Source organism: Leptolyngbya sp. Heron Island J (assembly GCF_000482245.1).
In the GTDB taxonomy this organism is placed as follows: domain Bacteria; phylum Cyanobacteriota; class Cyanobacteriia; order Phormidesmidales; family Phormidesmidaceae; genus Leptothoe.
In genome coordinates this window covers 1-57,671 of record NZ_AWNH01000023.1, presented here as the reverse complement: position 1 = coordinate 57,671, position 57,671 = coordinate 1, and the positions used below count along the sequence as shown (strand labels likewise).

General features: G+C 47.2%; 53 protein-coding genes (1 of these 53 running past the window's edge). 26 read left to right on the top strand and 27 right to left on the bottom strand.

All coding sequences use genetic code 11. The annotated features are described in order from the left end of the window. From N836_RS47450 to N836_RS47445, 3 genes are all read left to right on the top strand, one after another. On the top strand, nt 1-93 hold the 3' end of the coding sequence (locus N836_RS47450; protein ID WP_023071729.1) for a GumC family protein. It extends 2,109 nt beyond the left edge of the window; 93 of the gene's 2,202 nt are visible here — the last part of the coding sequence; its start codon lies beyond the left edge, outside the window; the stop codon is at nt 91-93. Between the two features lie 189 nt (nt 94-282). Then, complete coding sequence (locus N836_RS0137465) at nt 283-612, top strand: MgPME-cyclase complex family protein (protein WP_031292095.1); 330 nt, start codon at nt 283-285, stop codon at nt 610-612. 96 nt (nt 613-708) lie between these two features. Then, on the top strand, nt 709-1,446 hold the full coding sequence (locus tag N836_RS47445) for a hypothetical protein (protein ID WP_152532094.1): 738 nt from the start codon (nt 709-711) through the stop codon (nt 1,444-1,446). Nucleotides 1,447-1,469: 23 nt separating this feature from the next. On the opposite strand, the gene N836_RS47440 is transcribed toward N836_RS47445, so the two are convergent. The 3 genes from N836_RS47440 to folD form a co-directional block, all read right to left on the bottom strand. After that, entirely contained in the window at nt 1,470-1,922 is a 453-nt protein-coding gene (locus tag N836_RS47440) for a divergent PAP2 family protein (RefSeq protein ID WP_023071726.1), read from the bottom strand. Between the two features lie 26 nt (nt 1,923-1,948). Continuing rightward, nucleotides 1,949-2,857 (bottom strand): geranylgeranyl diphosphate synthase CrtE, encoded by a 909-nt coding sequence (gene crtE, locus N836_RS47435; RefSeq protein ID WP_031292093.1) that lies wholly within the window; start codon nt 2,855-2,857, stop codon nt 1,949-1,951. A gap of 82 nt (nt 2,858-2,939) precedes the next feature. Next, the gene (gene folD / locus N836_RS47430; protein ID WP_023071724.1) at nt 2,940-3,809 is read right to left on the bottom strand and encodes a bifunctional methylenetetrahydrofolate dehydrogenase/methenyltetrahydrofolate cyclohydrolase FolD; all 870 of its coding nucleotides are present in this window, start codon (nt 3,807-3,809) and stop codon (nt 2,940-2,942) included. 251 nt (nt 3,810-4,060) lie between these two features. Here folD and N836_RS47425 point away from each other — a divergent pair, with 251 nt between their 5' ends. Next, the gene (locus N836_RS47425) at nt 4,061-4,468 is read left to right on the top strand and encodes a hypothetical protein (protein ID WP_152532093.1); all 408 of its coding nucleotides are present in this window, start codon (nt 4,061-4,063) and stop codon (nt 4,466-4,468) included. Between the two features lie 10 nt (nt 4,469-4,478). Here the strand turns inward: N836_RS47425 and N836_RS47420 are convergent, their stop codons facing one another. The 5 genes from N836_RS47420 to N836_RS47400 all read right to left on the bottom strand — a co-directional run bounded on the left by N836_RS47420 (nt 4,479) and on the right by N836_RS47400 (nt 9,027). Further along, nucleotides 4,479-4,757 (bottom strand): hypothetical protein, encoded by a 279-nt coding sequence (locus tag N836_RS47420; RefSeq protein ID WP_023071722.1) that lies wholly within the window; start codon nt 4,755-4,757, stop codon nt 4,479-4,481. Nucleotides 4,758-4,905: 148 nt separating this feature from the next. After that, a complete protein-coding gene (locus tag N836_RS47415; protein ID WP_023071721.1) occupies nt 4,906-6,387 on the bottom strand; it encodes a carotenoid oxygenase family protein in 1,482 nt (493 codons plus the stop codon). Nucleotides 6,388-6,481: 94 nt separating this feature from the next. Continuing rightward, entirely contained in the window at nt 6,482-7,870 is a 1,389-nt protein-coding gene (locus tag N836_RS47410) for a folate/biopterin family MFS transporter (protein ID WP_023071720.1), read from the bottom strand. Between the two features lie 168 nt (nt 7,871-8,038). Further along, on the bottom strand, nt 8,039-8,332 hold the full coding sequence (locus N836_RS47405; RefSeq protein ID WP_031292089.1) for a hypothetical protein: 294 nt from the start codon (nt 8,330-8,332) through the stop codon (nt 8,039-8,041). A gap of 164 nt (nt 8,333-8,496) precedes the next feature. Further along, nucleotides 8,497-9,027, bottom strand: coding sequence for a DUF4330 domain-containing protein (locus N836_RS47400; protein ID WP_023071718.1), 531 nt, complete (start codon nt 9,025-9,027; stop codon nt 8,497-8,499). A gap of 428 nt (nt 9,028-9,455) precedes the next feature. On the opposite strand from N836_RS47400, the gene N836_RS47395 reads away from it, so the two are divergent. Further along, complete coding sequence (locus N836_RS47395; RefSeq protein ID WP_023071717.1) at nt 9,456-10,304, top strand: M48 family metallopeptidase; 849 nt, start codon at nt 9,456-9,458, stop codon at nt 10,302-10,304. On the opposite strand, the gene N836_RS47390 is transcribed toward N836_RS47395, so the two are convergent. The 3 genes from N836_RS47390 to stpA form a co-directional block, all read right to left on the bottom strand. Then, nucleotides 10,274-11,059 carry a pantothenate kinase gene (locus N836_RS47390; RefSeq protein WP_023071716.1) on the bottom strand — a complete coding sequence of 262 codons (786 nt, stop codon included), beginning with the start codon at nt 11,057-11,059 and terminating at the stop codon, nt 10,274-10,276. The genes N836_RS47395 and N836_RS47390 overlap by 31 nt on opposite strands. A gap of 509 nt (nt 11,060-11,568) precedes the next feature. Beyond that, nucleotides 11,569-12,453, bottom strand: a complete 885-nt coding sequence (locus N836_RS47385; RefSeq protein ID WP_023071715.1) for an ROK family protein — start codon at nt 12,451-12,453, stop codon at nt 11,569-11,571. 3 nt (nt 12,454-12,456) lie between these two features. Further along, nucleotides 12,457-13,734 carry a glucosylglycerol 3-phosphatase gene (gene stpA / locus N836_RS47380; protein WP_023071714.1) on the bottom strand — a complete coding sequence of 426 codons (1,278 nt, stop codon included), beginning with the start codon at nt 13,732-13,734 and terminating at the stop codon, nt 12,457-12,459. A 98-nt stretch (nt 13,735-13,832) separates the two neighbouring features. Between stpA and N836_RS47375 the strand changes: the two genes are divergently transcribed. Continuing rightward, entirely contained in the window at nt 13,833-14,477 is a 645-nt protein-coding gene (locus N836_RS47375; RefSeq protein WP_023071713.1) for an L-threonylcarbamoyladenylate synthase, read from the top strand. A 381-nt stretch (nt 14,478-14,858) separates the two neighbouring features. Here N836_RS47375 and N836_RS47370 read toward each other — a convergent pair whose 3' ends face one another. Continuing rightward, nucleotides 14,859-17,273 (bottom strand): tetratricopeptide repeat protein, encoded by a 2,415-nt coding sequence (locus tag N836_RS47370; protein WP_023071712.1) that lies wholly within the window; start codon nt 17,271-17,273, stop codon nt 14,859-14,861. Nucleotides 17,274-17,713: 440 nt separating this feature from the next. On the opposite strand from N836_RS47370, the gene uppS reads away from it, so the two are divergent. Next, complete coding sequence (uppS, locus tag N836_RS47365; RefSeq protein ID WP_023071711.1) at nt 17,714-18,490, top strand: polyprenyl diphosphate synthase; 777 nt, start codon at nt 17,714-17,716, stop codon at nt 18,488-18,490. A 48-nt stretch (nt 18,491-18,538) separates the two neighbouring features. Here uppS and N836_RS47360 read toward each other — a convergent pair whose 3' ends face one another. Next, nucleotides 18,539-19,396 carry an NAD(P)-dependent oxidoreductase gene (locus tag N836_RS47360; RefSeq protein WP_031292084.1) on the bottom strand — a complete coding sequence of 286 codons (858 nt, stop codon included), beginning with the start codon at nt 19,394-19,396 and terminating at the stop codon, nt 18,539-18,541. A gap of 158 nt (nt 19,397-19,554) precedes the next feature. On the opposite strand from N836_RS47360, the gene N836_RS47355 reads away from it, so the two are divergent. Further along, nucleotides 19,555-20,031 (top strand): hypothetical protein, encoded by a 477-nt coding sequence (locus N836_RS47355; RefSeq protein WP_152532092.1) that lies wholly within the window; start codon nt 19,555-19,557, stop codon nt 20,029-20,031. Between the two features lie 31 nt (nt 20,032-20,062). On the opposite strand, the gene N836_RS47350 is transcribed toward N836_RS47355, so the two are convergent. The 3 genes from N836_RS47350 to N836_RS47340 all read right to left on the bottom strand — a co-directional run bounded on the left by N836_RS47350 (nt 20,063) and on the right by N836_RS47340 (nt 24,255). Then, nucleotides 20,063-20,710, bottom strand: coding sequence for a DUF3386 domain-containing protein (locus N836_RS47350; protein WP_023071708.1), 648 nt, complete (start codon nt 20,708-20,710; stop codon nt 20,063-20,065). 121 nt (nt 20,711-20,831) lie between these two features. Continuing rightward, nucleotides 20,832-21,464, bottom strand: a complete 633-nt coding sequence (gene msrA, locus N836_RS47345) for a peptide-methionine (S)-S-oxide reductase MsrA (RefSeq protein WP_023071707.1) — start codon at nt 21,462-21,464, stop codon at nt 20,832-20,834. A gap of 193 nt (nt 21,465-21,657) precedes the next feature. After that, complete coding sequence (locus N836_RS47340) at nt 21,658-24,255, bottom strand: nSTAND1 domain-containing NTPase (protein WP_023071706.1); 2,598 nt, start codon at nt 24,253-24,255, stop codon at nt 21,658-21,660. A gap of 1,330 nt (nt 24,256-25,585) precedes the next feature. On the opposite strand from N836_RS47340, the gene N836_RS47335 reads away from it, so the two are divergent. The 12 genes from N836_RS47335 to N836_RS47280 all read left to right on the top strand — a co-directional run bounded on the left by N836_RS47335 (nt 25,586) and on the right by N836_RS47280 (nt 36,793). Beyond that, entirely contained in the window at nt 25,586-25,882 is a 297-nt protein-coding gene (locus tag N836_RS47335) for a hypothetical protein (RefSeq protein ID WP_023071705.1), read from the top strand. Between the two features lie 146 nt (nt 25,883-26,028). After that, nucleotides 26,029-28,806 (top strand): AAA family ATPase, encoded by a 2,778-nt coding sequence (locus tag N836_RS47330; protein ID WP_023071704.1) that lies wholly within the window; start codon nt 26,029-26,031, stop codon nt 28,804-28,806. A gap of 465 nt (nt 28,807-29,271) precedes the next feature. After that, nucleotides 29,272-30,981 (top strand): bicarbonate transporter BicA, encoded by a 1,710-nt coding sequence (gene bicA, locus N836_RS47325; RefSeq protein WP_023071703.1) that lies wholly within the window; start codon nt 29,272-29,274, stop codon nt 30,979-30,981. Nucleotides 30,982-30,995: 14 nt separating this feature from the next. Beyond that, nucleotides 30,996-31,205 carry a hypothetical protein gene (locus tag N836_RS47320; protein WP_023071702.1) on the top strand — a complete coding sequence of 70 codons (210 nt, stop codon included), beginning with the start codon at nt 30,996-30,998 and terminating at the stop codon, nt 31,203-31,205. 139 nt (nt 31,206-31,344) lie between these two features. Beyond that, nucleotides 31,345-32,757, top strand: coding sequence for a cation:proton antiporter (locus tag N836_RS47315; RefSeq protein ID WP_023071701.1), 1,413 nt, complete (start codon nt 31,345-31,347; stop codon nt 32,755-32,757). A gap of 83 nt (nt 32,758-32,840) precedes the next feature. Beyond that, a complete protein-coding gene (locus tag N836_RS47310; protein WP_023071700.1) occupies nt 32,841-33,194 on the top strand; it encodes a cation:proton antiporter subunit C in 354 nt (117 codons plus the stop codon). Further along, entirely contained in the window at nt 33,191-34,630 is a 1,440-nt protein-coding gene (locus tag N836_RS47305; RefSeq protein ID WP_023071699.1) for a cation:proton antiporter, read from the top strand. The genes N836_RS47310 and N836_RS47305 overlap by 4 nt, the downstream gene beginning before the upstream one ends. After that, nucleotides 34,630-35,028: a Na+/H+ antiporter subunit E gene (locus N836_RS47300; RefSeq protein WP_023071698.1), complete on the top strand. Its 399-nt coding sequence runs from the start codon at nt 34,630-34,632 to the stop codon at nt 35,026-35,028. Before N836_RS47305 ends, N836_RS47300 begins: the two co-directional genes overlap by 1 nt. After that, a complete protein-coding gene (locus tag N836_RS47295; protein WP_023071697.1) occupies nt 35,025-35,276 on the top strand; it encodes a hypothetical protein in 252 nt (83 codons plus the stop codon). The genes N836_RS47300 and N836_RS47295 overlap by 4 nt, the downstream gene beginning before the upstream one ends. After that, entirely contained in the window at nt 35,273-35,560 is a 288-nt protein-coding gene (locus N836_RS47290; protein WP_023071696.1) for a monovalent cation/H(+) antiporter subunit G, read from the top strand. Before N836_RS47295 ends, N836_RS47290 begins: the two co-directional genes overlap by 4 nt. Further along, complete coding sequence (locus N836_RS47285; protein WP_023071695.1) at nt 35,553-36,128, top strand: DUF4040 domain-containing protein; 576 nt, start codon at nt 35,553-35,555, stop codon at nt 36,126-36,128. The genes N836_RS47290 and N836_RS47285 overlap by 8 nt, the downstream gene beginning before the upstream one ends. 2 nt (nt 36,129-36,130) lie before the next feature. Continuing rightward, a complete protein-coding gene (locus N836_RS47280; RefSeq protein WP_023071694.1) occupies nt 36,131-36,793 on the top strand; it encodes a Na(+)/H(+) antiporter subunit B in 663 nt (220 codons plus the stop codon). Between the two features lie 175 nt (nt 36,794-36,968). Here the strand turns inward: N836_RS47280 and N836_RS47275 are convergent, their stop codons facing one another. From N836_RS47275 to N836_RS73025, 3 genes are all read right to left on the bottom strand, one after another. Continuing rightward, nucleotides 36,969-37,196 (bottom strand): photosystem II protein, Psb35-related, encoded by a 228-nt coding sequence (locus tag N836_RS47275; protein WP_023071693.1) that lies wholly within the window; start codon nt 37,194-37,196, stop codon nt 36,969-36,971. A gap of 228 nt (nt 37,197-37,424) precedes the next feature. Then, entirely contained in the window at nt 37,425-38,777 is a 1,353-nt protein-coding gene (locus tag N836_RS47270) for a leucyl aminopeptidase family protein (protein WP_023071692.1), read from the bottom strand. A 340-nt stretch (nt 38,778-39,117) separates the two neighbouring features. Beyond that, a complete protein-coding gene (locus N836_RS73025; protein WP_152532091.1) occupies nt 39,118-40,233 on the bottom strand; it encodes an S-layer homology domain-containing protein in 1,116 nt (371 codons plus the stop codon). Nucleotides 40,234-40,416: 183 nt separating this feature from the next. On the opposite strand from N836_RS73025, the gene N836_RS0137450 reads away from it, so the two are divergent. Continuing rightward, nucleotides 40,417-41,133 (top strand): hypothetical protein, encoded by a 717-nt coding sequence (locus N836_RS0137450; protein ID WP_023071689.1) that lies wholly within the window; start codon nt 40,417-40,419, stop codon nt 41,131-41,133. A 57-nt stretch (nt 41,134-41,190) separates the two neighbouring features. Next, nucleotides 41,191-43,248 (top strand): thioredoxin domain-containing protein, encoded by a 2,058-nt coding sequence (locus N836_RS47265; protein WP_023071688.1) that lies wholly within the window; start codon nt 41,191-41,193, stop codon nt 43,246-43,248. Nucleotides 43,249-43,321: 73 nt separating this feature from the next. On the opposite strand, the gene N836_RS47260 is transcribed toward N836_RS47265, so the two are convergent. The 3 genes from N836_RS47260 to N836_RS47250 form a co-directional block, all read right to left on the bottom strand. Continuing rightward, nucleotides 43,322-43,588 (bottom strand): hypothetical protein, encoded by a 267-nt coding sequence (locus N836_RS47260; protein ID WP_152532090.1) that lies wholly within the window; start codon nt 43,586-43,588, stop codon nt 43,322-43,324. Nucleotides 43,589-43,601: 13 nt separating this feature from the next. Next, entirely contained in the window at nt 43,602-43,862 is a 261-nt protein-coding gene (locus N836_RS47255; protein WP_023071686.1) for an NfeD family protein, read from the bottom strand. 135 nt (nt 43,863-43,997) lie between these two features. Further along, a complete protein-coding gene (locus N836_RS47250) occupies nt 43,998-44,729 on the bottom strand; it encodes a hypothetical protein (RefSeq protein WP_152532089.1) in 732 nt (243 codons plus the stop codon). A 370-nt stretch (nt 44,730-45,099) separates the two neighbouring features. On the opposite strand from N836_RS47250, the gene N836_RS47245 reads away from it, so the two are divergent. After that, nucleotides 45,100-47,436: an NACHT domain-containing protein gene (locus N836_RS47245; RefSeq protein WP_023071684.1), complete on the top strand. Its 2,337-nt coding sequence runs from the start codon at nt 45,100-45,102 to the stop codon at nt 47,434-47,436. 44 nt (nt 47,437-47,480) lie between these two features. Here the strand turns inward: N836_RS47245 and nadB are convergent, their stop codons facing one another. From nadB to N836_RS47225, 4 genes are all read right to left on the bottom strand, one after another. Then, the gene (gene nadB, locus N836_RS47240) at nt 47,481-49,169 is read right to left on the bottom strand and encodes an L-aspartate oxidase (protein WP_023071683.1); all 1,689 of its coding nucleotides are present in this window, start codon (nt 49,167-49,169) and stop codon (nt 47,481-47,483) included. Nucleotides 49,170-49,340: 171 nt separating this feature from the next. Further along, nucleotides 49,341-49,757, bottom strand: coding sequence for a photosystem II complex extrinsic protein PsbU (gene psbU / locus N836_RS47235; RefSeq protein ID WP_031292073.1), 417 nt, complete (start codon nt 49,755-49,757; stop codon nt 49,341-49,343). A gap of 130 nt (nt 49,758-49,887) precedes the next feature. After that, nucleotides 49,888-50,889 carry an adenylate/guanylate cyclase domain-containing protein gene (locus tag N836_RS47230; RefSeq protein ID WP_235071053.1) on the bottom strand — a complete coding sequence of 334 codons (1,002 nt, stop codon included), beginning with the start codon at nt 50,887-50,889 and terminating at the stop codon, nt 49,888-49,890. 323 nt (nt 50,890-51,212) lie between these two features. Beyond that, entirely contained in the window at nt 51,213-51,914 is a 702-nt protein-coding gene (locus tag N836_RS47225) for a DUF3120 domain-containing protein (RefSeq protein WP_023071680.1), read from the bottom strand. A 520-nt stretch (nt 51,915-52,434) separates the two neighbouring features. Between N836_RS47225 and N836_RS47220 the strand changes: the two genes are divergently transcribed. The 3 genes from N836_RS47220 (at nt 52,435) to N836_RS47210 (ending at nt 56,817) form a co-directional block, all read left to right on the top strand. Then, the gene (locus N836_RS47220) at nt 52,435-53,340 is read left to right on the top strand and encodes an undecaprenyl-diphosphate phosphatase (protein ID WP_023071679.1); all 906 of its coding nucleotides are present in this window, start codon (nt 52,435-52,437) and stop codon (nt 53,338-53,340) included. Between the two features lie 78 nt (nt 53,341-53,418). Further along, the gene (locus N836_RS47215) at nt 53,419-54,792 is read left to right on the top strand and encodes a TIGR03279 family radical SAM protein (protein WP_023071678.1); all 1,374 of its coding nucleotides are present in this window, start codon (nt 53,419-53,421) and stop codon (nt 54,790-54,792) included. A 312-nt stretch (nt 54,793-55,104) separates the two neighbouring features. Beyond that, entirely contained in the window at nt 55,105-56,817 is a 1,713-nt protein-coding gene (locus N836_RS47210) for a TolC family protein (RefSeq protein WP_161634944.1), read from the top strand. Between the two features lie 36 nt (nt 56,818-56,853). Here the strand turns inward: N836_RS47210 and N836_RS47205 are convergent, their stop codons facing one another. Then, a complete protein-coding gene (locus N836_RS47205) occupies nt 56,854-57,204 on the bottom strand; it encodes a hypothetical protein (RefSeq protein WP_023071676.1) in 351 nt (116 codons plus the stop codon). Nucleotides 57,205-57,671 lie beyond the last annotated feature (467 nt).

Genomic DNA, 57,671 nt, shown 5'->3' with positions numbered 1-57,671 from the left:
GAAGATGATTTCGAAGAAGATGAGGGTTATCTATTAGCTGAAGATGAGTCGGAAGTGCCTCGTGCGGTTGCGACGACACCGATCGATTTCTAAGGGAGTTTGAAACCTTGAAGATTCAGATTGATTAATGCTGTTTTTTAGCAAACCCTGTATAGCAAGGTTTAACAAGGTTTGATTACAGAAGGTAATCGCGACTTAGCATTCCCTGTTAAAATCCAAGCTATTGGATTTAAATACCGAGTTCCTTTGGGACTCATTACCATTGTCTCTTTTACAGGACGGATGACGACATACTATTACGCCGTGGCCAGTCAGCGCTTTCTATTGGAAGAAGAGCCTTTAGCTGAGGTCCTTAAAGAACGGCGACGCTACTATCAGGAACAGGAAAAAGAGATCGATTTTTGGTTGATTAAACAACCTGCTTTTTTGGAGTCGCCAGAATTAGAAGCAGTTAAAGCAAGTTGTCCACAGCCTGCAGCTGCTGTGGTTTCAACCGATAAAGTTTTTATTACCTGGCTGAAGCTGAGGCTGGAGTATATTGCCACTGGAGAGTTTGAAGTGCCGCTAGCCTCGGTGAGCGATCCGCTAGCTTCTTTAGCCACTGCAGCTTAACGAAAAGGTCATGCTTCCTCAGGTTGGGTTATTTCTCTATTAAAATTGCAGTCCCTTTGAAGAATGATGCGGTTTAGTTAGCTAGGAGACATGGCTATGGGATATCGATGGCTAAGTGGAGCGATGCTCCTTCTGCTTTTAGATGGTAGCCAGGGAATAGCCCAGAGTTATCCTGATTGTCCACCTCCTGCCAGTGGGGAGTATTTATTGTTGGTACGGGGGGCGGATGAGACTACTCGCGATCGCATCATGTCCGTCTTACCAGTTGATAAAACCACTCTAGTATGTAACTACCTGGAGGATACCGTTGTTCGAGCTGGCGGCTTTAACTCCCTAGAAGTTGCCAACTCTTGGGCGCTCTACTTAAATGACATTGAGCAGTTTGACACTGTCGTAGTAGAGGCTACAACCTCAGCAGCAGCAGCAGTACCAGATGAATCCCCTGCTCCTACTGCTGAGGTTGTAGCGCCCACTGCTGTGGAGGAGCCTGTGCCGGAGCCGCAACCTATGCCGGAGGAGGACCCTGTAACAGTTGCCGCTGTTGATGAGGGGAATCAAAGCAGCAATAGCCAACCTCGGTACCAGCCTACTCTGCTGGGTGAAGGCGTGGCTGTATTAGTTGATTATCAGGCAAATCCGGCTATTGGACGCGACTTGGCTCAACAAGGCAATGTGGGGCTGGCTGTATACCTGGAACAGCCGTATTTGCTAGTGCTGCATACAACTGACTCATCAGCGGCAGCAACTAAGCTACAGCAGTTAGTGGATAGCGGGCTAAACTCGTTTTTGGTAAATGGCGAACAGGTGATCAGATTAACTGACACCATTCGCTGAGCGAATTTACTTGTTGCTCATGTCTAGTAAGCTGGTGCTGCCAGCAGGCCAATAAAAACGCCTAAAGCTGCACCTGCAATCACCTGTACCGGCGTATGACCTAATAGCTCTTTCAGGCGATCTTCTTGAAATTCATGCTCTTGAAAAAACTCATCCACAATTTGATTGAGCACACGTGCCTGTTTGCCTGCGGCTTGGCGAACTCCGGCGGCATCATACATAACAATTACCGCAAATACTGCTGTGACAGCAAAAGCTGGGCTAGACCAGCCAATGGTCTGGCCAATGCCACAGGCTAGAGCCGTGACCAATGCTGAATGGGAACTGGGCATACCCCCTGTTTCAACCAGGACACGAAAGTTAAGGCGATGGTTAGTGATCACTTCGATAATCAGTTTGAGTAACTGCGCACTCAAACAGGCCACCAAAGATACAACCAGAACGTGGTTTTGAAAGATCTCGCTAAAGGCTTCCATATGGGTATGTAAATGTAAATGCGATTTTAATGTGTGCGTGCCGTGATGAAGTCTGCGATCGCAACTAGAGGCTGTTTGAGGGTGCCAAAGGGTGCCAGCTCATCCTTAGCTGCTTGCACTAACGTTTCAGCCTGTTTCTTTGACTCATCTAATCCCCAAATACTCGGGTATGTTGCTTTCTGCGCCTGAACATCTTTACCAATTGATTTCCCCAGTTCCTCCTGGGTTGAAGTGATGTCAAGAACGTCGTCCACAATCTGAAAGGCCAGGCCAATATTTTGAGCATAGCGCGATAGACGCTCTATAGTTTCAGACTCAGCTTCCGCCAGAACAGCTCCCGCAACCACAGAAACCTCCAGCAAAGCAGCGGTCTTATGCATATGAATAAAATTCAGAGTTTCGATGGATGTATCGGTCTTGCCCTCAGATGCCAAATCGACAATCTGACCACCCACTAGTCCAGCAGCGCCTACTGCTTTTCCTAAGCGTCGGATGACTTCTAAAATCGCTTTGGGTGGGACATTTTGAGTGCGATCAGCAACAAATTCAAAGGCATAGGCAAGCAGAGCATCCCCGGCTAAAATCGCTACGTCGTCACCATAGATCTTATGGTTTGTAAGTTTTCCCCGACGATAATCGTCGTTGTCCATAGCCGGCAGATCGTCGTGGATTAACGACATGGTATGTATCATTTCCAGGGCACAAGCCGTCGGCATTGCCTGGGCCACGGTTCCCCCCACCAGCTCACAAGTGGCTAGACATAAAATCGGTCGTAGTCGTTTGCCCCCCGCCATAAGCGAGTAGCGCATCGATTCGTAAATCGTTTCGGGATAGACTACCGGCAATGACTGCTCAAGAGCTGCCTCTACCTCGGCACACTTGGTAGTGAGGTAAGTTTTAAGGTCAAAATCAGCAGCGACATCGGTAGTCATCATAGTTACCATAAAAAAGTTATGAATCAGTTGCACCACAGCAACTTGAGATCGCGTGGCTCAAAGCAAAAAGGTTAACTATTAATTAACCATTAAATCGCTTACGGTAGCTTAATACTGTATTGTGCAACAACATGGTCACTGTCATAGGGCCAATTCCACCAGGTACAGGAGTAATTGCCCCAGCAATGGGTTCTACGCTGGCAAAATCCACATCTCCAACTAACCGAAACTTACCGGATTCAGCATCCTGAATCCGATTGATCCCCACATCAATAATGGCAGCGCCTGGTTTGACCCAATCGGCACCGATTATCCCTGGACGCCCCACAGCGGCCACCAAAATATCAGCCTGTCGACATAACTCGGGCAAATTCTGGGTTCGTGAGTGTGCAATGGTAACTGTCGCATTAGCTTCTAATAGCATCAGCGCCATCGGTTTGCCGACTAAGATGCTACGTCCCAAAACGACAGCTGTCTTCCCGGCTGGCTCAATGTTGTATTCCTTAAGCACGGCCATCACACCGGCGGGGGTGCAGCTCCGCAGACCTGATTCTCCGCGCATCAGTCGCCCCATATTTTCAGGGTGCAGACCATCAGCATCTTTAGCTGGATCAATCTGATTGAGTAGAGCTACTGCGTCTAAATGCTCTGGCAGCGGTAGCTGAATGAGAATGCCATCAACTCGTTCATCTTGGTTGAGTTGATCAATCAGCTCAGCAACGCTGGCTTGAGAGGTATCTGCTGGTAAATGAGCCCCAAAGGACGCAATACCCATGCGCTCACAGGCACGTTCTTTATTTCTGACATAAGCCGCACTGGCAGGGTTATCCCCAACCATGACAACAGCCAGACCTGGAGGACGCTCTCGATGCTCTCGCTCTTGAGTAATATCGGCTGCAAGCTGAGATTGAATTTTGTGGGCAAGCGCTTTGCCATCTAACCGCTGGGCCATAAAATTTTTGCTGACTTTATCGGCAGTTGTGCCGACGCAGCTAGTTATTTAGGAGATACTAGCCACATTGGCTCTCACCAGCGTACCAAAGGCTCTTCCCCGACCCAAACTATAGGTGTACAAACTTGCCTATCTCTCAGCTAACCTAGTAGCAAAGCCAATGGACTTAGCTGTAGCGCTTTGCCCAAGTGTGTTTATGCTCAAATGCGTTTTATCTCAATAGCATTTAACTCTGACAGGCTGCTTGTGTGATGTTTTCTTCAAAATACAGATTAACCCTAGTGGGCTTGGGGATGGGCGTTATGACCCTAGGTATGGCCTGTCAGGCTCCATCGGGAAGCCAGATTCCCACGCTATCTTTGTCCAAGTCAACAGTTAAGATTGATTCCCTGCGTCAGCCGCAGCAAGTGGAACAAGCGGTGCCTATTACTGGCTCAGTTACTCAGCGTCTGGCGATTTTAAATGGCTGGTTGTATGAGATTGATGATGGCACTGGTCAGGTTTGGATTTTGACCGCAGAAGCGGCTCCAGTTGTTGGCGAGCAAGTGTATGTCAATGGCTTACTACGGTACGAAACCATTCTTATCAACGATGTAGATTTGGGCGATTACTATTTAGAAGAACAAGAGCGGCAGTTGCAAGTGCCTGAGACACCTTAGATCAGACTATTTAAGACGGAGATGCTCCGATTAGAGTCCGCAAATGGATAGGAGTCACTGCGTCGTTAGACGGTACAGCATGGTGTATCTCATTGACGGCCAGGTAGCTTTCCAGGATAGTTTGGGCGTCGTCCGCTGAATTGAGTTGATAAGTCACAAAAAAGCGATACGACGCTTGGCCTGGATCAAATGCTGGGCTATTTTCCCAGATGTCTAAGCGCACGCCCTTGCTATTAGGGCGTAGTCGATAGTTCAAGGTTTCCTGGCTGGACGGATGACTGGTGTTCATCGACAGTACGGGTGCTATTTGTTACTTGGCTACAGTCAGATAGTGCCCGCTTGTTTCTGGTCCGCAACCGCTAATCGCCACAAATAGGTATCATCCCTGATCTGGTCGATAGGATTAGGTGAAGAGGGTTGGTAAAAACCGTTTTTCTCTAAGCGTTAAAAACCAGATTTTGCATGAAATGACCGTGTAAACCATAGGGGATATGGTGTGGAAGTTTCAGTGTGGCGATCGGTCCTTGCGTGATGTGTTGGGCATCTAAAATGGCTAGCTCTGAGCAACGACGCTCGGCATTGTAGAACAGCCCTAACACCCAACCGTCATCCTCGGCTGTTCCCTGGGGACGTGGGACAAAAACAGGCTCACCGGCAAAACCACGGGGGGCGAAACTCCAAATTTCTTCTTGTCCGGTGGTTAAGTCATGCTTCATCACGGCTTGGAGCGGTGCATTTCCTTGTGGGCGATGGGCTACCCCAATATAGAGGTAGCGATAAGGTCGACCGACGTGTTGGGGATTTAAATCGGGAAACTCGCAGCCGCGCTCAATCAGACATTTAGCCTGGCTAGTCTCTGTGGCCAGGTCTAATTCAAACCGCCACAGCTGTCCTTCAGGAATACGACTAAAATCGGCTTCCAGATAATTTTCTGCGCCCTTGAGATCGGGAAATTCTTGATAGCAAATTGAATCTAGATAGAGTTTGCCGTCAGCCTCAAAAGCATTGGCATGATGAAAGACAAAGCAAGGCTGTAGATCGATGGTCTGAATTGGGCTGGTGCCGTCCCGTGGAATCACAATGGCACGGGTGGGCTGTTTGGCATTGAATTGGATGCATTCAGCAGCGCCCTTGACACCTGCCAGGTAAGGCACAGGGTTAAAGCCCACTGGGTTTTGAAAGAAAATGCAATAGTTGGGGGTAATTGCAAAGTCATGCAAAAAGGCAAACCCTGGAATATTGCGCTGGTGGGTATGTACTAAACGGCCTTTCGGGTCAAATTCGTACAGGGTAATGGTGCTGGAAAGCCCCGTTTTAACGCCGAAATTCACCAGACAGGGCTGATTTTTGGTGCGATCGCAACTTGGATCAATGCGCGGGTGGGCTGAGAAGGCTCCCCCTGATTTGAGCACACCATCTAAATCATCTAACCCCAGAGTTTCCAGGGTTTGAGGGTCCAGTCGATGGGGTTCCGCTGCTTCCCATAGCGCCAGCAGTTTGTCTCCCCAGTAGAGCACATTGGTGTTGGCGATATTCTTTAGACGCAGGTCAAAGGCATTAGCTAATGGGCCACCGGGTTTTTGAGTCCCAAATACACCTCGATAAAGTGGTTTACCGGCAGCTTTTTCTTTGATATAGCCCTCAGTGCGCACAAAGCGATTACGAAAAAATGCCCTACCCTCTGAGATGGAAATAGCGGTAATCATGCCATCACCATCAAAAGGATGATGCACTGGATGTCCGGCAATATCGAGTAAGCCTGGCCCATTGCGGAACAAAGTGCCTTCTAGCTCTGCTGGAATTTTGCCATCAATATCTTCGATTTCGTAAGCATATTCGTTCGGCTGCGAGCGATAGCCGCTGCGCCAATCATCCATGTCAAAGTCAGTAGATGCGCTGGGAGATGGAAGAGTTTGCATGTTTTGAAATTAGAAGAATAGGGTTGCAATTTTTCAGTGTGTAGAATGGGCACTGCCCACTAGCCGTAAGCCCAAAAAAATGGAGAGGTGTGCTCTAAGAAGAGGTCAGCACCGGTTCTGGTTTAGCAGAATTTTCATCTGCTAACAGGTCATCAGAGAATGCAGCTAATTCTGGATCTGACGATGCTGACGTGCTGGGGAGTAAAAACAACAGCGGTAGCGGTAATAGCGTTGTGAAATTCGTAATCGTCACCAATAGCCAAAGATTGTCGAAATTAGTCTCAGTTACATGCAGCCAGTGGGTTAAAAGCGCCCCCAACTCATGGGAGACTAACCCGGCAAGATTAACAATCGACATCAGTAGCGCAAACAAAGTTGCTTCTACACCCGATGGACACAACCGAGCTGACAGTACCAGTACTGGCATAAAGGCAATTTGTCCCATGACGGTCAGAATTGCGCTGTCGCCCAGGCTAAACCACTGATCGTCAATGCCAAGAGTGCGGTTGGTATGGGTTACTAAGAGCAGCGTTGTCATGCCGCCCAGGGATGCCAGTACGGTTGACCAGGCAAAGATCCGGCGAAATGGTACAGCTTTTAAAAAACGCTGGAAAATAGCAATACCTATTAGGGCTGCGAGACTCGTAACTAATCGGACCCGACCTAAAAACTCCGGTTCAAATCCCAAATCATTGGTTGTGAAAAAAAAGAAGGCTGAATCTGCACTGGGAGTGGCCTGCCACAAAAATAGGAATAGTGCAGGCATCCAAATCGCTCGCTGGCTAAAGGCGGCTTTTAGCTGTTTTACCTGACTCCAGACTGTTTGGAGATTGGATTTTTCGTGGACAGGGTCCTCTGTTATCAACCAGGCGACAACCGCAACAATCAGTGGAAACGTTGCAGTAACCATAAAGACAGTGCGGGTGCTGGTTTGCTCTAACAAGAGGCCACCTAGATACGCTGTGAGTAAACCACCGATAGCCGAGGCTCCCCAGGATAGTGATTGCAGTGTGCCGGCTTCACTTTGAGATTCCTGACGGGCGCGCTCAACGACCAGGGAGTCCACAATAACGTCTGCGATCGCAACAGATAATGAACTTAGTAAAATCATGGCCGTAGCTAACCAGGCGGTACGCACCCAAATAGCCAGCAGCAGCCAGGCCGTGGTTCCCATCAAACCCGACAGGATTAAGTAAGGGCGTCTACGATAACCAATAATCGGTAACCCGTCAGATAGAAAACCGAAAATTGGTTTGATAGTCCACGGCAAACTAGCAATGCCCGTCAGTGCTGCCACCTCTGCAGGGCTGAGACCTAGCTCATCCTTAAGAAAAAAGCTGACGGCTAACCGAGCCAATCCCAAAATGCCTTGTACAAAGTAGACCAGCAAAATCGCGATTAACTCAGTAGTAAGCGGCCGACCCAGTAAAATTCGCTGTTCTAGAAAATGCTTGAAACCCTGCGCGTCAGCAGTTGCAGTCATTTATGACAAAAACCTTTAAGAAATGTCAATTATCTTAATCATAGCGACTCTTTTAGAGGTATCCCAATGGTTTAAGCAATGAATCTAAAAATAGACATGAAAAAAGGCCACTATCGTGGCCCAAAAACTGATCAATACCAATACCTCTTGCAAAGGTATTAGCTACGCCTAGGATTTATCGCGCGTATCTAACGCATCTAGCCGATACTGCTGAATGGTGGTATCGGTCAATGAATCACTACTCTTGGTGCGCAAATTTAATTCATGCAAGCGGCGCTGCTGGATTGTAGTGTCAATAAGTGATTCACTACTTTTAGTGCGCACATCCAAGGCATCTAGGCGACGCTGTTGTAGGGTTGTGTCAGCTAGGGAGTCGTTGTTAGGAGATTGAGCCTCTACCGCCGGAGCAATCGCAGCTGCAGCCAGTAAGACAGATAAACCAGAAAGTACGAAGCGCTTCATAGTGTGTCCTCCAAAAATAGGAAGCATGTATTTTTGCCTAGATCTAGCTTGGACAACTGATCTGAATAGCTTCTGATAGAAAACTGAGAGTCTTCCAAAGGGAGGGTGATAGTTTGCTGAGTAAAAAATGTGATTTAAATCACAAAAATATTTATTCCGTATAATTACTCAGGTATGCGCACAGCCACAGTGCTGGCTTTAAAGATATAGGTTTTTCCCTCTAATTCAATGGGGGTGCCGATTTTAACTCTGCTGTTGCCAAACACAGGGCCATCAGGTGTGATCTGAGCAGGGCCAGTTAAGGTGATTAGCATATCGGCTGTAAAGCCAAGTTCAGGTCGAGGATCAGGAAACGACCTAACTGACCCATCAGGTTGAGAAACGGCAGTGCTGCGGGGCAGGGACTGAACCGCCTTAACGGCTACTTGGCCATAGCGTTGGTTGCGAATAATGATGTAGGTGCTGCCTTCAGCCTCTACATCTGCTAAAAACTGCTCAGGGTTGAGCACAGTTAACCCACGGGTCATGACATCAACTTCGATATCCCTCGTGGTAGCTCCTACTTGAGCTACTGAACCGGAGGCTCCAGGATAGAAAAATATACCCACTGCCACCATCAGGATGATCAAACCTGCACCAATGTCTAAAAGGCTGATTTTGCCAAATAAGCGTCCCTTAGAATCCAAAATAGCCATAGCTCTTGGCACTCCGAATAGTTCCCAACAGTTAAGTTCAGTACTTAAAACGTATGAATGAGCCCAAACGATAATGTAACAGACATGCAACGTCACCCTAAGGCAAGGAGATGCAATCGTTAGTATTTAATCATGTGGTGGCCAGATTGCACGGGTACAAAGCTATAAATTGAAATTGATGTATGCAAGCTAATGCATACGTGCAGATGGCGTCCGCTAAGTGTCCAATGCCGTCACCTAGGTTGACTGTTTACACTGGAATCAGTAGTGAAACCACAGTCAATTAACTGTCACAGCCCATAGGGAAAGCTATATGCGCCATCGCTATGGTCATGTATAGATACCGTCTCAAAAATCGTTGTCGACAGTTTCGAAGTTGACCGTATCTGTCTTCGCTTTATTCACCGTGTTATTACAGTAAGCCGACCATGTCTAATGGACTTTCTCGCTGGGGTAATTGCTGGCAACGCCGTCTGGCCTACGGGTTTGCAGCCTTTTTGATGACGCTGAGCTTAGGAGCTATCATTCCGAGACCGGCCACTGCTGGCTTGCTCGATATCATTTTGCCGACTATTCAAGTATTTCAAATTACAAATATGTCGGATGATCAGGAAGTGAATCTTGGTGGGCAGGTCAATCAGCAATTGCTCAGTCAGTCCTTTCGTCTGCATCGAGATCCTGCGCTTACAGCCTATGTAGATCAGATTGGTCAACGGCTTGTTCCCCATAGCGATCGCTCAGACATCCCCTATGTATTTCAGGTGGTGGAAGACAATGGCATTAACGCCTTTGCGACAATGGGGGGCTATGTGTATATCACAACTGGCTTATTAGCGGCGGCTGATAATGAAGCAGAGGTGGCTGGTGTGCTTGGCCATGAAATTGGCCACATTGCTGAAAAGCATGCCCTCGATCAAATGCGGGATGTGGCGATTGCCCAGGGCGTTGCTGGTGCATTTGGCCTTAGCCGTAACCAGATGGTGGCCATTGCTGTAGACGTCGCGTTGACGTTGCCAAACAGCCGTAGAGATGAATTGGTGGCTGATGAACACGGTTTTGTGACTATGGGCGAAGCTGGCTATGACCAGACAGGTATGGCCACTCTGATGGCCAAATTGGATAGTGGTAACAGCCCACCGGCGATCTTCAGCACTCACCCCAACCCGAAAGATCGGGTGGTGCGACTAGAGCAGATGGACAGCGAATCGGCACTGCCATCAGCCACCGCTGGTACAGATACCGCTGCTTACAGTGCACGGGTTTCGTCGCTACGATAGGCAGAGATTCCCCAAAACATGAGATTGGGATCAAACCAGGTTCTACAATTGGGAACCTGGTTTTGGTTTGTTGGATAGTGTTGTTGATAGAGCTGATGGAGATATTGCCCGTCGCCGCCGGTAAAGATCAAGGCGGTGTTCGGATATTGCTGCTGCCAGCTTTGAATAAAGTGGTGAATGCTAGCTAAGACTGTATGAACTACGCCACTTTGGATCGCATTAGTAGTGTCAGTAGCCCACTGTGGAGGGCAGTTTAACGGGGGCTCAACCTTGGGCAGGGTGGCGGTGTAGTGATGTAAGGCCGCCAAGTGCGATCGCAACCCCAATAAAATTGCTCCACCCATAAAAGTATCTGCTGTTCCGGCTGTGAAAGTCAGTGCAGTGCCGCTGTCAATAACCAATACAGGCCATCCATACTGCCGACCCGCTCCCCACAGTGTGGCTACTCGATCCAGCCCCATTGTGGAATACACTCCTTTGAGTGGAAAGTCATTGATCCATTGAATATTAGTTAGATGCGCCAGACACTGTGTTTGGTTCGGGACTACTGAAATCGCCATAATGTTCAGCATCTCAATTGGCACATCTAGCATCTGCGGTGGTCTATGTTGGACCCACATGGAGTGTAATGCTAGCGCTGAAGGTTGCTGGCTGATGAGATGGTGGGTGTGCCAAACCTGTTTGAGTTCATTGTGTTGAAACCAGGCCCAGTGCCATCGTGTATTACCAATTACTAATGCTAGCCAATTGGCCATTTTGAGCTGATTGTATTGACTGATATCAGATTTGTAGATCTTAAAAATTAAAATTAAAATAGGGGTCAGTTATTGCTAACTGGCCCCTGTTAACTTGGCAAAACTCAAAAACAATCGCTAGTCTACTGTTAGTTTGGTTGGAGAAATAGATAGTATTATCTTGCTAGGGTTTACGATTCAAATTTGCTACTTGCCTTATATCGATTGAGATTTGGTCGTCTATTTCAACTAATTGAAATAATGCTAGACCCAGTTAGACACATAGCTAAATCTGAGAGAGATTTAGGGTTTCAAATGTCAGGAATAAAGTGGTTTTCCTGGCAGCTATTCAGTTGTTTCTATAGGATTAAATGTAGCACTAGACAGTCGGCAGACTCGCTGATATTTACTCAAATTTACAACCATTGACATAAGTCTTTGAACGATTATCTTTTTCAATTGAAAAAATAGTGTGGCAGCGTTATTTGTAACATCTCCGCACTGATTTGGGGCTTTTGATTTTTCGGCGATTAACTAATATGATCCAGTGCTATTTTGGCTGCGCCGATCATACCTGCTCGATTTCCCAGGGTGGCTGTCAGGATCTGTAGAGGCCCACGATAGTGGGGCCGGATGCGCTGTGAGATTTCAGCTTGGGTAGCTGGTAAGAAGTGGCGGGCGGCAGCACTGATGCCCCCACCAATAATCACGGCTTCAGGGTTTAAGACATATATGGAGCTCACTAAGCCAATGCCCAGCAGACGCCCATAGCGTTGCCAGAATGCGATCGCATGCTTATCTCCTTGGGCTGCTAGAGTAGCCAACTCTCCCGGCTCCATGCCCATCTCTCGACGGATAGCTTGGGCAGAAACATGTTGTTCTAGGGAGCCAGTATTGCCGCTGTGACACTCGTGACCATTGGGGTCAAGGGTCACTAAACCCAGCTCGCCAGCACAGCCATCGTGACCCACAAACAGCTGGCCGTTGAGAATGATGCAGCCGCCAACACCAGTGCCTAAAGTTAACAAAATTAGATTTTGATAGGCTTGACCGGCTCCCAGCCAGGTTTCTCCCAGCCCGGCACAGTTAGCATCGTTGGCAACGACGACGGGGCGCTGGGTTTGAGCCTCGAGTATTGCGGCGACGGGAATATCCAGCCAGCCAGGCAGGTTGATGGCAATTCGGGCAATTCGAGCCGTAATATCCGCTGGACCTGGTGTGCCGATGCCAATGGCGGTGGCTTGATAGTGAGGGTCTAGTGTGGCTACCGCCTTGGCTACTGCGGTTAACACTGGTTTGGGATATTGAGGTTGGGGGGTGGGCACGCTCAACGATTGTAAGCATTCGCCCGTGGTTGTAAATCTCCCCAGCTTAATTGCTGTGCCCCCCAGGTCTATGCCAATAACTTGTTGCATGGCTTACGATTGACGCCGATTGGTCGCAGCTGTTTGAAAGAGCTGGCAATATTGCGCATAACCACCGGGAAAAACCACATTGAGTTTGAGCGGATCGCTGGTATCTCTTGGATCGCCAGGGCCTTGGGTTACGCTTGGCAAGCCATTGTGAGTCTCTACTTGAATGGCACGACGATTTTTGAGTTCGCCACCACTGCTGTCAACGTAGGCCACCAGATTGCCGCTGTTAAACGCCTCGCCGATGTTTTGAATCAGCTGCAGGAAGTTGCGATCGCTCCCTCCGCGTTTGAACACCAGCCCATTGTCTGTTTCCACAGCTTGGCTCGTCACCGTATCACCAACACCAATAATCAAGGGCATATGTGCTGGATCAAAATCTTGTTTGACTAGGGTGAGCATATCTGCCATTGTTCTGGGAGCTTGCCGGGCATTAAACCCAATGCCTAAGGGGTGTACCCCTGTTTTCTTAAAGTAGTAACGGTTAAGCAAAGCCAGTACCCCAGCTTCCTTGATCGCTCCTCTCAGCATAAATTGAAAGTCTGTTGTACCCGAGGTCTTAGCATCAGCCCACCAAACCACTTCATCACCGGTGTCGTCACGGCCTAAATTAGGTGCATAGTGTACAAAAAAGGAATCTCCCAGCCCCTGGGCTGCAGCCTCTACTAATAGCTGCTCCATCAACACCTGCATCTGTTCTTGAATTTGCCGATAAAGCACCGGATTCGCCAGGGTTTCATAAAACGTGTTGAGATTAGCAGTAGGAGATGCCACATTATCCAGTACTGATGCATTAATGCAGTGGGTTAGCTCCTCTGGCGACAGGCCATGATCAACAGTGCTCAGAAAGTCTTGTAATGTTATTTCGATTCGGTTTGGAACTGATTTTAAGAATTCCAGTTCAGCCTCGCTGACACCTGGATGAGTAAGCTGGCCATAGCGATCCTGCCACTGCACACCTCCTGCAGCGAGCCCTGGCATATGTAAATCACCTATGTTCTGCCCCAGTGCCTTCGCTACGATAGCGTTTATCCCTCGTTTGCCAATATGTTCACCGTTGGTGAGAACAAAAAAATGACCATCATAGGCCGGCATAGCTTCTACATAGGCTCGGTCAATTTCACGATTGAGCGGATCTTTGACCAGCCCCATGCATACTCCATCAAGGTCTTGAATAATCAGTAGGTTTTCGGTTTGAGCCAGGAGCTGAGTGAAGGTTGGATGGTCTAGAGAAAACGTTTGCTGGTGCAATGGTACAACTGTTTCAAAACCGGAGGTCGCCATAGAACTTGTGTTAAGAGAATTAGCCGTTTTCGTAAAAATACGGTAGCACTCGTTACGATACTCTTTGCAGTTGCGAGTCACGAGTGAGGGCTCGACCCATGGCTACAATTTATACTCTGCATCCAGAGTCGCCTCAAGCGTTCAAAATCGAGAAAATCCGTAAGCAGCTGCAGAAGGGCGCAGTGATGCTTTACGCTACCGATACGGTATATGCCATCGGCTGCGATCTGCAATCGAAAAGTGCGATTCAACGGGTCCGACAGCTTAAAAAACTGTCAAATGATAAACCCCTAACCTTTCTGTGTTTGTCGCTCTCAAACATAGCCCAGTATGCTTACGTTAGCGATCCGGCTTATCGCACTATGCGTCACCTGATTCCAGGGCCGTATACGTTTATTTTGCCTGCAACTAAGCTAGTGCCTAAGCTAGTAATGAATCCTAAACGCAAAACCACAGGCATTCGTGTGCCAGATCATGCGGTTTGTCAGGCTCTGCTCCAGAATCTGGGTAATCCCATTATTTCTACCTCGGCCCATGTGGGGGATATGGATGAAACCTATTTATCTCGATATGAGCTGTTTGATGCATTAGACAAGCAGGTAGATATCATCATTGACAGCGAAGCAGACCCCAGCTACCTAGCCTCCACCATCCTAGATATGACTGCAGATGAACCCATTGTTCGACGTAAAGGCTTAGGGTTTGATGTGGTAGAGCAGCTTGCTACGATTTCGGTGGGCTAGCTATAGGCAGATGTGCTCGTCCTTGCCCTTAAACTTGCATCTCTAAGCTAAGGAGCTGTGGGGTGTAATGGCTGGACAGAACAGTTAGCAAAAAAAAGACTGTTGGCTTGCGCCACACAGTCTAATCATTGGCTTTCAGAATCAAAGAGACCGATCATACTGGCAGCTACCTTCTGTCTCAGGGAAGATTGCTGAGGTGCTGATTGTGCACTCTTCTAGCGTAGTGAGTAACTTCAGTAGTTGGATAAATCACTGATGAAGAAATCCGTATTCAGTGTGATCTACGTATGAAACCCATCGGTAGATCCTTCTTATACTGCGGAGCTACGGATGACCTAAGAATAATTGATCGCTAACCCTCTGAAGCTGGTTCTGAGCCATTTAAGCTAGCAAGCTTTCTACTCTGCCAACTTGTTTATGGGCATGGATGTCAGTATAGAGGGCCAGTGCTCGGTGCCAGTACTGATGGGCAGCTTCTATCTGAGTGAGGCGCACATGACTATAGCCTAGTTCGACATAGGCATTGGCCAGGTCACACTTTGCGCCAATGCTGTCAAATAGATTAATGGATTGGGCGTGATATTCGAGGGCTATTGTCATGTGGTGCTGTTGTCGAGCAATACTGGCAAGGCCAGTGAGTGCCTTGGCTTTGACCTGTGGGTAATGGCCGGTTTCAGCAAAACTGAGGGCCTGTTGATATAGGGTTTCAGCTTGTTGTGTGTCACCAAGCTGATCATAGGTTTGGCCTAATAACTGAATAAAATAAGCCAGTCTGCCTGATTTCGGACTCTGGTGGGCAAAGGTACTCAAACAGTAGCTAGCTAACGTGTGAGCTTTCTCAAGATGCTGCTGACAGGCATAAGTTAAGGCTAATGCAACGGTTGCTTTATCGGCCCAGGCTTGGTGAGGGGTGTCTCGGCCCAGGTTAATGACAGCCTTAAAGGTGGCTTCGGCTTGGTCGAGTTCCCATAGGTCCATGGCATAGAGTCCCAGACTCAGCTGCGAATCGATGTTTAACATCTGCAGATAATAGTGTTGGCGAGGCTCATGTTCATCGGCTAGCTCCAGTCGCTGCTGGGCAATTGCGATCGCACCCTGCTGACACTCAATGGCGTGATTAATCTCTCCAGTGATCCAATAAATATCACCGAGAATATTACGGAGTTCACTCACTTGAGGAGATGGTTCAGGTGCTGACTCCAGATGAGAGAGCACCTCCAAAATTAAGCTACTTACGGGCTGCAGCAACCCCATCCGATAAAGACTACTGGCCAAGGGCAAAAACTGTTGCCATTGGTTATGACGACTTTGCAACAACACCTGAGCAGCGGCTTGATACTGCTCAATGACAATATAGTGATAGTAAGCCTCTAGTGCTTTCTGAGCATCCAACAGATTGGTCAGAAGGCCGACACTATGGGTCCAATAGTTAGCTGCTGCCCGATTAGCTTGATTCCATAGATTACTCTGTCGCAGCCTTTCAATGGCGACAGCTCGAATAACGGGATGGAGCCAATATTGACCATTTTCTACCTCAATCAAAGAGCGATTACGTAGAGAGGCAATGGCTCTTTGACCGTCAGTGTCCTGGCACTGGGCCAGGACGGCAGGTAATGAGAGAGAGGCAATAGTTTGATAGCGATAACAACTTAAGCGACAAAGGAGCTGATAGGCAGTGGGATCGAGACACTGTAGTCGATTAATCTGGCTAATGACCAAGTTTTTTAAGTCAATTTCTGCCAGAGGATCTGCGCCGTAGGCTTGCCAATAGGCGCGGATCTCACCGTTAAAGTCGGTTTGTACCGTGCTGCATAAAATCTCCATAGCTTTGGCATTACCACCATAGGCACGATGGAGACAGTGTAAAATCTCATCAGTCTGGGGGAAATTGAGACGATTGTAGGTAAAACACTGTTGCCAATCTGTTAGAGTCAGTCGGGGTAAACGATAGTGATAGGCTTTAATACCTGGCTCACAGAGACGATCACGGCTAGTGATCAATGTTGTTGCCTGAATTGAAAAATCTGCCAGTAGCTTTAATAATTCTGTATAGCAACGCGCTTCAACAACAAATTGACCATTGCCGTCCAGGGCAGGCTCAAGATTGTCAATGAGAATGCCCACTTGCTTTTGTTTAAGATGACGTTTTAGACGGCTGAGACTAATGCCTAAATCCTGGCCCGGTTCGTCATTGAGATCATGACGCAACCATTCGTCGAGAATGTTTTCAACTGCGGTCAAGCTAGAGGTTTCCTGGGCAATGCGCCATTCTAAAACCACATCAAAGGGTGCTTGCCGCAGATAATGTTGGGCGAGGGTGGTTTTGCCTAAACCGCCCTCGCCTTGAATCACAATGATTTTATGACCCTGGGTACAGATGGAATTCAGGGTGTCGATTGCTGTACCTCGACCAATAAAATGAGGATCGATGAGCTGAGGTTCATGGCTGTTGGGCATGGGTGGTTTAACAGGCTGTTGAGCCAGGCTAGGGCGAGGCCAGGCTTCCCCAGCGACGTGGACCATCTTGCGTTTGGCTCGCTTGAGCCAGTAAACCAACCGTGAACGATAATTTCCCTTGGTAATGCGTTCTCCCAAAACATCGGAGAGTAGTCGCCATAGCTGGGAGGCGACATCCTTAACGTGGCCTTCGCTATAACCAGCAATAGTTGCGATCGCACGATAGGTTTTACCGCCCCACACCTGCTTCAAAATGCAACATTGCAGATCGCTGAGGTGCTGCCCTGTTTTCTCATAGAGCAGAGAGTCAGTAAATTCGATAGCAGTATCCACACCCATCGGCCATCGTCAAGGGTTTCTTCACTGATAGACTACCGCCATCTTCCAAGGCATTGCGCACGAGATATTCCGACTTTTCCAGACCTTTAAATTCACACTCTTACCTACAATCTCAGACAAAGACCTATATATGGTGTACATAAGCAAGGGGGTAAACTGGTCTGACCTGTCTTTTGATCAAAGAATTTTGATGTATATCCTACAGTCAGCCTTTTGCAGGCTGTGGAGACAGCTAAAATTCAATGATTTAGGGCATCCTTGAATCATGCCACAGTGCTTACTTAATTTAAGAATGCTGGGTAAATGATTAGATTAAAGTCAATGGTTTTATAAAGACCAGTATTTTAATTTTTCGTTGAGCTTGACTATACCAGTTGCGTGACAGTACAGACAGGCTAATTACGTTTAATGCATATTTGGAGCAATACGTATCTACAATTATGATGACCCAAACTCTGCAAACTCTACCGTCCGACCTCGATCCCCGCGGGCTACCTAACCATGTTGCTGTAATTATGGATGGCAATGGCCGCTGGGCTCAGAGCCAAGGTCTACCTCGGATCGAAGGCCATCGTCGAGGGGCTAATGTTCTCAAGGATTTGCTTCGCTGCTGCAAAGATTGGGGCATTGGGGCCTTAACGGTATATGCATTTTCTACCGAGAACTGGCGACGTCCCCATGAAGAAGTGGATTTTCTGATGGTGCTGTTTGAGCGCTTGCTACGTAAGGAGCTATCAGAAATGCATCGAGAAGGGGTGCGTATTCGATTTATTGGGGATTTATCAGGGTTGCATACCTCACTGCGTCGTGAAATGGAGCGTTCGATTGAGCAGACGCAACACAATGATGCCATTGAGTTTAATGTAGCTATTAACTACGGTAGCCGTCATGAAATTACTCAAGCTTGCCGTGCCGTGGCTGAGCGTGTCGAAAAGGGTGAGCTTTCTGCGGATGCGATTACTGAAGAGCTGCTAGAACGGCATCTTTATACGTCCGGTAGTAGCGACCCCGATTTGCTGATTCGTACTAGTGGAGAGCAGCGTTTAAGCAACTTTTTACTATGGCAAATGGCCTATGCTGAGATGTATTTTACTGATGTGTTTTGGCCTCAATTTGACCGCCATCAGTTTCATCAAGCATTGTTGGCTTTCCAAAACCGAGATCGCCGCTTTGGAGCCTTATCGGAACCTGTTAAAGCACAAGTTCTAACTGCCTAGTGGTGCACTCTCAGTTTTGAATGTTGAGTTTTAACTGTCAGTCAAAACTCAACATTCTGGATTTACGGCAGCAAACACGGCTGAATAATCCTGATCTGCCAACCCCTGTTCTACCGCTTGCTTAGCCATATGAGCAACACTTTGGGCTACGTCGGCATTGAATGTTTCAGCGGACTGGACAAACAGTTTCATGTCCTTAAGCAGGTGCTTGGTTGGAAAATTGGGGTTAGCAAAATTGCGATCGCACATACGCTCTAGCTTTTTGTCAAAAGTGGGTGCATAGAGGGCACTTTGGCGCACAATCGACATAAATTTCTCAATGTCGATGGCTTCTTGCTGCACCAGTCCTAAACTCATGGAAAAGGCAGTGGTGAGGGTGCCAATCAGCTGATTCATCGCTAGTTTGACGCCGCTACCGGCTCCTACTGGACCCATGAGCTGAGGGTCGGGTCCAAAGCATTCTAGGATGGCCCGCCATTGGTCAAACTGATCGGGTGTGGCCCCCACCATCACAATCAGCTTGCCGGTTTTAGCTTCTGGGATACTACCGAGTACGGGAGCTTCAAGGTAATCTCCACCAGCGGCTTGAACAGCGTGGGCAATGGCTTTACTTTCTTGGGGGGCAATGGTGCTCATTTGTAGGACGGTGCGTCCTGCTAAGTGACCAGTTGCTTCTGCACTGAGCAGCGTGGCGTGAATAGCTGCTGCATCCGTAAGCATCAGAATAATTAGCTGAGATTCTGCGATCGCGCTTGCTGGGGTGGTGGTAGGTTTAATGCCGTCTGCTACTAGCGCATCTACTTTATCTGTGCTCCGGTTCCAGCCATAGACCTGATAGCCAGCCAATTGTAGTCGACGGGCCATGGGGGCACCCATGAGTCCGGTACCTAGAAAACTAATGTTCAACCTAATTTCCTCTCTATTAGTCTGTTTCAATTGCAGCTGTCCTGGGGTAACCCTAATAACTTGTAAAACTAAGAAGCGGTAACGTTACAGCTTAGATTTGGTTGACACAAGCCAATACTCAGGCTCAAAACCAGTCTGAACTGCAGCAAAATCTGTATATGTCTAAATTTTATATGTCCAATTTTTTCTGTTCCCGTAGTTTAGGTCGTCAGATACTAGCACTAGGTGCTTTAGTCGTTGTTGTTTTGACTGGCTGCACGCCGCGAGAAGAGTGTGCCTTAATTAATGGAGCCCTGGCTGAAGGCAACTTGCGTATTCAGGAAATCAATGAAAATAATCTAGGCAATGCTGGCTATAACCAGGGGATTGAACGCCAGGTTGGTCGTATTTATTTTGATATCTCCCAGGTGCTGGACGGTCTGCTGCTCTCAAATCGCCGATTGCAAACGATTCAGTTTCAGCTGGTTGAAGCCTATCAACAGGCATCAGATTACCGCTATCAGGCTGCAGAGTTGATCGCTAGTAATCCTGAACCTAGTAATCAAATTAAAGCCGACATTCGTACACTTCAGTTGGATTCTGAAGCGAATGTCGGCGAGGTGACAGAAGCTCTACGCAAGCAATGCCCAATTTAATGTTGGTGCTGGCTTCTATATGGGCAGGGTTTTAGGCGGCCTCTGGGGTGAGTAGCTGAATATTGGAAAATCGGAATTCCATATCGCCTTCATCGGCAGATGCGATCGCACGGCGAGTCAAGACAAAGTAGCCATCCACCTGATCATACTCATCCGTAAACTCGCTACGACCCTTTTTCTGTTCACCAGTTTTCGGGTCGTGGTATACGGAGTCATAGGTATGGGATAGATACCCAGCCCCTGTGTCATGAGTACTAAAAGTATTAATAGTCACAACCACACCGTGAATGTGACGGTGTACTAAAACAACTTCGTCGTTCAAAACCTTGTACTTATCGCCAGTAGATTTTCCCTCAACCAGGATTTCTACAGCTCCCCTATCATCGGTTTCACCCAGACCAAAGGTATTTTTTCCATGGGTGTCTTCGAACTCACGACGTACTCGGTGAATCGCCACCTCCCACAGCTGCCCTTTTATCATTTTCAGTGCAGCTTCATCCTCAATATCAAAGACCTCAGCCGAGAGATCGGGATTGACGCGGGCCGTACCAACATAGGTTTGCTCGCCATGCTTAAACTCGACATCGGTCGTGTAGCCAGGGAAATTACCATCCCAGGTGTAACGGTTCTCGTAGGCGGCACGCATAATGTCGCGTGCAGAAAGCTGTACAGCAGTCATGGGCACTTGTTGGATTACATCTACCCTTTACTTTAGTCAGTTTTTTATCCCTTGAGCACATAGATATATTGCAATAGTGCCGCGTCTGGTTGTTGTGACTACACTAATGCCTAACTCGTACTCACTCTGGTGAGTTACCCCAAAGTTCTGCTAATCGTTGATCACGACCACAGCCAAACCGATATAGTCGGTAACGGGCTGGATGAGTCTGATAATAATTTTGGTGATAATCTTCTGCTGGATAAAACGTTGCTGCCGACAGAATGTCAGTCACGATCGACTGATTAAACTGATTACCGATTGTCTGTTTTGAAGTCTCAGCGAGCTGACGTTGGGTATCGTTGTGATAAAAAACGATAGACCGATACTGACTGCCCTTGTCACAAAACTGACCCATTCCATCCAAAGGATCTACATTGTGCCAAAAAGTATTCATCAGCGTTTCATAGCTAACAATATCAGGGTCATACTCAACCTGCACGACTTCTGCGTGCCCGGTAGTCCCTGACGATACCTGACGGTAGCTAGGTTTCTCAACCGTGCCTCCCATATAGCCGGATGTGGTCTCTATGACACCCTGTAGCTCATCAAAGGGGTGTTCCATACACCAAAAACAGCCTCCTGCAAATGTTGCCTGAGCTGTTGCGGCTAAAGCTGCAGATGCTCCTAAACACCATAGGCCCCCAATCAGCAGACTGAGGAGCACTTGCCGTAGCAGCCACTTTGGCTGCCATAGTTTGAAAATGGTGATCATAGAAAATAACGCCAGTGCTGATCAAATACTGGGAATGACAATGGCTCCCAGCATAAAGGACAGAATAGCTAGTAGCCAATAGTCCACGTAACGTCTAATCATAAGTCTGAATCTTATATTCCATCATCTATGCTTTCTAGTCTTGAGCCGAACTTGATTGTCGCAGGTTGACGAGACCTTGCAAACCTGGATTCTAGGGGGCGCTGACTTCACCATCATTCAGCCGCGTGCTGGATGTGTCCGGTAATGATGCTGAGCTTGCTGTGAGCATGCCAGGCTTGATTAGACTGGCTAATTGGGTAATCGGAATGTGATTGAGTTCGGACTGTGGATGCTGCCGTCTAAACACTAGAATTTGGCCAGTCATTACAAGAGAATCAGCTCCCATCATGCCCCATTTTGTCGGTAATTGTGGCTGGAGTTCCATAGTCGATATGGGATTGGGTAACTGGGTTGCAAGTGCAGCATCGCCAGTTGCGACTCTCCTAAAGCGCCAGTCTGGAGTTTGACGTACTAATGATGCCGTCATGCCTGTCATGATGGTAAGAGGGAGCATGACGGCTATCCCTCGGGTTCGCCACCGCTGGCAAATAACGGTGCGTCTGCTAATTTGTACAAACCTTTGAGCTAAATCTGATAAGTCCTGTGAGTGAGCCATTAGAAACTGACTTACATCTTGTAAGTACCGCTGCCCGAGTAGATAGTCTGGGCATTTGAGTTGGCCACGATGGTGCCATATCCAGGCTCGGTCTTCAATATCCCGCCGTTGACGCAGTGTAGTGCGATTGCTGTGCAACCATTGACGCAATAGAGACCAATCCGAGACTAAAGATTTGTGGGCCAACTGAATAGTAGTTTCCTCTGGTATTTCTACGTTTGTGGCCACTGTTCGGTTACTTGGCTGAAGAGGTGCGATCGCTTGGTCTACAACAATTAACCGGGCCATGATAAATTTTTTCAAGACTCGATCAATTAATGCCTTAGGAAATTGATGATTCACCAATTCAATTTTCCGAACGCGACGACCTTGATCAATATGACCTTCACCTAAATCACATAAGGAGAGAAAAATGCGTCTTGCTACTGCTTGCTCCTCTACAGGGAGTGATTCATAAAGAGTTGTCGCTCTGCTGGTAATGATGTTAGAGAGTCTCCCTAGTTTCATATAACTCTCTAATGATAAGCAGGGGCTACCTTTACTGCATGAATTGGGAGAACGATGTTGCCACAGTTCATGGAGTGTATTTTGCAGTAAGGCTAATTCACCAGGAGCACCAGTTAAATCCAACGTTAGATTGTGAACTAGATAAGGATCTATCCTTAATCCCAGTTTCTCCGCAGGTTTTTCAATCACCTCTCGAATTTCTTGATAACTCATTGGCGGAATAACAACCTGATGCCCCTCTAATGCTGAAAACAGCTCGCCATGGGTTAGCAGGTGATCCATAGCATCTGAGCGCAGACTAATAATCACTCCTAAATCAATTGCAGGACAGTGCAAGGCTTTGATCAAGGCTTTGATGACCTGTTCTCGATCGTTTTGTGTTTGAGGATTGTTGGTTGTGGTGAGTAGCTCTTCAAATTGGTCAATTATGAGCCAAAACTTCTTGGCAGTCGGATGTTTAAGGAGTGCGGCACTCACTAAATGTGCTAGCCCCTTGGGCTCATTACGCAGGATATTTTCAGCTTGTAATAACTGAGCAGCAACATTAATCTCCTGATCAGCGTCAACAAATGCGGCAGCAAGGGTTTTTAAGGGGTGAGCATTAGGGGTCACGTAGCGTACTAACCAATGCTCACTTCCCTCAATATCATGTCCTTGAGCTAGACGGGGAATCAGACCAGCTTGCAATAAGGACGTTTTACCACTGCCAGAGGCACCCACCAGTGCATAGATATCTGTATGTTGTAATGCTAAGAGCATATCTTGGATAAGATTTTCCCGCCCAAAGAAATACTCAGCATGCTTGGCTTCATAGGGTTGGGGTCCGCAATAGGGGCAGAAATTAAAGCTGTACTGCTTTAAGCGAGCAATGAGTGGAATGCTCTTGGTTGGTGGTAAAGAACGCTCCGAGTGGCGGGTAATAACAATTTCGCTGCCACTCTGTTCAAAGAGCGGTTGTTGAATTTCATTGCTTAGCTGATTAGTAATCGAAGCAACTAGATCGACACTTGTGACTCGACCATGGTCAGATTGCTGCGGTCGTAACCCAGAGACAACTGCCTGAGTTAGTACACTATAATCGCTGTTGAGTGACTCATAGGCTTCCTCATACTCCCGAGAGGCTGCTATAAACAAATAGCTTTGACCATCTCTTCCCTGCCAGGATTCATCTTTGAGAGACAGGAACTCACCACTGTGACAACAGTCTAAAATGACAATAATTTGGCGTATGGGACTGTGTCTGATTAGACGGCGTAGCCACGATAATGATAGCCCGCTGTTGGAGATGTCTGGCTGGGTGTCACTGGTGGCCAGATACCCTTCTCGAATACCGATTTCTCTTTGGAGACCATGACCTGAAAAATAAAAGAAAACAGCCTCAGGGATATGATCGCCTTTGGGTAACAGTAGGCGTACCAAACTGTTTTCTAATTGCTGGGTTGAAACTAATGTTTGTTGACCGATTTTAGGCCGCTGGTCTTGAATGATTTCAGGTAATCTGCGTACTCGAAAGTCGCCATAAGTTTCTAAAAGATTAGCTACGCCTTCCGCATCCTTAGCTGCTGCCGTAAGCCTGGGCAATGCCTGATATTGATTTATTCCAACAATCAATGCATCCCGTGACATAGCTACTATACCCTAGTGAACAGTTAAAAGGCGGTCAGAATTTTCGGTGAGATGAGAAGAAGTGAACGCTAAGTAGATATCTACTGCTTTGAGGTCTCTCCTTGATCAATATTTCCTGAGAAAAGAATGACGATAAAAAGGTTCTCAAGATATTGCTCTAGAAGACAGATGGCCTCAATGCATGTTAAAAGCAGCACGAATAGCTTTAAGTAAGTATTCATGGTGTCCTTGAGATAAGACTGCTTCTGTATTCAAAGTACTAGAAGTTTTTGCGGATATGGCAGAGGGGTGATGCCCTTCAATAGACAGTATCAAATGGATTTAATCTATCAAAAAATATTAATCATCCGTGAAACCCCATAGTTTTTTTATTAAGCAACCAAAAAACATTGAATTATTGTGATTTATAATCAGCGTAACTACTTTAAATAAAAAATAAAATTGATGATAAAAAGCTGTATTTATAAGGTTGAATTTTCTGTATCAACAATGTTTTTGAAAACTTATAAAGTGTTTTTGATGTAGATACGCTAATTAGCGGATTTCGGCTAAAAAATTTTCGGTAATAGTACTCAAAAGATATTTTGAATAAATGGTGATAACCGATATGACACTCAAAGTTATGAAACATATACGGAGTTTTAAGTTCAAACTAGATATAAAAAATCACTTGTAAGAGGACTGTTTTAGCTCTCTGAATGTTGAGTGTTCTTTAGGAGGATGAAGTTATGTTTCTGGCGAGTGTAAATCATATCGCAGAAATGCGGATAAATTCATAGACGTATTGACTAAAGGCTACAGAGTTAAGGGTGGCTTTTGTTGAGGGGAAGCAGACAATTTTCCTGGGTTTTTAAGTTTTAGATTGTTGCCCTTGCTAAGGGTTGATTGGTGTTTTCAGGGTGTAATAGATTACCTGCCAGGGGGGAGTATGTTGGCTGAAAAATAATACGCAATACGATGATTTGTGGTTTCTTTATCTGGTTCAGCGATATTGCTTAATTCTTGTCTGTGAGGAACAAAGTTGGGTGGAAAAATTTCTAAAGAACTATCTGTGAGTATGTAGGAAAATGAGGAGGCAAGAGTATTCTGGATTTGGCAATGTTCTATGCTTGAGCACTTGTAACTGTAGGTGAGATGGCTAATTGTGCTCAATGTATCTCACGACTGTGGGGTGTAGAAGTCTCTCTTGAGTGCTCAGGATTCATCTATTTTGCTTGAAAGGACCGACTTTTCTGAGTTCAAGATGGCTCAGGCATTGTTTGGTCAATAGGGAGTGTCTTCATTTTGATTATCCAAAAACACGCATCATTTAGGATCATAGATTAAATAAATGCCAAAAGAGATGTTGGAGGCTGCGATAGACGCAGTTAGGGTTGGACAGTTCCAAGAAGGGATTATTGGATTAAAGTATGTTGCTTCTCAGGTACGTCCGCCGGATAAGCTGTACTACTCGGCTAACATCTGGTTAGTGCGGGCTTATAAAGAGAGTGGACAATTGCCTGCAGCCATTAAGTTGTGTCGTCAATTAGCAACGAGTTCCCATCCTCGCGTACAGGTTTGGGCGCAGCAGGCACTGCCCGTTTTGCGGCAACCCTCAAATGTGTCTGGTAGCTTAGATGTTTTCTAGAGACTCGAAGTAAGCTGCTCTTTGATTCAATAATACTACTGTGCTATGTCACGTTAGCAGCCAAGGGCTCAATTGAGGCTTGAGCAGGTAAACTGGGCTAGTGCATATTTTTGAATTGTTCTGGGATCTAGAGTTAAGGGGTTGCCATGTATTTACTGTCGGTTACCCTCACCAATTTTAAGGCTCATCGCGATCGCAACTTCGAGTTCCAGCTGGGTACCAATGCAATTTGCGGTGTCAATGGCGCAGGTAAAACCAGCATCTTAGAGGCCATTGCCTGGACACTATTTAATCATCGGGGTGGCTATAAACAAGAAGACCTGGTGCGAAACGGTAGTGGCAGTGCCCAGGTTCGAGTTGCCTTTGTCTCTAGCTACGATAGTCGTACCTATGAAGTTGAGCGGTGTACTAGTCGAGGATATACCCTGTATGATCCGCAGCTAGGGGAGCGCTTGAACTATAGTCGCATCAAAGATGAGGTGGAACCCTGGCTCAAGCAACACCTGGGAGTGCCGGTAGGGACCGATCTGGGTCAACTTTTTGCGAACACGATTGGGGTGCCTCAGGGTACCTTTACGGCTGATTTTTTGCTCAGCCCTGAAAAACGTAAGCCCATTTTTGACAATGTGCTGAAGGTAGAAGAATATCGCCAGGTCCACAAAGATTCCAATGCATTACGCCGATATGCAGAAGCTCAGGTGGAATTGGTTAAAAACCAGCTGCAGCAATATGAGGAGCGACTGCAGTCATTAGATCCTTTGCAGGCTCGTTATGAGAGTCTGCTCGCAGAGATTGCGGCTGGCGAACAACAGCTGGCTCATTTGCAGGAGGGTCTGGCACAGCTCCAGACCCAAAAAGATGCTTTGGCTGTTCAAGCTGAAAAAATACAAGGGTTGCAGCAGCAACAGCAGCAGTTGAGTTTGCAGCTAGAAGCTAAGCAGCAGGCTCAGAATGTGATGAAACAGGCCCAGCATAGAGCCCAGCAAGCTCAGGATCTATGCCAAGCCCATGCTGCAGCCTATCGTTGTTTTCTGGAGATTGAAAATACTCTCAAGGCGCTGACGCAGAAAAATAAACAGCGTCAGCAGCTCGTGCAACAGCAGCTTGCACAACAGCGTAATCTTGATCAACAAGCGGCCACCCTGGCAGGACTACAGGTAAAACTGGAGCAGCACAGTCGGTTTCAGTCTCAACTTGAGAGTTTAGCTCCTCAATGTCAGCAACAAGATCGTCTAGAGTCTGAACGTCAGGTGCTGCTTGAGAAACAACAAGCTTTGGCGAAACTACAGTTACGATCGCAAAGCTTGCATGAGCGTTTAGCGAGGCAGCAGCAAGATATTCAACAAGCTGAGCGTGAGTTGCGCGCCCTTGATGTGCTTGAAGATACCGTCAAGATGATTCCTGATTTGGAACAACAGCAGCAACGTTGGCAGCAACAATTGAGCCGGATTGCAGCCGCTCAACAGTTTGAAATAGAACTGCGACAGCTGGTGACTCATCATCGTACCCAATCTGCCAGCTATGCTCAGCAAACTGTGGCTGCTATCACCGCACTAGATGAGCTACAGCAAAGTTTATCTCTGTTATCTCAAGATGTTGTGGAGCAGTTGAAAACTGCGATCGCAACCGGACAAAACCTCAGTCAAACAACTTTATCAGCCCTAGAGAGTATTCTCACCGATCTCACAGAACAAGTGGACACTGAGCAGCTTAACCGCAATCTAAAATCGGGACAGATACAGCTAAACAAGGCTTATGGGGATCAGGCCCAGTTAAACAACCGTGCCAGGCTGCAGCAAAAACACACTAAACTGATAGGCCAGCAACAGCAACTCCAGGCGGATATTGCCGAGCTCGAACAGCAACTGACTCAAGCTGAACACCTGGCTCGGCGTTTGAGTACAGTAGAAAAAACAATTGCAACTTTGAGCGATCCTAAAGGCCGACGGCATGTTTTGCAGGAGCAGATCCAGACGATGGTTAACGTTGAGGCTGATTATGAGCGGCTTCAGACCCATCGCCAAACCTTGGAAGCGAGTTTGGCGCAATTAACTGAGCAAATTGCGGATTTTGCCGATTTAGATCAAGCCATTACGCAGCAGCAACAGCAACGCCAAGAATATCAACCAGGCTATCTGCTCTACATACAACACGAGAAGGATGCACAGTCTTTAGAACGGCTGAATACCGATGTAGCTGCGGCTAACCAAGTAGTTGTGGATTTGACTCAGCAGCTTACAACCCTTACCTCTGAGCTACAACAGCTATCGGCAGATTTTGATCCAGCGACGCTGCAGCAATTAGAACAGCGGTATGCAGAGGTGAAGTCTCAGTGCGATCGCATCACGGGTAGCTTGCCTCAACAACGCAAGTTACAAACTGAACTTATTGGCCAGCTGGATAGCCTTCGACAAATCGCTGCAAAACAAGATCAAGCTCAGCTTGATCTCAAGCAAAAGGAACGTGTCAAGCGCTTTATTAATTTTGCGCGTAAGGCCTACAAAGCAGCTGGACCACGCATTACCGAACGCTATGTACACGGAATTTCACAAGAAGCAGATCGCCTATTCCGAGAACTTTTAAATCGTCCTAACGTAGCATTAGAGTGGACCCGAGACTATGAAATTCTGGTGCAAGAGGGCGGTAACACACGCCGCTTTATCAATCTTTCGGGAGGTGAGCAGATGTGTGCTGCTCTGGCTGTGCGTTTGGCCCTACTCAAGGTACTAGCCGATATCGATATCGCCTTCTTTGACGAACCTACCACCAATATGGATCGTCCCCGACGGGAGAGTTTAGCTGAAGCCATCGCCCGACTTAAGGCATTTAAACAGTTATTTGTCATCAGCCATGACGATACCTTTGAGAAGGTGACTGAGCACGTCATCGTTGTCGAGCGAGAAGATGAGCTAGTGGATGCCTGAGTCTGCTGTTTGCAATCAACCGGTTGTAGTGACGTCAGTGTCGTTTAATGGCTCGGTTCCCTGTAGCAGTTGTCCAACTATAGCTCTTCAATAGCAGAAGTAATGAGTAGTTAGCTGACAAAAGCTAATAAATGCTGCTTTAAATAGCGTTTCCGCAGATAATCCAAGCAAAGTCAGCGCATATTTAGGTGGTGAACCTATAGACTAAGCTTATGCTTCTGATTGAAATTAATAAATCAAACAAATGGTAAAGCCATTTCATTTTATTGGTAGACTTTAATCAATGACAAGCAAGGATTTCATTTATTGAAGTCAATTCTTGTTTGATTTATTTAACCACCATGTCTGATTTCCTCGGCAGCGCAAGCATTAGCTTTCTTTGGGAAACGTCAGGCAAGCTTTTGGATTCAGGTCAATGGTGGGCAACTGAGAGAGTCTTAGCTTGGCTAAGCGAGGTGCTTCAAAATGCAGATTACAAATAAGATCCATTTCCGAAATTTACGCGGTGACATCTTTGGAGGCGTCACCGCTGCTGTTATTGCATTACCCATGGCGTTGGCCTTTGGTGTTGCCTCTGGTGCAGGTGCAGCATCAGGTTTATGGGGGGCTGTATTAGTTGGCTTTTTTGCGGCCTTATTTGGTGGCACGCCTACACTAATTTCTGAGCCCACTGGCCCCATGACAGTGGTCATGACGGCTGTGATTGCCAATCTGACCGCAACCAATCCTGAAAATGGGATGGCGATGGCATTCACCGTGGTCATGATGGCCGGGGTATTCCAAATTATCTTTGGCTTTCTACGGCTTGGTAAATATGTCACGATGATGCCTTATACCGTTATATCGGGCTTTATGTCTGGTATTGGTATCATCCTGGTCATTTTGCAGCTTGCACCATTTTTGGGTCAAGCCAGTCCTGGCGGCGGTGTAGTTGGTACGCTACAGTCAATTCCTGACTTGTTAGCCAACATACAACCTCCCGAGACAATGCTGGCAGTTGTATCTGTTGCCATTATTTGGTTCATGCCAGCCAGGCTTAAGCGGCTGGTTCCACCTCAGCTGGTTGCACTAATCGGCGGTACTATACTCTCTCTAGTTCTGTTTCCTGATATCGACATCCGTCGTATCGGCGAAATCCCCATGCGTTTCCCGCAGATGCAGGTTCCTACCTTCGGGGCTGATCAGTTACGCCTAATGTTTGTTGATGCAGCTGTTCTGGGGATGTTGGGATGTATTGACGCACTGTTGACTTCCTTAGTTGCTGATAGCCTAACCCGTACTGACCACAACTCTAATAAAGAGCTGATTGGTCAGGGTCTTGGTAACCTGATGTCTGGTCTGTTCGGCGGTATTGCTGGTGCTGGTGCTACCATGGGCACCGTTGTTAATATCCAAGCCGGTGGTCGTACAGCGCTTTCTGGCCTCACTCGAGCCTTTGTTCTCTTGATTGTTATCTTGGGAGCTGCTAATTTAGCTGCAACAATTCCCCTGGCTGTCCTTGCTGGTATTGCCCTCAAGGTTGGTATTGACATCATTGATTGGGATTTCCTTAAGCGGGCGCATCAAATCTCTCTGAAGGGTGCGCTGATCATGTACGGCGTTATTATGTTGACGGTTTTAGTCGACTTGATTGCGGCAGTAGGTATCGGTGTATTTGTTGCCAACATCCTTACAATTGATCGCATGAGCCAACTGCGCTCTGAGTCTGTTCGGGCCATTACTGACGCAGACGATGCGATTCGGCTGGACTCTGATGAAAAGCGCTGGTTAGACGAAGGTAATGGTCGCGTATTGTTGTTCCAGCTTGGTGGTCCCATGATTTTTGGGGTAGCCAAAGCCATTTCCCGAGAGCATAACGCTATTGGAGAATACGACGCAGTTGTCTTTGACTTAAATGATGTTCCCCACTTGGGTGTAACTGCTTCTCTAGCTATTGAGAGTGCTATCAAAGAAGCTACTGAGAAAGGACGCTACGTGTATATCGTAGGTGCTGCTGGACAAACCAGACGTCGCTTGTCATCGCTTAAGGTCTTTGATTTAGTTCCTACTAAGCATGTGCATGCGGATCGCGCTGAAGCGCTCAAGCAAGCTGTTTTGAGCATCTATCCTACAGACTCTGAGACCGATCTATCGACCTCATCTTTAGAAGACGCGTCCTCTAAGATCTCAAGCTAACTTGAAGGAGAGCTATGCAACCTATTCTCTGGCTGTTTTTTGCTCTCGGTATTACCGTTCTAGGTTATCGATTGCGTCACCTTGATGAAGTTCACTCCATGGCACTATACAGCGTCGGTCTTTTGAGCGGCATTTGGGGATTCTCTCTCGTGCCTAGTGCGGTCCAACTAACAATTGGTGCTCTTGCCATTGGTTGGTTACAACTTGGCAGTCTACGTAGTTAGTTGCCATCAAATAGCGTTCTACTTGTTTTTAGGCATTGGGTTTCAGTTCCTGCCTCTATTCATTTGGCACTTGACTTTCACACTGATGTCCTAGGACATAAAAAACATTTTGAAACTCTGAAATAAAGAGGCTTTATTCGTGTTTTTGAATAACCTGTCAAATCTATCCCTTAATCAGTTGATAGATGCCTGGCCTGCTAGTCCATGGGTGTTCGCAGAGGTCTCATCTGCTGAAAGCGGCCCATTTGTTTTGATTGGTGTATTGCTGAGTTTGATTACAGTTTATCTCACCAGTAAATTAGGTGGTGAATTATCTAAGCGGCTTGATTTGCCTCCTGTGCTGGGTGAATTGGTGGGGGGTGTGGTTGTAGGGGTTTCAGCCTTACATCTGATCATGTTCCCTGAGAATAGTGCAGCTGTAACTGATTCAGTCATTGCTCAAGTCATACAGTGGATGGGGAACCTTGATGCTGAGGCCGCCATGCATGTTTTTGAAAGCCAGAGCGAGGTTATTTCGGTCTTAGCAGAATTAGGTGTTATTGTTCTGCTGTTTGAAATTGGACTGGAGTCCGACCTGCGTGAATTAAGTAAGGTTGGCGCTCAAGCGGCTGTGGTGGCTGTTGTTGGTGTTGTTGCTCCTTTTACCCTTGGCACCGTTGGGCTAATCTCAATTTTCCATGTTCCTGTGATTCCTGCAATTTTTGCTGGGGCAGCGCTGACGGCGACTAGTATTGGGATTACTTCTAAAGTCCTTGCTGAACTGGGTCATCTGAAATCTAAGGAAGGCCAGATTATTGTTGGGGCAGCTGTTATTGATGATGTCTTAGGCATTATTGTGCTAGCCGTTGTGGCTAGTCTAGCTAAGACAGGTGAAGTTGATTTGTTGAATGTTGTCTATTTGATCATTAGCGCCAGTGCGTTTCTGTTAGGTGCTATCCTTTTGGGCAAATTCTTCAATACAGGATTTGTGGCCATTGCCGATAAGCTACAAACTCGTGGGGCGCTTCTCATCCCTGCATTCACGTTTGCATTGGTGATGTCTTGTCTGGCTAGTGCCATCCATTTAGAAGCAATTTTAGGTGCGTTTGCAGCTGGCCTGGTGCTTGACGAAACTGATAAGCGCAACGAACTCGATCAGCAGGTTATGCCGATTGCCGATATTCTAGTACCTATCTTTTTTGTCACAGTAGGTGCTAAGGCAGACCTGGGAGTTTTGAATCCTATGGTCGCTGAAAATCGTGCTGGGTTAATCATTGCGGCATTCTTGATGGCGGTTGCAGTTATTGGCAAGGTGATAACGGGTTGGGCTGTTTTCGGGCAGCCTGGCATCAATCGCATGGCGATTGGTGTGGGTATGATTCCCCGTGGTGAAGTTGGCCTTGTCTTTGCTGGAATTGGATCTGCGAGCGGTGTGTTAGATCGTCCGCTAGAAGCAGCTATTATCATGATGGTGATTCTAACTACATTCTTAGCGCCGCCGCTGCTGCAGATGACTCTCAAGGAAACCGATGTGGAGCTTCCAACTGAAGCAGCGTTATCAGCGACAGAGTAAGGGATTACTCCTGCTGCTGTTTGGTCAGTGGCAGGAGTTCCTTTCAAATCTCATCCAGCGACGTTTGTTCGATATCTAAATCAATGACTGCTGTACTTGAAGCCTGTATCTTTGCTACGGTCATGGGTGGTTTTTTTGGCATTATTCTGAAAAAAAACCTCATGATGAAGATTCTCTCCATGGATGTGATGAGCACTGGCGTCATTGCTTGTTACGTTCTAGTGGCGTCACACCGTGGGTTATTTACGCCTATTTTGCAACCTGGGCTAGAAGCTGAGGCGATCGCATATGCTGATCCAGTTCCTCAGGCGGTAATTTTAACTGCCATTGTGATTGGTTTCTCGATTCAAGCGTTGATGCTGGTGGGAGTGATGAAGCTGGCACGGGATAATCCGACGCTAGAGGTTTCCGAAATCGAAAGGAGTAATACGCCATGATGATGATGACGATCGCATGGATTGCTCTGCCACTGTTTGTTGGATTTAGCATCTATCTGCTACCAAAACTGGATCGTTATCTGGCAATGGGTGTGGTGCTGGTTTCAGTGGCCTATAGTCTGACCTTGATACAGTTGTCAGGGACGCTGGACCTGCAGCTATTAGATAACTTTGGTGTCAGGTTACTGGCAGATTCCCTGAGTGGTTACTTTATTTTGGGTAATGCTCTGGTGACGACTGCGGTGCTTCTCTATTGTTGGCCCCAGGAGAAGTCAGCGTTCTTTTTCACTCAGCTGACGGTTTTGCATGGCAGTGTGAATGCTGTTTTCATCTGTGCTGACTTTATTAGCCTGTATGTGGCTTTGGAGGTTGTTGGCATTGCGGCCTTCTTGCTCATTGCCTATCCCCGGACGGATCGTTCAATTTGGATCGGATTGCGCTATCTGTTTGTTAGCAATACGGCCATGCTGTTTTACCTAATTGGCGCAGTATTGGTCTATCAAGCCAGTGGCTCATTTTCCTATGTGGGTTTACAGCAGGCACCGACAGATGCGATCGCGCTGATCATGCTCGGTATGCTGACCAAGGGCGGCATTTTTGTCTCAGGATTATGGTTACCCCTAACCCATTCAGAATCCGAGACACCTGTATCAGCCATGTTGTCAGGTGTAGTGGTTAAAACCGGTGTTTTTCCACTAGTCAGGTGTGCATTGTTGGTCAGTGATATTCAGCCTATTCTTCAGATTTTCAGTGTGGCTACGGCGCTTCTAGGGGTAGGATATGCCATCTTTGAAAAAGATACCAAGCGGATGTTAGCCGCCAGTACAATTTCCCAGTTAGGATTTGTCATAGCCGCTCCTGCATTAGCAGGCTTCTATGCACTTAGCCATGGCCTAGCCAAAGCGGCTCTATTCTTAGTAGCAGGGAATTTGCCAAGTCGTAGCTTTCAAGAACTCCGACAAACACCGATACAGCTACCTGTTTGGGGCGTCTTAGTAGTAGCTAGCTTATCTATCTCTGGGTTTCCCTTAGTGTCTGGTTTTAACGCTAAAGCACTGACTCTAAAGGCATTAGACCCATGGCAGTCGATTGTGTTAACGATTGCAGCTACTGGTACAGCCATTGCCTTCGCTAAATTTATTTTCTTACCCTTTCAACGATTTCCAGAGTCGGTCAAACAACCCTCGGCTGGTTTTTGGCCAGCCCTCGCGTTACTAATCGGTGGTCTCATTACCTCCAATAGCTTCTCTTTTGAAGCCTATACCCTCTCGAACATTAATAAAGCATTACTCGTAATTGCTGCAGGTTGGTTCATCTACAGTGTGTGGCTGAGAAAGCTGAAGCTAGAGCTACCACGCGCAGCTGAGCGCTTGGAGCATCTAATCGGTGCAATGAGCTTAATTCTCGTCTTATTGTTTAGTATGGTGCTGGCGTAATGAGTATCCCCGATATACTGCTACGACTGACAATTTGGTTCTTACTCACGGCTGATTTGAGTCCAGCCAATATTGCTATTGGTCTCTTTGTAGCACTGCTGATTCCACAACGCTATACCATTCCATCTACCTGGAAGCGATGGCTAAAAGAGTGGCTACGGATACTTTGGCATATTGTTGTTGCTATTCCTCAGGCTTACATTGAAGCATTTGAAATTATGCTTTGGCCTCATAAAAAAGAGGATGTAACGCTAGAACGTGTTCGCCCATATCGCACACCGGGTTTGATTTTTCTTGATATCTTTTTGATTACTTTCACGCCTAAAACCATTGTGCTCAAATATCGTGAGGACGGCTGGTATGAAGTTCATCAAGTTAAGCGGAGGTTGGGAAGATGAACGGCGTTTTATTAGCCATGATTGCTGCTTTATTAATCCCGATATATGAAGCCTGGCAGGATGAAGATATCTGGCAAAAAATGCTTGCTTTTGCCAGTATAGCTACTAAGACATCAACCATGATTTTGGTGCTTTCTGTCCTGCGTGATGATTGGATGATTGGTGTGGTGGGGGTACTAATTTTAAGTGTTGGGAATGCAGCCTTAATGTTGTTGGCCCATGTGCTGAGACGGGTGAATGAATTATGATTGATGTCTTTATCAACGTTGCTAGCTACGGCTGCATTGTGGTGGGTTTAATTTTTTGGTTTTGGGGCACGCTGCCACTGTTAGGTCATCGCTCAGTTCTATTTAAATTACATAGTCTATCAGTGGCTGACACCCTTGGCTCCATGAGCATTATCGTCGGTCTACTGCTGAAAATTCCTAAAGAGTGGCCATTGCTGTTATTGGCGCTAATTTCATTATCTATTTGGAATACGGTGCTGGGCTATGTGTTGGCCTACTGCTCAAACGAAGGACGTCATGGCTGAAGATATTTACACCGTTGCAATTTTAGTTCTACTTCCTGTGACAGCCGGTATGTTGGTGTCACAGGTTGATCCTTATCATGCACTGATTATTCGTGGCATTTTAGGAGCCGTTGCCGCCTTAGTGTATGCCCTGTTTGGGGCCGCAGATGTAGCACTGACTGAGGCCTTGGTTGGCACAATGTTATCGATTACGCTTTATGCCGTTGCCGTGCGCTCGTCCATGAGTATGCGGTTGGGGGTGGTCGAAACTGCTAGTAGCGAATTTCCAGCATATGAATCGTTTTTAGCATCTCTACGCAATCATCTGAAAGAAAAGCATCTGCGATTAGAAGTTGTGCCATTCTCTCAGGTTTCTAGTTTACAAACAGCTTTATCCAATAAGGAAATTCACGCAGCTTTTATGGGACCAGACTCCCAATTTTCTGATGATCAAACGGTCTCTCCATGTTGTTTACAAATCCGTGTGCGACGCCTATATGAGATTTTGCAGACACAACTGTCGCATGAACAGGTGAGTCTGAGATTTACAGACATTGAAGAAATCAATAACGTACCAATCAGGAAATAGCTATGAAGTGGATTTATCTTGTCGTTGGAATCGCGCTCTACATCAAGATGCTGGTTTTTCCCAACCCAGCGGCTGATACAGCTGAGCTATCTGTTATTGAGGTGGTTGTACAGGATACCGGTGTCTCGAATGCTGTATCAGGCATTATCTTTAGGAATCGCCTATATGACACTATTTTTGAAGTTGTTGTCTTTACCCTGGCAATTATGGGGGCGCGCTTTTTGCTGGCCAATGAACAACCATCTTGTACTATCTATCAATTTACTGATCATCCATCCATAGAGTTAGCACGGCTGGGGGCAACTATTGCGGCCCTGGTTGGTATTGAGTTAGCTATTCGAGGACATCTTAGTCCGGGGGGAGGGTTTGCCGCTGGAGTTGCAGGCGGTACTGCCATTGGTCTGGTGGCGATTACGTCTTCGCCGAAATGGATGGAGGGGATATATAAGCGTTGGGGAGCGGCTATATGGGAAAAAATAGCCGTTCTGGTATTTATCATTTTGGCTGTGGTCACATTGATCGGCTTTGAACTCCCCCATGGTCAGGTCGGTTCCCTAGTCAGCGGTGGATGGATTCCAGTGTTGAACATTCTGGTGGCCATCAAGGTAGCTTTGGGGTCCTGGGCAGCTATTTTGACCTTTATTCGTTATCGAGGGTTGTTGTAGGAAGTTGGCTCTTATGGTTCCATGCACGCTAGGTTGTGAAACCTGGTTATATCCCCAAAAGGATAAAGCCTCCTAACCAGAGAGTTCGGAGGCTTTATTTTTTACATGTGATTAACTTAAATGCCCTTAAATGGCTCTCAGCTCTGTTGTTACAGCAGCTGTAAGAGAGAATTGCCTAACCTTCTAAGCTCTGACTTGAAAAAGCATCATAGCTATAAGCAGGGGTGCGATTGTTGAAATCAGTGGTATGTCCAGTTACGGTTTTAGCCAGAGCGTCAAAGGAATCAGAGCGCCAGTTACGCTCATGGATGGGTTTGGATTGCTCACCAAGGAAATATGCCTGGGAACCGATTAAGGCAGCTGCAATCCAACCTACGATCAAAAGTGCTAACACGATAGCCATATCTAGTCTCCTTGTCTAATAGCTGGTCAGCTGCTTGATGCAGAGACCAGGAGATTTATAAGTGCAAGCGTTGCTTATGTAACCGAATGTAACGAAAAATATTAAAAAACGTCAACACTGCTTGACTGGTGAATCTGTATGGCTATCAACACCTTATATTCTGTAAATCAGACAGACGGTAGGTAGCATTAGTACAACTTTGAATAACCTGGTGAGGAGATCCGTACCCTAGGCTAAGCGCTGCTTGATTAGCTGGAATAATGCGCGCATTCCCATAGCTTCTCCTCCCTCGGGTCGACCTGGTAGGCTCCGGAGGTTATAGGCCATAAAATCGACATGAATCCAAGGAACCTCTGTTTGGATAAATTCTTGTAGAAACAGAGCGGCAGTAATTGAGCCACCGTAGGAGCCGCTAGCGATATTGTTCATATCGGCTACTGGGCTATCGAGCATGGAGCGATAGGCGCTATGCAGGGGTAAATTCCATAGGGGATCGTCTACAGCTAGGCCCGCCTTCAGCAGCGTTGCAGTTGTCTCATCATTGTTGCAGAAAAAGGCCGGGAGTTCGGTGCCAAGGGCAACGCGGGCGGCTCCTGTAAGGGTTGCGCAGTCAATGAGTAAATCTGGGTCTTCACTGCTGGCTTCCCACAGGGCGTCGGCGAGCACTAGCCGTCCCTCCGCATCCGTATTGCCCACTTCAATAGTGGTACCTTTACGGGAGGTCAAAATATCAAGGGGGCGTAGGGCATTGCCAGCAATACTATTTTCAACGGCGGCAATCAGGACGCGCAGATTGACTGGTAGCCCTACTTCCATAATCATCTGTGCCAGTCCTAGTACTTGGGCAGCGCCTCCCATATCTTTTTTCATTAGACGCATGCCCGTTGCTGACTTGACGTCTAAACCGCCACTGTCAAAGCAAACGCCTTTACCGACCAGGGTCACTCTGGGGGCATCAGGGTTACCCCAGCGCAGATCGATTAGCCGAGGGGCGCGGGTGCTGGCTTTGCCTACGGCATAGATCATTGGGTAGTTTTCGATAACTAGATCGCCGCCCGCAATGACTGCTACTTGGGCTTCATAGCGATCAGCCAAAGTACGAGTTATTTCTTCGAGCTGATCGGGACCCATGTTGTTGGATGGGGTGGTGATCAGATCGCGCACAAGATAAGTGGCTTCAGTCGTTGCTTTAACGTAAGTTAAGTCCACATTTTCAGGTGGTTGTAGGGTGGCGACTGGTCCAACTTTAGTGAGCTTGTAGCGGTCAAAGTTATAGCTGCCTAGCTGCCAACCCAGGTATAGTTTGGTGGCGTTATGGGTGGAAAACATACCAGCGAGGTCATAGGTGCCTGTTGGTAAGGTTTTGGGTAGTGCCGCAAGGGTCCATGTATCGAGACTTTCAGGGCGACCGACTAAAACTTTGCTGATTTTGCCAGCGGCATCGGGCACCAGACAGCTCTTGCCAACTTGACCGGAAAATCCAGACGCTTGGCACCAGGTAAGGCTGTCAGGATGATCATTTTGGAGTTCCTCTGCATTGACTAAGTAAATTGCGATCGCATCTGCCAAGGGAACCTCCACGCATTCAAAAACAATTATTCTGACGAGAATAGTGTGCCTTATGGCTATCAGCAACGGTGTAGCAGCTGAGCATTATTCCAAGAATTACACCTTAAAATTATCTATCTTTATGGACGCTCAAATAAGTCGCGTTTTTCCTCAACCAAATCCCGAATACAGCAACCCTCCAGGTGATTATTGACGGGCCCCATGGCCTGCATAAATGCATAGGCTGTGGGGGGCCTACGAAGGACCAGCCACATTTCTTCAAATCCCTGCTCAAGGCAATAGATTCATGCGTTTTACTCAGCTGAGATAGGGTGACATAGTCATACTGCTCCAATAATGAAGCCGTCCATCGTTATGGCTCAACTACGTACACTCCATCGATTGTTTCCACTCGCCCTTGGGCGGCCAACGTCTGATAGATCATGGCGGCTACCTCCGCCCGTGTAGCTGGTTGATTTGGGTTGAGGGCAGCCAAATCAGGATGGTTGACTACGATATTTGACTGGGTTGCCGCCGCCATTTTGCCAATGGCCCACTCAGGAATTTCAGCGGCGTCATCATAGCGCTCCAAGATAGCCTGGACATTTTCAGGGGTGTCGTCGGCATTGAGGCCTGTGACTAGGGCTGTGAGCACCTGAGCGCGGGGTACTGGCAGGTTGGGTTGAAAGCGCTCATTAGGAAAACCACTCATAAAGCCACCTTTAACGGCTTTATCGATAGCCTCTGTAGCCCAATAGTCCGTTTCAATGTCAGAAAATGCGATCGCATCTTGCTCATCACCCAACGGAAATGCTTGGGCAATCGCACTGGCCAACTGAGCCCGTGTCACTGGTTCTTCAGGGGCAAAAGTACCTTCTGAGATCCCATCGATCACCAGCCGCTCACTCAGGGCATCAATGTAGGACTTAGCCCAATAATCATCTGGCACATCATTAAACTCAAGCGCCTCACGGCTGGGTTCCAAAGGAAGTGCGGAAATCGGAGCAGTTGCGTCATCCGTTGGTTCTGGCGCTGCCGGTTGAGCAGCCTGTCGAGGCAATGGGGAGGTAACCGCATCTGAGCCAGGGATCATCGCTGGCTGAGTAGGAGTATTGGGAGGAGTCATCTCGGTGACCGCTTCCAAAGACTCAGTTATCTCTTCAAGGATATCGTCAGCGCCTGCTTCCCCGATGAGCTCGGCTGTGCCAAACCCAAGCACATCATCTGGCTCGGCCTCTTCATCGTCGGCTAGCCCTTCATCAGCTGCATTCAACTGGCTGTTGCTATCCAAATCCTCTACTAGAGGAGCAGCATCGTCTAGATTAAATAGGCCTGCATTGCCAAATAAGTTGACCCCTGACCGAGTTAAACCCCAGAATAAAACGCTTCCCAAGGTTAAAAATGCTACAAACATTGCGATCAGCTCATCGTAAGTAACTGAGCGACGACGATTATCACTGGTGCCCTGGTCAGATGGAATTTGAGACACAGCAGACTCCCTAAAACCTTGCAGATGATTAATCAAAACATATTTCTCATATAAAGATAAGGCAGAAAAGAATACATTTAAGCGTTATTACTTACATTTCTAAATTATTCTTTCTATTAAGCTCTTACGTAAGTGTTTATTTCTTGACAGTAAGCCCATACCGGACTGCTGCTTTTTTGACTGATGATTTCGCGATTTAAAAAGTCTCAACAAAGACCTGTCCTGGCTCGCTCAATGCGCTCCCTGTTGTTGGCGGCTTTACCCCTTTTGGGTTTAAGTGGTTGTGCAATGATGGCGGCTAAGCTGCCACTGCGTCCTGTTTCTGCTCTAGTAACGCACATCATGGCCAGAGCCACGGCCATTGATGCGCTGGTGAGCCAATTACACGATCATTTAGATGTGGTCTACCCATTGGAGAAAGAAGCTGTCTCTGTTGGCGGTTTAGGCCCGATCCGATTAGGGATGACGATTCAGGAAGCGGCTAATGCGGCCCAGGTAAGTTTTGTGGTTGCGCCCATGACCCAGTCAGCGGTTTGTCAGTATTATTTGCCAGAGGTCTTTGATCCTGAAAAGGCGGCACGTACGGCTTCGATTGATGGCGTGGGTCTAATGGTTGTCAACGATCAGGTGATTCGTATTGATATTTGGTCCGATAGTCCGGTTAAAACCCTGAGTGGCCTTGGCATCGGTGCTACGGTTGAAGACGTTAAGACTGCTTATGATGGACAAGTTGATGTCACGCCCCATCCCTACACCGAAGGTAGCTATCTAACCCTGACTCCCGATGCGGCTGGCAGTAATTTGTATACCCTGGTCTTCGAAACGGATAAGGAGGGGCAGGTTACTCAGTTTCGAACTGGTCAGTTCCCTGCAGTGACCTGGGTGGAAGGCTGTTCTTAACTGCTGCCTGGTCTAACCTTGATACACTCATGGGGTTAGTCCTTACCTCGTTGAGTCATGGTGAATCGGCTTGCCCAAAGTCCAAGTCTTTATCTTCGCAAACATGCTGAGAATCCTATTGATTGGTGGCCTTGGTGTGATGAAGCCTTAGTAAAGGCGCGGCGTGAGGATAAACCGATTTTTCTATCGGTGGGCTACTCTAGCTGCCACTGGTGCACCGTGATGGAAGGGGAGGCGTTTTCGGATAGTGCGATCGCAACCTACCTCAATGCCAACTTTCTACCCATCAAAGTTGATCGCGAAGAACGCCCCGACCTTGATAGCATTTACATGCAAGCACTGCAGATGCTGGTGGGACAAGGCGGTTGGCCACTCAATATTTTTTTATCCCCCGACGATTTAGTGCCGTTTTATGGAGGCACCTACTTTCCCGTCGAGCCCCGTTACGGCCGCCCCGGTTTTCTACAACTGCTGCAGATCCTGCGCAGCCTCTACGATACAGATAAGCCAAAGGTGGGCGCAGTCAAATCCCAAATTTTAGAAACCTTACAACAATCGACGCTACTGCCTGCAGACGATAACCTCAGTACCGAGTTGCTGCTGCGTGGACTAATTGCTAGTGCCAAGATCCTAGTACCGTCGGGCCAAGGCACCAGTTTTCCGATGATTCCCTATGGCCTCACTGCTCTGCGGTCTGTGCGTCTGGTCGAATCAACCGATGAACTCAACCCTCAGCAAATTTGTCTGCGTCGGGGGCTAGATATGGCTTTGGGAGGCATCTACGACCATGTGGCAGGCGGGTTTCATCGCTACACTGTCGATCCCACTTGGACCGTCCCCCACTTTGAGAAAATGCTCTACGATAATGGGCTGATCATGGAGTACCTGGCCGAGCTATGGAGTCAGGGGCATCAGGAACCAGCCTTTGAGAGAGCGATTGCGGGCACTGTGCAATGGCTCAAGCGAGAAATGTGGGCGGGCTATTTCTATGCTGCTCAAGATGCCGATAGCTTTGTCACACCCGCAGATGCTGAACCAGAAGAAGGTGCCTTTTACATCTGGCGTGAGGCTGAGTTACGAGATCTTTTAACCGATGCAGAATTTGCTGATCTGAGTGCTGACTTTTTTATCTCAGCTGAGGGCAACTTTGAAGGGACTGTTGTGCTGCAGCGGCAGCAATCTGGACCGCTCCACCCTGAGACAGAAGCTGCTCTGAAAAAGCTGTTTGCTGTTCGCTACGGTCAGGCTGACGTAGAGACATTTACACCCGCTATTGATGCTGAGGCTGCTAAAACCACTGCCTGGCCAGGTCGCATTCCTCCAGTGACCGACACCAAAATGATTGTCGCCTGGAATAGCCTGATGATTTCTGGGTTGGCTCGTGCGGCAGCTGTTTTGCATCAGTCTGACTATTTGGACTTAGCCATTGCCGCAGCACAGTTTATTTTGCAAAATCAGTGGATAAATGGACGTTTTCATCGGCTCAACTACGATGGTACCCCAGCCGTATTAGCCCAATCTGAAGACTATGCCTTGTTTATCAAGGCCTTGCTGGATATTCAGCAGGCCAGCCTAGCTTTTGCAGAGAGAGCCGCCGCAGACTGGTTAGCCCACGCTAAAAATATTCAGTCCGAATTTGACCAATGGTTGTGGAGCGATGCCGCCAGCGGATATTACAACACCGCTAGCGATGCCAGTGAGAGTTTACTGGTGCGAGAGCGCAGCTATCAAGATAATGCCACCCCGGCGGCAAATGGTGTCGCTATTAACAATCTAATACGGCTATTTTTACTTACTAAAGAGTTGACCTATCTAGATCGGACTGAAAAGACCTTGCAGTCTTTTAGTGTTGTCATGGATCAAGCTACCCGAGCCTGCCCAACATTGTTTCAATCCCTGGATTGGTATCGTCATCAAACCCTGGTACGCACTACTGCCCAGAACATAGTTAAGCTATCACGACAATACCTACCTACCGTGGTTCTATCTGTTGACTCCGATTTGCCAGATGATGCAGAGGGCTTAGTCTGTCAGGGGTTAACTTGTAAAGAGACTGCAACCACCTATGACCAAATTCTTGAGCAGATAGAAACTAGTCAGCGCAGAAATCGCTAAACCAAAACAGCCTCAGTTAATGAACTTAGGACAAGAGTATAACTAGAGTCGAATTCAAAGGCTGTTTGATGGCTTAAAAAATCATCAAGAGAACGATTGCAACAATCACAAAAAAGATAAAGTCACCGCTAGAAAAACCAGGTGGTTTTACCTTGTTAGGCTGGGCTAAATCACGATAGAAGTCGCACCAGATACATTTGAATTTGGTGCTCATCTGCAATAAGGTATGCTTGCCGCATTTGGGACATTCGTGCATGGAAGAAAACTCTTCTGAATGTCGATATTTTGATAATTCAGACATTGATTCATGTTTCCCCTGATGTGTTGTTGCACGTTTCATCGCAGGCTCTCCTTTAGAGTGCTTGGATAACAAGTGTTAAATTTTGTCGTCCGATTACTTGGACGACATCTTTAGGTTGAAACTGGATGTGTGTTTTAGTAGAGCAAGCTTTCCAAAAACTAGCTTTGTAACGAACTCGCCATTCCTTACCTGGCTCCAATACATCCTCAATAACAGCCTCGTGTTCTGACTGTTCATCATCTAACCAAGGGAGGTAAATAGGTGCTGGAGCAAGATGATTGGAGCGAAATAAGGCATAGTGTTTAGCAAACATAGTGTAAGCCCTCCAGAAAAGTGGCATGGCTTCAAGATAGAGCCCGCAAATGGATGTGCGGGTGCTTATGCGGGTGCTGCAGTTCTAGATTTTATGATTCTTTACAATCCAAATTCTCTACCTGTGTCTTGAGAATTAAAGCGTGTTGGGTAATCTTCGATAGTTTTCGATTTCCCAAGGGATGAGCTGGCTCGAAGTCGTATTGCCGGAGCCAAATTCTATATTCAGGGGAGAGTTCCACATGTAGAAGAGCCTGAGAGGGGAGTGCGCCGCTAACTGCTGATCGACCTTCTTTGGGTTATGGTAAATATCAGATAGCAGATCCATATGCAGAATGCTCTCTGCATATGGATCTGTAGAACGTGCAACGTATTTCGCCTCGGATAATACCTTTTGCCAGTGACGACCATGCTCATCACCTGAGAGTTTAGCTCGAATCCCTTCTATTGATGGATAGACAACGTCAATAAGAAATTTAGACTGATGGCCTACTGCTTCGCTATTAGCTAAGCGCTGGTTATCTTTTTCCAACACTATGAACGTTTTAATATTTCCCCTGCCTTGCTGATAGCATCGAACAAATTCTTCTATGTTTGATGGATTCGATGACTCTAAAGTTTTGCTACTGCTGCTGGAGTTGCGATTGTCAAAAACGCCTAAGACATGGCTGTCCTCCATTAAAAAGACACGCCTAAAGTTACGATTACCAACATATCCTCCATGAATCCCAGACCGATCTGCCCACTTTAGCCCTTGGTAAAAAGCTTTAATACAGCGCACTGCTACGCCAATCTGTTCGCTAGGGACAGACGCACTCATGCAATTCGCAGCCGGATTTTCAGGGAAGAGGTTATCTTGTGTGAGCATTGCTCGACGCACCAAGGACCATTCGATTGACATTGGGTTCGCTCTAGTTCTGTACAACCGTTAGCCTGGATGCATTTTCGAACTTGCACCATCGTATAAGCAGATAGCCTGCAGAAATATAAGTTGCATAGCTACTACTTCACGGATTGACTGTGTTGTTTGGCGCTAACACAAAAACTCAGACTGAAGTGTCCAGCACATTTAGACATAAAAGTTGCCTTGTACATGATAGGAGATGAATTCTAAAAACGTCATTCGTCATAGATACGGATGAAAGTGTCATACGCGGAAGAAAACAAGAGTTTTTCTTCAAACCCTGAAAAGAGTTTCAGGATTCCTTCACTATAGGACCGTCTACCAGGCTGACTCCATGTGTGCACTCCCTGCTTTTCTTACATTACGCCCTGATTTCTGTAAAAAGTTTAAAGAACGTGCCATTGAAAGATTTGGACAGGCTTACATTGCTGGGTTATGTCAAGAAATCTTGAATGATTATGAGATTGACATTAGCAGAGATACAGTGCCTCGTATTTTGGCTGGCAGACGAGGACGTTCTCGAAATGTAAAGGCAATTTGTGACTGCTTTGATGTGCTCTGGCAAGACGCTTGTATTACATCAGATCTACTGCAGAGTAATGATATTGATACGTTGGTTCAGCGGATTCGCAGTAAGGTTGAATTCAGGTTTGAGTATGGTCATTTGACCTCTAGTTCACAGCACCAACGGCAGTGGGTGCAAGATAATTTTATTGAACCTGATTTAGTTAAAGTTGAGTTTTTGCCTTCTGAGTATCCAGTGGGTGATCCTCAGGCTCTTTTAGAATCGGAAGATTCCAGAGATGATGATTTTGATCGTCTGGGTGTGCGCTTGCTCAGGGGGCAAAAGACGACGAGTCGTCAGGTGTTAGACGACCACAGAAATATTTTTGTTTACGGTGAACCAGGCTCTGGGAAGTCAAGCTATTTACAGTGGATTGCTCTGAAATGTTGTGAAGGTCTCATCTTGCAAGAGTACGTGCCAATATTTCTAGAAATTCGTCAGTTTACAACGACAAACTGTGCAGGCACCTTACTGACATTTTTTGAGGAAATGTTTGAGCGCTGGGGGTTTTCTACAGGAGAAACTCGACGGATATTGGAATCTGGCAGAGCTGTTTTCATATTTGATGGTCTAGACGAAACGCTAAATTCTGAACGGGCACGCATTGAAAGTATGATTGAGTCGCTACTGCGGGATTACGACAAATGTCGTTACATTTTTAGCTCTCGGTTAGCGATTAGCTTTCCTTACTTTGGCGGTTTTCAAAAAGTGATTTTGGCTCCGCTGCGCCCTAGACGGCATATCCCTGAATTTGTCAGACGCTGGTTTGCTCAATCTGGCAAGCAGCCTGAAATGGCAAACTTGATGCTCGAAAAGCTTCAGTCAAAACGATATCAGGGAATTCGAGAGTTGGCCCGTCGTCCTGTATTACTCAAGCTGTTGTGTATCGTTTTTGAGATAGAGGGGGATTTTCCGACGCGACGGGGGGCTGTATTTGAAAGTGGGATTTCTAAATTAACTCGCACGACAGCAGATTTAGAAACTCATATTCCAAGTATTCCCAAGCTGCAGGACCATCATATTTACAGCATTCTCTGTCGAGTTTCTAGTTACTTTTTCATCAATCTCAAAACTCAAATCTTATTTGCAACTCGGGATGTCGAACGAATTATTCAAGACTACTTTAGTGAGGTCCATGGCATTAATCGAGATGGGGTACCTGGTGATACTATTCTTCGAGGAATTGAGCAATCTAATGGCCTGTTAGTCCGTTGGTCACAGGACTTTTGTGCATTTTCACACCTCACTTACCAAGAGTTTTTTACGGCTGCACATCTAGTCAAAACATCGGCTTATACAAATGTCTATGAGCATCTACATGATTCACGTTGGCATTTTGTTACTGGGCTAGTTGCTGAGCTGATTCCCCAGGAGGTATCTTGGAACTTTTTTCTTGGGTTCAAGCAAACGATTGATTCGCAAATTAGCCAAGATGTGAAACTGCGAGAATTTTTGGAAAATCTCAATCGAACAGCTACATTTTCGGCTTATTCGGTCAATAGTGAGCGCTCTCATCTGCAGACCTATATTCGTGCCTGGTATTTTGCCTACGCACTGCAGGACACTGGACAGGTGACAAATTTAGGTAACTTGTACACGTACTTTGACTTGCCGGATTTTGAATTTGCCACCAGCATGATTACTGGTCAGGTGCTTGAAGGGCATGAGCATTTATACAAGGCTTATCACTGTCTTCTAAAGAAAGAGCCGTCTTTGAAAAAGTTGATTTCGTTGTTTAAAAAACTCAAGGCTTTTTTAAGTAGCAACCCTCAAAAGACTGAGGTTTTGGAAGGCTGGTTAGTACAAATCAAAAAAGAGCAAGCTGAATTGACTACGGCTGATGAATGGTGGCAGCAAAAACGAAATGCTTGGGCTAAACGAGTGGCAATCTTTATGCAGGGGCTGGGGGTTCCTAATATTTTTGAGCTGACGCAGGAGCAGGCCAAACAGCTACGAGCTTATTACGATGTCACCAAGCTGTTGTCGATTTGTATGAATCGTTCTCATTTGGATAAGCAGCAGCGTAAGCAGTTGGCGGATTCGATGCTACTTCTAACAACGCTACCGCCAGAGGATCCTATGGAATTTTCTCGTTTTTCTGCGTAATACCCGAAGTTACCGCCGGGTTGTCTGGTTTTTATGGAGCCAGCTTAAAGTTGTTGAAAATATGGCTGAATAGGATGCGATCGCAAACAAGTTTCATCTTGCACAAGCGTATGTACCTGCCAATTTGGATCGGTTTCTGGATAGTCACTCCGATAGTGACCGCCACGACTCTCGGTCCGAAATAGCGCGCTTTTGAGCACTAATTTAGCAATTGCTAGCAAATTTCGGGTCTCTGTCCAAAGACGGAGTTTTGCTAACGTGAGTTGATCCGGTAGCTGATAGGTTGTCTGCTCTTTTACTTCATCTATTGTCCGTGTCAGCGCTAATGCATCAAATTCTGTTTGCCATTGCTTTAACTGCTCTAAAGCGGTATTCATTTGACTAGCTTCGCGGGAAATGCCAGCGCTTTGCCAGACCAGCTGGCTAATGGCGGTTCGATGCTGACCAAGCCAGTCAGTATCCAGGTCCATGTCTACTGGAGAAGCTAATAACTTGTTTTCATTTTTCTGATTGGGTGGGTTCTCTAGCGGTATGGGGCTAAGTGTTTTGAGCTGGGCTCCAAATACTAGACACTCCAACAAAGAATTACTGGCTAATCGGTTTGCTCCATGCACTCCGGTGCTAGCATTTTCGCCAACGGCATAGAGCCGAGGGATGGTGGTCTGACTGCTCAGATCAGTCACAATGCCGCCCATCCAGTAATGGGCAGCGGGTGAAACGGGAATGGGCCTTTCAAATACGTTAGTGCCTGCCCATTTTTGACACTTGCGAATGATATTTGGAAACCGATGTCGTACCCGTTCTGGATCAATTACTCGTAAATCTAGATATACCACCGATTCATCTGGGTTTTTCTGGAGATGATTAAAAATAGCTCGACTAACCACATCTCTAGGTGCTAACTCGCCATCGGGATGATAATCAAAGGCGAACCGGTGACCATCGCTATCGACTAAATGGGCCCCTTCACCTCTAACGGCTTCGCTAATGAGAAAACGAGGTGCGCCTTCCTTAGTTAAGGCTGTGGGATGAAACTGCATAAATTCCAAATCTCGTAAGGTCGCTCCAGCCCGCCATGCCATAGCCACACCATCCCCAGTGCTAGCCGCCGGATTGGTGGTTTGTGAATAAATTTGTCCGCCTCCTCCCGTGGCCAATACTATGGTTTTTGCCTGGACCCAAGTGAGCTGGTGGTTATAAACCAGCTTTATCCCACAGCATTCCCCCCCATGCAGCCATAGATCTAGAGCCAGGGCTTGGTCAAAGACGTGAATGTTTTTTTGTGCTAGCACCTGGGCTGCCAAGGTCGTGACTACAGCCCGTCCGGTAGTATCAGCGGCGTGCAGAACTCGTCGCCGAGAATGGGCAGCCTCCAGAGTCATGGCCAGCTGATTGCCTGTGCGGTCAAAGGCAACTCCCATCTGGGTCAGGTTCTGGATGCATTCTCCTGCCTGGCGCACAAGTACCTCTACGGCTTGGCGATCGCACAACCCCACTCCCGCTTTGAGGGTATCCGTGATGTGGAGCTCAGGTGCATCGTCGGGTGCGATCGCAGCAGCAATTCCCCCTTGAGCCCAGTCGCTAGCCGATACAGCCAGCGTATCTTTAGTAATTAAGCCTACTTGAAGTGTTGGCGGTAAACACAGGGCCGAATATAGACCAGCCGCGCCACCACCGACGACCAAAACATCAACCTGTGGTGGTAATGAAGCAGGGGAAGCAGAGGAAGGCACCAATAAAAATGCTCCTGACAGAGGGATTAAACCACTCTATCAAGAGCAACGATAGATAAAGAGCGTACTTGGAAACCGAAATCAGGTAAACTTGCCAAATTTCAGTATCTTAGATGCAGAATTAGCTATGACGTCAGCACTCCTATCAACAGGCTTAAGGAGAACACATACTTACTTGTAAGCACCATTGTTATAACGGTCGCCACCTTCTACCAGTGCAGGGTTAGGTGGAGAGATGGTGAATACATCCATGTTGTCTTGAATGCGTGATTTCTCAGTGTCACTAAGCCCAGGAATGTCTAAAATATCCTCCAAGTTTTCATAGGGCGCATTCCGAACGATTTTGCCTGCAATCGTCGGAAATAGACCCCGATACTTTCTAAACGCAGCAACATTGGTGTTGTTTACATCAAGCTTGTAACCGTACTCTGTGGCAAGCTTGTCGTCTATTGCGTTGCGGGGTAGTTCCGCTTCTGCTAGCAGTAACGTACCGCTATTTAGCAAGCTTGCCACTGCAGGTTGAGCATCGCTCACCAACGTGCCAAATATCAGTCCAAGCGCCATTAATAGGCCAAAGAATCGTTTCATCTCTCCGCCGGATTTATCAAATCTAATACACAGCATTAATGAGCAGAGTATCACTTTCACTGTGCCAATGTTGAATAATGCTAATAATCCTTTGCGGACCGTTACGCAAAAACTCTAAAGCCAACTTCGGCTATGAGGACTGTACATGGGAGGGCTTGGCGGGAACTGAGGCTTTTCGATCGTAGCTCAGTAAAAACCGATCTAAGTCTGAAAACGTGCAAGCGTAAGTAGTTAAGGGTTTGTCATAGCCCTTCAACAGCGCAGAATACCGCTTAAAGGTTTGCTCATTAGCTCCAAGCTTACTCAAATACTTATAGGTTTCTGCACCTAGGGCGACATCTAAACCCAGCTGCTTAGTTGAGCTTTCAAAGCGAAAAGCTGCATTTACTGTATCCCCCAAAGCCGTATAGTCAGGTCGATCGCCGGTGCCTGTGTTACCGACAACGGCATACCCAGTATTTACACCAGCCCCAACTCGGAGTGGGAAAGGTAGCGGAAACTGCTTGTGGAGCTGCCGGGTCATATCATTCAGGGCGCTAATGGCACGGCTGATTTTTAACATTTCCTCGGCTTCTACTTCCTGGGTGCCGTGAATCCAAACAGCCATGACGGCGTCGCCAATGTACTTATCAACCCAGCTGCCATATTCGCCAATAATATTGCCCGCATGACGGAACCAGGTGCCAATTACTTCAGACAGAATCTTTTCATCTATCTGTCGCGTCATGACGGTGAAGTCGCGAATATCTACCACCATGACTGAAATTAAACGACGCACATGGAGGGTGGCAGTAGCTGTAGAGTCGTGGGAACTAATAGAAGAATTACTGCTACTGACTGGCTCTGGGGCAGGACAGTAAAACTGTAGCTCGGTCTGCCCAAACGTGAGGGCATCCCCATTGCGCAAGGTAACTGGCACACTAACGCGACGACCGTTCACAAATGAACCGTTGCGGCTACCCAAGTCAATCAGGTAAAATTCACCACTTTCCATGAACTGAAGCATGGCGTGGTTTCGAGAAATCCAGCGATCGGGCAGAACAAAGTTATTATCATCGCTACGGCCAATAGTCCAACAACTATTGCCAATCAACGATAAATGACGTTGACCTGAGTCTGTCTTGAGGACCAAGTAGGGTCCAACTTTAGGGGTCTTTTCAGGGAATAACACTACACCTCGACAATTCGAGTCAGCCTATGTCCAATACCTTAACGCTACTGCTCCTAACTGCACTATAGCCTTTGTGCTTATTTATTGTGCATTACATACACCATACTGCTGATCCTAAAAATCCATGGTCAAAGCTTTATACATTATCCATATCTTCGACTGTTATTTTTCCTAACCGCATGCTAGATGCCTAACCCTCGAATAATCTTTCACATTTGTCAAGAGCGCTGGTTCTTTCGTCCGGGATTGTATTTAAGGCCATGCTTCCCTAATGATTGAATTTTTTACGCTAGGATGGCAGCTAGCAAAAATAGGGCATCTACCAAGATTGTACTCAGTACTGCTCCAGCAAATGCCCACCAGTGAGTTTTAGGGGATTTGATGGCTAGAGTACCCACCATCACCAGCACACTGAGTAGTGTCAGGGCCCGTACAATAGCCACAGGGTTCTCAATTTGCAATAGAGCAGCCTGTAGCACACTGCCAACGTCTGGCGGTTCTACCTGCATGACTTTTTGCCAGTAGGGGATTAAATCAACCCAGTAAAAATAAAGATCGGTAATGGCAGTGCCAAATAAGGAGCCTAGATAAAAGTAGCTACCAACCTTATAACGGCCTTGACCAATCAAGATCAGAACAATGGGTAGCCCAATGGCTTCCACTGGCAAATGGATGTAGGGATTTTCCCTGAGCCATCCCCAGTAGATGCTGCCTGCCAACCATGTCCAGGTGAAGCCAATGGCTAAATCTCCCCAAAGTTTGAGTGCTGGTTGGCGCAACATCCGTAGACCGCTAATTAGCCAAACTAAAGTCATCGACAGACTTACCCAGGGCTGTAGACGCACCAGGGGGGCCTGAATAAAGACAGGCACACTAACTAGAAAAGCAGCGGCTAGAAATGCAGGTAAGCGATCAGTCGAGGGCTGATCAGACGTTAAATTTAACCGCTCAGTGAGCCGGGTTTGAGGCGAAGTTTCGGATAGCAATGCAGCCTGACGAATTCAATTGAATTCTGAGAGAGGTTAATTATTGTTAACATAACATGTCACTCAAGTCGCTCAGGAACCGGAGGTGAATAAATGGCGACCTAGATAATATTGCAGTGTATGAATATTGCGGGGGTGTTCGATTAGAAAGAAACGTTGATATGAATTTTTAATTTGAGCTTATTTTGTCTGCCGTAGATTAGCGGGTAATAGTTAGTTTCTCAGTAAATTTTAGATTTTTTTTGTGATCAGACTTTTGGGAGGCCTGATCCCTTTACTTAATAATTTTTCAGCTCATTAATGATAGGGCTGTTGGTCAGTGCTGGCCGAGGGGGGTGCTCAATTGGCTACCTGAATTAATGGCGTATTGGGATTACTTGAGTCTGAACTCTCAGAATTGATCTGGCGAATCGGTAAAAGCTTGCCGCGGTCGTCCGGATGTAGTTAAGGATGTTTCGTGTCCTTTAGGAGCGGTCTGCGCTAGACCCAGTTGATAAGTTCTAGCTTTGGAGCATTGTTCATGTCTGTTTGCCAATCATTGGAGCTGTTGGCCCAAGTGCCCACAAGCCCAGCAGCACAAATTAACTTATTTCAAGCCATTGTGATTGGCATTGTGCAGGGACTGACGGAGTTTCTGCCCATTAGTAGTACGGCGCACGTCAAAATTGTTCCTGTGGCGCTTGGCTGGGGTGACCCTGGTGTAGCCTTTACGGCTGTCATTCAGCTTGGCAGTTTAGCGGCGATTTTATGGTACTTCTGGGACGATTTAACTACAGTGACTCGAAATACGATTACAGCGGCACTGGCCAAGCGTTATCAGTCTTCAGAGTTTCGTCTAGGGTTGGGTATTATTTTGGGCTCAATTCCGATTGTGTTTTGCGGACTGTTGATCAAGGTATTTTTTGAAACACAATATGAGACTTCGGTAATTCGTAGCACTCAGGCGATTGCGATTACGTCTATTGTGATGGCACTGCTTTTAGGTGTGGCTGAGAAAATGGGGTCACGTAAGCGCAATTTTGAAAAGCTTGATTTGTGGGATGGCATTGGGGTTGGTTTGGGACAAGCTCTCGCGCTAATTCCTGGGGTATCTCGCTCAGGTTCGACGCTGACAGCTGGCTTATTTTTGGGGTTAGAACGGGATACGGCTGCCAGGTTTTCCTTCCTACTAGGAACACCCGCTATTTTGCTGTCGGGTCTGGTGGAGCTTAAAGGTCTGCTGGAGGAGATGTCGATGGTGGGAGATGCGAGTTTGATGCCGCTAATTGGTGGATTAATTGCGGCCGTAATTTCGTCATATCTTGCGATCGCATGGCTGATCAAATTTCTCAGACGCCACAGCACTTGGGTATTCGTTTGGTATCGCCTCGCATTTGGTGTGGCAATCTTGATTGGCATAGCCACCAGTACTATCCAAAACGTTTAGAGCGTTTTCGCTAGCAAGCATTGCCACAATAGGCAGGTTCTCTCAGTATTATGGAGTAATTGTCTAGTCCGATGGTATATGCGTAGTGCGTCTATCCAGCCGGCGATTATTACCAGCGTCGTAAGTGACTCCATTGCTGAAGACATTGGCTTTGATCCTGGCGATCGTTTGGTGTCGATCAATGGTGAGCAGCCCCGCGACCTGATTGACTATCGCTTTTTGTGCTCGGATGAATACCTAACCCTGGAGGTTTTGGACTCGGCTGGGGAGGTCCACACAGTTGAAATCGAAAAAGATTTTGACGAAGATTTGGGGTTGGAATTTGAAAGTGCTTTATTCGACGGGCTGATTCAGTGCAATAACGGCTGTCCTTTTTGCTTTATCGATCAACAGCCCCCTGGTAAGCGTGACACGCTTTATTTGAAAGACGATGATTATCGGCTGAGCTTTTTATACGGCAGCTATCTCACTCTGACCAACTTGCCTCCAGCCGAATGGGAGCGAATTGCTCGGCTCAGGTTATCGCCTCTGTATGTCTCCGTGCATGCTACCGAGCCTGAGGTGCGGCAGCGTCTTCTGAAAAACCCTCGGGCTGGATTGCTGCTAGAACAGCTGCGATGGTTTCAGGAGCATCGTTTACAAATTCATGCCCAAGTGGTTGTGTGTCCTGGTATCAATGACGGATCTCATTTAGAGCACACGCTGCGGGATCTGGCCCAGTTTCATATTGGGGATACGCCGGCGGTTGCTTCTGCGGCAGTTGTCCCAGTGGGGTTAACACAATTTCGCCCTGGTGAAGATGAATTGGTCCCGGTGAGCACAGCCAAGGCAAATGAAGTTATTGAGCAGGTCAAGCAGCTGCAGACCGAATTCAAAGCAACGGTTGGGTCTACGTTTGCCTGGCTAGCAGATGAGTGGTTCTTGATTGCTCGGCAAGCGCTACCGCCGGAGTCACATTATGAAACCTATCCTCAAATTGGCAATGGTGTAGGGTCCATTCGTCTATTTCTCAAGCAGTTTGAGACAGCAGCTCAGACATTGCCCGACCGGGTAACTCCGGCGAGGCATTTTACCTGGGTGGTTGGAAATGCAGTGGAAAAAGCATTTGAGCCAATTGTTGAGCGTCTGAATCAAGTAGACGGCCTGACAGTCACGATGGCGGCCTTAAATAGCGAATATTGGGGGCAGTCGATTACGGTTACTGGTCTGCTGACGGGTTACGATATCTTAGGAAAACTAAAAGAACGACATCTGGGGGATGGCATATTGTTACCGTCTTTAATGCTGAAGCGGGGGCAGCATGCTACGCCAGAGGATACGTTCTTTCTTGACGACATGGCCCTGTCGGATCTTGTGCATCAACTTCAGTGCCCGGTTTGGCCAGTGGACGATATTGCAGGGTTGTTAAGGGCGTGCGTCGCGACAGATATTAATGGTTGGCAATGCGCTTAGCATCAGACTTAGTCAGCTTTCAACACTCACTTTTGTCTGTCTGGGTGTTTGATTGGAGAACCTTTTCATAATTAGACGGTTCATCATTGGACGGTCTGCGGGTTGGCGGCTTGTATATTTGGCTGAGCCATCCCATGCCGAGCTTGTGTGCAAATTTACTACGGTTATCAGCTATATATTGACGTAAACACTATGGGATACATCAACCACTCGTTCTTGATCCGAATAGCTGTACTTGGAGGTCTGCTCTCTGCTCTCCCTCTGCCAGTATTTGCCAAGATTTTAATCGGTGATTCAAATAGCACGTTGGCTATGATGTCAACCCAGGTTCTGGCGGCAACACCTGACGATGCGGAAGTGTTGTTTGATACTTCGTCTCGTATACTCACTGATCCAGAAATACTATGGTCACCCACCGCGATCGCAGGTGTAACCGATTCAGCTTTCGACACTCAATGGCAGCTGAGTAATGGCATCCTGTGGCCGTCAGCCCTAACGCAGGTATCCCAGCTTCCCAATCTGCCGTCAGATGAAGAGGAGGACGCAACAGAGTCTGTACCTGAAAGCTCTGAAGAAACGGAGAGGCCTGCCAGCGATGTCGACAGCGAGCCCTCAGCGCTGGATACTGGAGAAATCGTGCCGGACACTGGTCAAGCCGCATCTACTGCCGAGGATGATTTATTAGATGAGAACAATTGGCCTCCCACCGAGTTACTAGCTGATCCAAATCCCCTGGTTGTACCGACCTTGGAGTCGGAGATCTTCCTTCAAGAAGGGGAAGAACGGACAATCTCGCTGGAAGAAGCGATTGAGCTATCCTACTTTAATAATCAAGACCTACAGGTAGCATTGTTAGGTCTGGAGCAGGCTGAGTCCGCATTGTCAGAAGCTCGTGCCGCATTTTCTCCTGTAGTAACGACGTCAGCCGATGTGACTTCTCAAGAGACCGATACTACAACTACCGCTTTTGGCACGATTGGTGACGATGGTCTTGATACTAGTCTGAACGCAGCAGTCTCGGTAAACTACGATTTGTTTACTTCAGGGCAGCGCATTGCCACAGTGCGAGCCGCAGAGGAACAAGTTCGTTTTAGTGAACTTGAAGTTGATCGCCAGCGTGAAGAACTACGTCTCGAAACCACGAGTCTTTACTACGATTTGCAGGAAAGTGGTGAACAAATTCGTATTAACCAAGCCTTTGTAGATGAAGCCGCACGTAACAGACGGGATAATGTGCTGCGTCAAGAAGCAGGGGTAGGCACTACGTTTGATGTATTGCGTGCTGATGTCCAGTTGGCAAATGCGCAGCAAGATCTAATTCAGTCTCAGTCTCAGCAGCGCATTGCAAGACGTAACCTGGCGCGTCTCCTCAATTTGCCATCCACTGTCAATGTCAATGCCACACCTGTACCAGCTCCGGATAATTGGGAAGAAACCTATGAGCGCTGGGAGTTAACACTTGAAGACAGTGTTCTACTGGCATTCCAGGGGCGCGTGGAACTAGAGCAACAGTTAGCTCAACGGGAGATCAGCACTCAGCAAGCCAGGGCAGCTCTAGCCGCCAATGGCCCTCAAGTAAGCCTGTTTGCCAACTACAGCTGGAGCGATTTGTTAGACGACTCTTCAGATAACTACAGCTTTGGGGCCCGGTTTGATATGGTGCTTGTGGATGGCGGGGCTGCTCGCGCTAGGGCACGACAACAAGAAGCCAATGCTGATATTGCAGAGGAAAATTTTTCTGAGCAGGTAGATCTGGTGCGCTTTGAAGTGGAGGAAGCGTACTTTACGATGCGGTCCAATGAAGAAAATGTGCGGACCGCAAGAACAGCCATTACCCAAGCTGTACGCGCCTTAGAGTTAGCTAACTTACGCCTGGATGCAGGCGTTGGCACCCAACTAGATGTGCTGACCGCTCAGTCTGAACTCACTCAGGCAGAAGGTAACTGGGTGAGTGCGGCTTTGGGGTATAGTCGGGCTTTGGCCTCGTTACAACGTGCTGTTAGTAATTTGCGTTCGACCCTCTAAACTCCTGGCAGCACTGAAATCAGCCCACCTAGGACCCTAGGTGGGCTGATTAATTTGTTCGGGCAGCTTGCTATCCGTACTAATTTGAGGAGGTGCTGGCAGAGCTGAATTACTGCTGCATAGCTTTTCAATCACTTGGTCAGCAGTCATGAGGCGCTTGAGAACAACCTGGCCAATTGGGATAGCCGTATCACCTTCAGGCAATACTTCGACCATTAGGACGTCGTCTTCGACTTGGTATAGCCATAATTTTTCTGTGGCTTCTTCAATGTAAAGCCCCAGTCGTTTAATGGTTGGTTTGCGCTGCCAGGCTACTTCGTTCCATAGACCGCCAAACTCCCATACTCTGCCAGTTGTCCAGCCGTCGGACAAGAAAAAATATTTCACAGATCCTGAGTAAGGTCAAAGGTTTAATCGCATTATCTCCGGTCATGTTGGTTTTTACACGCAGTCTCTAAAAACTTGATGGTTTCTTCGGGTAAGTATTGGGAATGATGGAATTAGAGATGATTATTAGGTTCTCTCCGGAAGCCAGCGATAACGGTGTGGACAGTTATCTGGTAGATGCACCCTGATGTTTAACTCCTGAGTCTTTCTGAGGCTTGGGAGTTTTTTTTATTTTTTGAGGCCTGAACATCGTGGCGAGTAATTATTGGTAAAAACCGTTTATTTTCTGTCCGGATGTAGGCGTTAAAAGTGTGGACAGTTAGCTGGTAGATGCACCCTGATGTCTGACTCCTGAGCTTTTTTGAGGCTTAGGGGTCTTTTTTTTGTCAATTTTTTGAGGCCTAAACATCGTGGCGAGTAATTATTGGTAAAAACCGTTTATTTTCTGTCCGGATGTAGGCGTTAAA

Coding starts and splice junctions, on each gene's coding strand:
- N836_RS47420 (WP_023071722.1), bottom strand. CDS start 4,757: ATGAACACCAGTCATCCGTCCAGCCAGGAAACCTTGAACTATCGACTA.
- N836_RS47340 (WP_023071706.1), bottom strand. CDS start 24,255: ATGTCACGGGATGCATTGATTGTTGGAATAAATCAATATCAGGCATTG.
- N836_RS47255 (WP_023071686.1), bottom strand. CDS start 43,862: ATGTTTGCTAAACACTATGCCTTATTTCGCTCCAATCATCTTGCTCCA.
- N836_RS47260 (WP_152532090.1), bottom strand. CDS start 43,588: ATGAAACGTGCAACAACACATCAGGGGAAACATGAATCAATGTCTGAA.
- N836_RS47385 (WP_023071715.1), bottom strand. CDS start 12,453: ATGCAACAAGTTATTGGCATAGACCTGGGGGGCACAGCAATTAAGCTG.
- crtE (WP_031292093.1), bottom strand. CDS start 2,857: ATGATGACTACCGATGTCGCTGCTGATTTTGACCTTAAAACTTACCTC.
- N836_RS47280 (WP_023071694.1), top strand. CDS start 36,131: ATGAAGTGGATTTATCTTGTCGTTGGAATCGCGCTCTACATCAAGATG.
- N836_RS47445 (WP_152532094.1), top strand. CDS start 709: ATGGGATATCGATGGCTAAGTGGAGCGATGCTCCTTCTGCTTTTAGAT.
- N836_RS47405 (WP_031292089.1), bottom strand. CDS start 8,332: ATGAAGCGCTTCGTACTTTCTGGTTTATCTGTCTTACTGGCTGCAGCT.
- N836_RS47415 (WP_023071721.1), bottom strand. CDS start 6,387: ATGCAAACTCTTCCATCTCCCAGCGCATCTACTGACTTTGACATGGAT.
- N836_RS47370 (WP_023071712.1), bottom strand. CDS start 17,273: ATGGGTGTGGATACTGCTATCGAATTTACTGACTCTCTGCTCTATGAG.
- N836_RS47350 (WP_023071708.1), bottom strand. CDS start 20,710: ATGACTGCTGTACAGCTTTCTGCACGCGACATTATGCGTGCCGCCTAC.
- msrA (WP_023071707.1), bottom strand. CDS start 21,464: ATGATCACCATTTTCAAACTATGGCAGCCAAAGTGGCTGCTACGGCAA.
- N836_RS47400 (WP_023071718.1), bottom strand. CDS start 9,027: ATGGCTATTTTGGATTCTAAGGGACGCTTATTTGGCAAAATCAGCCTT.
- N836_RS47305 (WP_023071699.1), top strand. CDS start 33,191: ATGATGATGATGACGATCGCATGGATTGCTCTGCCACTGTTTGTTGGA.
- stpA (WP_023071714.1), bottom strand. CDS start 13,734: ATGGCGACCTCCGGTTTTGAAACAGTTGTACCATTGCACCAGCAAACG.
- N836_RS47265 (WP_023071688.1), top strand. CDS start 41,191: ATGGTGAATCGGCTTGCCCAAAGTCCAAGTCTTTATCTTCGCAAACAT.
- N836_RS47335 (WP_023071705.1), top strand. CDS start 25,586: ATGCCAAAAGAGATGTTGGAGGCTGCGATAGACGCAGTTAGGGTTGGA.
- N836_RS47320 (WP_023071702.1), top strand. CDS start 30,996: ATGCAACCTATTCTCTGGCTGTTTTTTGCTCTCGGTATTACCGTTCTA.
- bicA (WP_023071703.1), top strand. CDS start 29,272: ATGCAGATTACAAATAAGATCCATTTCCGAAATTTACGCGGTGACATC.
- N836_RS47210 (WP_161634944.1), top strand. CDS start 55,105: ATGATGTCAACCCAGGTTCTGGCGGCAACACCTGACGATGCGGAAGTG.
- N836_RS47245 (WP_023071684.1), top strand. CDS start 45,100: ATGTGTGCACTCCCTGCTTTTCTTACATTACGCCCTGATTTCTGTAAA.
- N836_RS0137450 (WP_023071689.1), top strand. CDS start 40,417: ATGATTTCGCGATTTAAAAAGTCTCAACAAAGACCTGTCCTGGCTCGC.
- N836_RS47440 (WP_023071726.1), bottom strand. CDS start 1,922: ATGGAAGCCTTTAGCGAGATCTTTCAAAACCACGTTCTGGTTGTATCT.
- N836_RS47215 (WP_023071678.1), top strand. CDS start 53,419: ATGCGTAGTGCGTCTATCCAGCCGGCGATTATTACCAGCGTCGTAAGT.
- N836_RS47425 (WP_152532093.1), top strand. CDS start 4,061: ATGTTTTCTTCAAAATACAGATTAACCCTAGTGGGCTTGGGGATGGGC.
- N836_RS47310 (WP_023071700.1), top strand. CDS start 32,841: ATGACTGCTGTACTTGAAGCCTGTATCTTTGCTACGGTCATGGGTGGT.
- N836_RS47275 (WP_023071693.1), bottom strand. CDS start 37,196: ATGGCTATCGTGTTAGCACTTTTGATCGTAGGTTGGATTGCAGCTGCC.
- N836_RS47250 (WP_152532089.1), bottom strand. CDS start 44,729: ATGCTCACACAAGATAACCTCTTCCCTGAAAATCCGGCTGCGAATTGC.
- N836_RS47220 (WP_023071679.1), top strand. CDS start 52,435: ATGTCTGTTTGCCAATCATTGGAGCTGTTGGCCCAAGTGCCCACAAGC.
- N836_RS47295 (WP_023071697.1), top strand. CDS start 35,025: ATGAACGGCGTTTTATTAGCCATGATTGCTGCTTTATTAATCCCGATA.
- folD (WP_023071724.1), bottom strand. CDS start 3,809: ATGGCCCAGCGGTTAGATGGCAAAGCGCTTGCCCACAAAATTCAATCT.
- psbU (WP_031292073.1), bottom strand. CDS start 49,757: ATGAAACGATTCTTTGGCCTATTAATGGCGCTTGGACTGATATTTGGC.
- N836_RS47375 (WP_023071713.1), top strand. CDS start 13,833: ATGGCTACAATTTATACTCTGCATCCAGAGTCGCCTCAAGCGTTCAAA.
- N836_RS47410 (WP_023071720.1), bottom strand. CDS start 7,870: ATGACTGCAACTGCTGACGCGCAGGGTTTCAAGCATTTTCTAGAACAG.
- N836_RS47355 (WP_152532092.1), top strand. CDS start 19,555: ATGTCTAAATTTTATATGTCCAATTTTTTCTGTTCCCGTAGTTTAGGT.
- N836_RS0137465 (WP_031292095.1), top strand. CDS start 283: ATGACGACATACTATTACGCCGTGGCCAGTCAGCGCTTTCTATTGGAA.
- N836_RS47330 (WP_023071704.1), top strand. CDS start 26,029: ATGTATTTACTGTCGGTTACCCTCACCAATTTTAAGGCTCATCGCGAT.
- N836_RS47285 (WP_023071695.1), top strand. CDS start 35,553: ATGGCTGAAGATATTTACACCGTTGCAATTTTAGTTCTACTTCCTGTG.
- N836_RS47390 (WP_023071716.1), bottom strand. CDS start 11,059: ATGGCCAATTGGCTAGCATTAGTAATTGGTAATACACGATGGCACTGG.
- N836_RS47395 (WP_023071717.1), top strand. CDS start 9,456: ATGTCTAATGGACTTTCTCGCTGGGGTAATTGCTGGCAACGCCGTCTG.
- uppS (WP_023071711.1), top strand. CDS start 17,714: ATGATGACCCAAACTCTGCAAACTCTACCGTCCGACCTCGATCCCCGC.
- N836_RS47300 (WP_023071698.1), top strand. CDS start 34,630: ATGAGTATCCCCGATATACTGCTACGACTGACAATTTGGTTCTTACTC.
- N836_RS47290 (WP_023071696.1), top strand. CDS start 35,273: ATGATTGATGTCTTTATCAACGTTGCTAGCTACGGCTGCATTGTGGTG.